The 55,157-nt window shown below is 62.7% G+C and carries 60 protein-coding genes, 1 tRNA gene and 2 pseudogenes (2 of these 63 only partly in view); 36 read left to right on the forward strand and 27 right to left on the reverse strand.

Annotated features, from left to right (window positions below):
- A protein-coding gene (locus MESS4_RS28930; RefSeq protein ID WP_006339015.1) for a zinc-binding dehydrogenase crosses the window boundary here: on the reverse strand, positions 1-389 show its 5' end (the start). The gene continues 649 nt to the left of window position 1, outside the view; the window shows 389 of its 1,038 coding nt (coding positions 1-389); the start codon lies at positions 387-389; the stop codon falls past the left edge of the window.
- A gap of 121 nt (positions 390-510) precedes the next feature.
- Between MESS4_RS28930 and MESS4_RS28935 the strand changes: the two genes are divergently transcribed.
- Together MESS4_RS28935 and MESS4_RS28940 are read left to right on the forward strand one after the other, a co-directional pair.
- Complete coding sequence (locus MESS4_RS28935; protein WP_006339017.1) at positions 511-1,326, forward strand: SDR family oxidoreductase; 816 nt, start codon at positions 511-513, stop codon at positions 1,324-1,326.
- Complete coding sequence (locus MESS4_RS28940) at positions 1,323-1,841, forward strand: MaoC family dehydratase (protein WP_006339019.1); 519 nt, start codon at positions 1,323-1,325, stop codon at positions 1,839-1,841. Before MESS4_RS28935 ends, MESS4_RS28940 begins: the two co-directional genes overlap by 4 nt.
- A gap of 37 nt (positions 1,842-1,878) precedes the next feature.
- Here MESS4_RS28940 and MESS4_RS28945 read toward each other — a convergent pair whose 3' ends face one another.
- Complete coding sequence (locus MESS4_RS28945) at positions 1,879-2,580, reverse strand: hypothetical protein (protein WP_006339026.1); 702 nt, start codon at positions 2,578-2,580, stop codon at positions 1,879-1,881.
- A gap of 233 nt (positions 2,581-2,813) precedes the next feature.
- On the opposite strand from MESS4_RS28945, the gene MESS4_RS28950 reads away from it, so the two are divergent.
- A complete protein-coding gene (locus MESS4_RS28950; protein ID WP_006339029.1) occupies positions 2,814-3,458 on the forward strand; it encodes a TetR/AcrR family transcriptional regulator in 645 nt (214 codons plus the stop codon).
- A gap of 174 nt (positions 3,459-3,632) precedes the next feature.
- Positions 3,633-3,884 carry a DUF680 domain-containing protein gene (locus MESS4_RS28955; RefSeq protein ID WP_006339030.1) on the forward strand — a complete coding sequence of 84 codons (252 nt, stop codon included), beginning with the start codon at positions 3,633-3,635 and terminating at the stop codon, positions 3,882-3,884.
- Between the two features lie 222 nt (positions 3,885-4,106).
- On the opposite strand, the gene MESS4_RS28960 is transcribed toward MESS4_RS28955, so the two are convergent.
- Genes MESS4_RS28960 through MESS4_RS28985 form a run of 6 tightly spaced genes read right to left on the reverse strand, consistent with a single transcriptional unit; the run spans position 4,107 to position 9,956 of the window.
- The gene (locus tag MESS4_RS28960) at positions 4,107-4,337 is read right to left on the reverse strand and encodes a hypothetical protein (RefSeq protein ID WP_006339031.1); all 231 of its coding nucleotides are present in this window, start codon (positions 4,335-4,337) and stop codon (positions 4,107-4,109) included.
- Positions 4,338-4,396: 59 nt separating this feature from the next.
- The gene (locus MESS4_RS28965) at positions 4,397-4,978 is read right to left on the reverse strand and encodes a sarcosine oxidase subunit gamma (RefSeq protein WP_006339034.1); all 582 of its coding nucleotides are present in this window, start codon (positions 4,976-4,978) and stop codon (positions 4,397-4,399) included.
- A complete protein-coding gene (locus MESS4_RS28970; protein WP_006339035.1) occupies positions 4,971-7,964 on the reverse strand; it encodes a sarcosine oxidase subunit alpha in 2,994 nt (997 codons plus the stop codon). The genes MESS4_RS28965 and MESS4_RS28970 overlap by 8 nt, the downstream gene beginning before the upstream one ends.
- Complete coding sequence (locus MESS4_RS28975) at positions 7,961-8,272, reverse strand: sarcosine oxidase subunit delta (RefSeq protein ID WP_006339037.1); 312 nt, start codon at positions 8,270-8,272, stop codon at positions 7,961-7,963. The genes MESS4_RS28970 and MESS4_RS28975 overlap by 4 nt, the downstream gene beginning before the upstream one ends.
- 8 nt (positions 8,273-8,280) lie before the next feature.
- Positions 8,281-8,703 (reverse strand): hypothetical protein, encoded by a 423-nt coding sequence (locus MESS4_RS28980; protein ID WP_006339038.1) that lies wholly within the window; start codon positions 8,701-8,703, stop codon positions 8,281-8,283.
- The gene (locus tag MESS4_RS28985; RefSeq protein WP_006339039.1) at positions 8,703-9,956 is read right to left on the reverse strand and encodes a sarcosine oxidase subunit beta; all 1,254 of its coding nucleotides are present in this window, start codon (positions 9,954-9,956) and stop codon (positions 8,703-8,705) included. Before MESS4_RS28985 ends, MESS4_RS28980 begins: the two co-directional genes overlap by 1 nt.
- Positions 9,957-10,222: 266 nt before the next feature.
- On the opposite strand from MESS4_RS28985, the gene MESS4_RS28990 reads away from it, so the two are divergent.
- The 7 genes from MESS4_RS28990 (at position 10,223) to MESS4_RS29020 (ending at position 15,814) form a co-directional block, all read left to right on the forward strand.
- Entirely contained in the window at positions 10,223-10,993 is a 771-nt protein-coding gene (locus MESS4_RS28990; protein WP_006339040.1) for an SDR family oxidoreductase, read from the forward strand.
- A gap of 118 nt (positions 10,994-11,111) precedes the next feature.
- Positions 11,112-11,498, forward strand: a complete 387-nt coding sequence (locus MESS4_RS28995; RefSeq protein ID WP_006339041.1) for an SET domain-containing protein-lysine N-methyltransferase — start codon at positions 11,112-11,114, stop codon at positions 11,496-11,498.
- A 257-nt stretch (positions 11,499-11,755) separates the two neighbouring features.
- Positions 11,756-12,025: a 30S ribosomal protein S21 gene (gene rpsU / locus MESS4_RS29000; RefSeq protein ID WP_006339042.1), complete on the forward strand. Its 270-nt coding sequence runs from the start codon at positions 11,756-11,758 to the stop codon at positions 12,023-12,025.
- A 152-nt stretch (positions 12,026-12,177) separates the two neighbouring features.
- A complete protein-coding gene (locus MESS4_RS29005) occupies positions 12,178-13,026 on the forward strand; it encodes a tetratricopeptide repeat protein (RefSeq protein WP_006339043.1) in 849 nt (282 codons plus the stop codon).
- A 183-nt stretch (positions 13,027-13,209) separates the two neighbouring features.
- Positions 13,210-13,683, forward strand: coding sequence for a DUF992 domain-containing protein (locus MESS4_RS29010; RefSeq protein WP_006339044.1), 474 nt, complete (start codon positions 13,210-13,212; stop codon positions 13,681-13,683).
- Positions 13,684-13,759: 76 nt separating this feature from the next.
- Complete coding sequence (locus MESS4_RS29015) at positions 13,760-14,239, forward strand: DUF992 domain-containing protein (RefSeq protein WP_006339045.1); 480 nt, start codon at positions 13,760-13,762, stop codon at positions 14,237-14,239.
- Between the two features lie 138 nt (positions 14,240-14,377).
- A complete protein-coding gene (locus tag MESS4_RS29020; protein WP_006339048.1) occupies positions 14,378-15,814 on the forward strand; it encodes an MFS transporter in 1,437 nt (478 codons plus the stop codon).
- On the opposite strand, the gene coaBC is transcribed toward MESS4_RS29020, so the two are convergent.
- The 6 genes from coaBC to ubiE form a co-directional block, all read right to left on the reverse strand.
- The gene (gene coaBC, locus MESS4_RS29025; protein ID WP_006339050.1) at positions 15,811-17,049 is read right to left on the reverse strand and encodes a bifunctional phosphopantothenoylcysteine decarboxylase/phosphopantothenate--cysteine ligase CoaBC; all 1,239 of its coding nucleotides are present in this window, start codon (positions 17,047-17,049) and stop codon (positions 15,811-15,813) included. The genes MESS4_RS29020 and coaBC overlap by 4 nt on opposite strands.
- A 16-nt stretch (positions 17,050-17,065) precedes the next feature.
- Positions 17,066-17,467, reverse strand: a complete 402-nt coding sequence (locus MESS4_RS29030; RefSeq protein ID WP_006339052.1) for a type II toxin-antitoxin system VapC family toxin — start codon at positions 17,465-17,467, stop codon at positions 17,066-17,068.
- 2 nt (positions 17,468-17,469) lie between these two features.
- A complete protein-coding gene (locus MESS4_RS29035; protein WP_006339053.1) occupies positions 17,470-17,724 on the reverse strand; it encodes a hypothetical protein in 255 nt (84 codons plus the stop codon).
- 2 nt (positions 17,725-17,726) lie between these two features.
- Positions 17,727-17,936, reverse strand: coding sequence for a hypothetical protein (locus tag MESS4_RS29040; RefSeq protein ID WP_006339055.1), 210 nt, complete (start codon positions 17,934-17,936; stop codon positions 17,727-17,729).
- A 74-nt stretch (positions 17,937-18,010) separates the two neighbouring features.
- Positions 18,011-19,585, reverse strand: coding sequence for a 2-polyprenylphenol 6-hydroxylase (gene ubiB / locus MESS4_RS29045; RefSeq protein ID WP_006339056.1), 1,575 nt, complete (start codon positions 19,583-19,585; stop codon positions 18,011-18,013).
- A 70-nt stretch (positions 19,586-19,655) separates the two neighbouring features.
- Positions 19,656-20,432, reverse strand: a complete 777-nt coding sequence (gene ubiE, locus MESS4_RS29050) for a bifunctional demethylmenaquinone methyltransferase/2-methoxy-6-polyprenyl-1,4-benzoquinol methylase UbiE (RefSeq protein WP_006339057.1) — start codon at positions 20,430-20,432, stop codon at positions 19,656-19,658.
- Positions 20,433-20,567: 135 nt separating this feature from the next.
- Here ubiE and MESS4_RS29055 point away from each other — a divergent pair, with 135 nt between their 5' ends.
- The 3 genes from MESS4_RS29055 to MESS4_RS29065 all read left to right on the forward strand — a co-directional run bounded on the left by MESS4_RS29055 (position 20,568) and on the right by MESS4_RS29065 (position 23,080).
- Positions 20,568-21,542, forward strand: a complete 975-nt coding sequence (locus MESS4_RS29055) for an adenosine deaminase (RefSeq protein WP_006339061.1) — start codon at positions 20,568-20,570, stop codon at positions 21,540-21,542.
- Positions 21,543-21,741: 199 nt separating this feature from the next.
- Positions 21,742-22,371 carry a uracil phosphoribosyltransferase gene (gene upp / locus MESS4_RS29060; protein WP_006339064.1) on the forward strand — a complete coding sequence of 210 codons (630 nt, stop codon included), beginning with the start codon at positions 21,742-21,744 and terminating at the stop codon, positions 22,369-22,371.
- Positions 22,372-22,522: 151 nt separating this feature from the next.
- Entirely contained in the window at positions 22,523-23,080 is a 558-nt protein-coding gene (locus MESS4_RS29065) for a TIGR02281 family clan AA aspartic protease (RefSeq protein WP_006339066.1), read from the forward strand.
- A 22-nt stretch (positions 23,081-23,102) separates the two neighbouring features.
- Here the strand turns inward: MESS4_RS29065 and deoA are convergent, their stop codons facing one another.
- From deoA to MESS4_RS29095, 6 genes are all read right to left on the reverse strand, one after another.
- Positions 23,103-24,422: a thymidine phosphorylase gene (deoA, locus tag MESS4_RS29070; RefSeq protein WP_006339067.1), complete on the reverse strand. Its 1,320-nt coding sequence runs from the start codon at positions 24,420-24,422 to the stop codon at positions 23,103-23,105.
- Positions 24,422-25,231, reverse strand: coding sequence for a purine-nucleoside phosphorylase (locus tag MESS4_RS29075; RefSeq protein WP_006339068.1), 810 nt, complete (start codon positions 25,229-25,231; stop codon positions 24,422-24,424). The genes deoA and MESS4_RS29075 overlap by 1 nt, the downstream gene beginning before the upstream one ends.
- A gap of 13 nt (positions 25,232-25,244) precedes the next feature.
- The gene (cdd, locus tag MESS4_RS29080) at positions 25,245-25,637 is read right to left on the reverse strand and encodes a cytidine deaminase (RefSeq protein WP_006339069.1); all 393 of its coding nucleotides are present in this window, start codon (positions 25,635-25,637) and stop codon (positions 25,245-25,247) included.
- Between the two features lie 80 nt (positions 25,638-25,717).
- Entirely contained in the window at positions 25,718-26,689 is a 972-nt protein-coding gene (locus tag MESS4_RS29085) for an ABC transporter permease (protein ID WP_006339070.1), read from the reverse strand.
- Between the two features lies 1 nt (position 26,690).
- On the reverse strand, positions 26,691-27,830 hold the full coding sequence (locus MESS4_RS29090; RefSeq protein WP_006339072.1) for an ABC transporter permease: 1,140 nt from the start codon (positions 27,828-27,830) through the stop codon (positions 26,691-26,693).
- Positions 27,827-29,359 (reverse strand): ABC transporter ATP-binding protein, encoded by a 1,533-nt coding sequence (locus MESS4_RS29095; protein WP_006339074.1) that lies wholly within the window; start codon positions 29,357-29,359, stop codon positions 27,827-27,829. Before MESS4_RS29095 ends, MESS4_RS29090 begins: the two co-directional genes overlap by 4 nt.
- 289 nt (positions 29,360-29,648) lie before the next feature.
- On the opposite strand from MESS4_RS29095, the gene MESS4_RS29100 reads away from it, so the two are divergent.
- Together MESS4_RS29100 and MESS4_RS29105 are read left to right on the forward strand one after the other, a co-directional pair.
- Positions 29,649-29,855, forward strand: coding sequence for a SlyX family protein (locus MESS4_RS29100; RefSeq protein WP_198292816.1), 207 nt, complete (start codon positions 29,649-29,651; stop codon positions 29,853-29,855).
- 16 nt (positions 29,856-29,871) lie between these two features.
- Complete coding sequence (locus MESS4_RS29105) at positions 29,872-30,075, forward strand: hypothetical protein (protein WP_006339079.1); 204 nt, start codon at positions 29,872-29,874, stop codon at positions 30,073-30,075.
- A gap of 113 nt (positions 30,076-30,188) precedes the next feature.
- On the opposite strand, the gene MESS4_RS29110 is transcribed toward MESS4_RS29105, so the two are convergent.
- The 3 genes from MESS4_RS29110 to MESS4_RS29120 all read right to left on the reverse strand — a co-directional run bounded on the left by MESS4_RS29110 (position 30,189) and on the right by MESS4_RS29120 (position 32,459).
- Positions 30,189-31,178, reverse strand: coding sequence for a BMP family ABC transporter substrate-binding protein (locus tag MESS4_RS29110; RefSeq protein ID WP_006339081.1), 990 nt, complete (start codon positions 31,176-31,178; stop codon positions 30,189-30,191).
- Between the two features lie 230 nt (positions 31,179-31,408).
- Positions 31,409-32,074, reverse strand: coding sequence for a peptide-methionine (S)-S-oxide reductase MsrA (msrA, locus tag MESS4_RS29115; RefSeq protein ID WP_006339083.1), 666 nt, complete (start codon positions 32,072-32,074; stop codon positions 31,409-31,411).
- Between the two features lie 61 nt (positions 32,075-32,135).
- A complete protein-coding gene (locus MESS4_RS29120) occupies positions 32,136-32,459 on the reverse strand; it encodes a hypothetical protein (RefSeq protein ID WP_006339085.1) in 324 nt (107 codons plus the stop codon).
- A gap of 393 nt (positions 32,460-32,852) precedes the next feature.
- On the opposite strand from MESS4_RS29120, the gene MESS4_RS29125 reads away from it, so the two are divergent.
- A tRNA-Ser gene (locus tag MESS4_RS29125) sits at positions 32,853-32,942 on the forward strand.
- Between the two features lie 96 nt (positions 32,943-33,038).
- Here MESS4_RS29125 and MESS4_RS33825 read toward each other — a convergent pair.
- Positions 33,039-33,821, reverse strand: coding sequence for a hypothetical protein (locus MESS4_RS33825; protein WP_157385698.1), 783 nt, complete (start codon positions 33,819-33,821; stop codon positions 33,039-33,041).
- 439 nt (positions 33,822-34,260) lie between these two features.
- Between MESS4_RS33825 and MESS4_RS29130 the strand changes: the two genes are divergently transcribed.
- Entirely contained in the window at positions 34,261-35,664 is a 1,404-nt protein-coding gene (locus MESS4_RS29130; protein WP_006339089.1) for a hypothetical protein, read from the forward strand.
- Here the strand turns inward: MESS4_RS29130 and MESS4_RS34860 are convergent.
- Positions 35,556-36,335: a cupin domain-containing protein gene (locus MESS4_RS34860; protein WP_006339092.1), complete on the reverse strand. Its 780-nt coding sequence runs from the start codon at positions 36,333-36,335 to the stop codon at positions 35,556-35,558. The genes MESS4_RS29130 and MESS4_RS34860 overlap by 109 nt on opposite strands.
- A gap of 158 nt (positions 36,336-36,493) precedes the next feature.
- Between MESS4_RS34860 and MESS4_RS29135 the strand changes: the two genes are divergently transcribed.
- Entirely contained in the window at positions 36,494-37,138 is a 645-nt protein-coding gene (locus tag MESS4_RS29135; protein ID WP_006339093.1) for an aspartate/glutamate racemase family protein, read from the forward strand.
- Between the two features lie 67 nt (positions 37,139-37,205).
- Here MESS4_RS29135 and MESS4_RS29140 read toward each other — a convergent pair whose 3' ends face one another.
- Entirely contained in the window at positions 37,206-38,552 is a 1,347-nt protein-coding gene (locus tag MESS4_RS29140; protein WP_006339094.1) for a PD40 domain-containing protein, read from the reverse strand.
- A gap of 135 nt (positions 38,553-38,687) precedes the next feature.
- Between MESS4_RS29140 and MESS4_RS29145 the strand changes: the two genes are divergently transcribed.
- From MESS4_RS29145 to dapA, 11 genes and pseudogenes are all read left to right on the forward strand, one after another.
- Complete coding sequence (locus tag MESS4_RS29145; RefSeq protein ID WP_006339095.1) at positions 38,688-39,626, forward strand: LysR family transcriptional regulator; 939 nt, start codon at positions 38,688-38,690, stop codon at positions 39,624-39,626.
- A 68-nt stretch (positions 39,627-39,694) separates the two neighbouring features.
- On the forward strand, positions 39,695-40,462 hold the full coding sequence (locus tag MESS4_RS29150) for an NYN domain-containing protein (RefSeq protein WP_006339100.1): 768 nt from the start codon (positions 39,695-39,697) through the stop codon (positions 40,460-40,462).
- Between the two features lie 221 nt (positions 40,463-40,683).
- The gene (locus MESS4_RS29155; RefSeq protein WP_006339101.1) at positions 40,684-40,914 is read left to right on the forward strand and encodes a hypothetical protein; all 231 of its coding nucleotides are present in this window, start codon (positions 40,684-40,686) and stop codon (positions 40,912-40,914) included.
- A 334-nt stretch (positions 40,915-41,248) separates the two neighbouring features.
- A pseudogene (locus MESS4_RS33120) lies at positions 41,249-41,437 on the forward strand (DUF3597 domain-containing protein); the annotation flags it as partial.
- Positions 41,438-41,570: 133 nt separating this feature from the next.
- A complete protein-coding gene (locus MESS4_RS29165) occupies positions 41,571-41,750 on the forward strand; it encodes a DUF3606 domain-containing protein (RefSeq protein ID WP_006339104.1) in 180 nt (59 codons plus the stop codon).
- Between the two features lie 88 nt (positions 41,751-41,838).
- Positions 41,839-42,888, forward strand: a complete 1,050-nt coding sequence (locus MESS4_RS29170; RefSeq protein ID WP_006339106.1) for a glycosyltransferase family 2 protein — start codon at positions 41,839-41,841, stop codon at positions 42,886-42,888.
- Positions 42,869-43,570, forward strand: coding sequence for a class I SAM-dependent methyltransferase (locus tag MESS4_RS29175; RefSeq protein ID WP_006339113.1), 702 nt, complete (start codon positions 42,869-42,871; stop codon positions 43,568-43,570). Before MESS4_RS29170 ends, MESS4_RS29175 begins: the two co-directional genes overlap by 20 nt.
- Before the next feature lie 77 nt (positions 43,571-43,647).
- The gene (locus MESS4_RS29180; RefSeq protein WP_006339123.1) at positions 43,648-45,138 is read left to right on the forward strand and encodes a hypothetical protein; all 1,491 of its coding nucleotides are present in this window, start codon (positions 43,648-43,650) and stop codon (positions 45,136-45,138) included.
- 227 nt (positions 45,139-45,365) lie between these two features.
- Complete coding sequence (locus MESS4_RS33830; RefSeq protein WP_006339126.1) at positions 45,366-45,548, forward strand: hypothetical protein; 183 nt, start codon at positions 45,366-45,368, stop codon at positions 45,546-45,548.
- A gap of 16 nt (positions 45,549-45,564) precedes the next feature.
- Entirely contained in the window at positions 45,565-45,786 is a 222-nt protein-coding gene (locus tag MESS4_RS29185; protein ID WP_244441237.1) for a hypothetical protein, read from the forward strand.
- A gap of 537 nt (positions 45,787-46,323) precedes the next feature.
- Positions 46,324-47,237 (forward strand): annotated as a pseudogene (dapA, locus tag MESS4_RS29190) (4-hydroxy-tetrahydrodipicolinate synthase).
- A gap of 62 nt (positions 47,238-47,299) precedes the next feature.
- Here dapA and MESS4_RS29195 read toward each other — a convergent pair.
- Positions 47,300-47,608 carry a hypothetical protein gene (locus tag MESS4_RS29195; protein ID WP_006339139.1) on the reverse strand — a complete coding sequence of 103 codons (309 nt, stop codon included), beginning with the start codon at positions 47,606-47,608 and terminating at the stop codon, positions 47,300-47,302.
- 328 nt (positions 47,609-47,936) lie between these two features.
- Here MESS4_RS29195 and MESS4_RS29200 point away from each other — a divergent pair, with 328 nt between their 5' ends.
- From MESS4_RS29200 to MESS4_RS29225, 6 genes are all read left to right on the forward strand, one after another.
- Positions 47,937-48,143: a hypothetical protein gene (locus MESS4_RS29200; protein WP_036242390.1), complete on the forward strand. Its 207-nt coding sequence runs from the start codon at positions 47,937-47,939 to the stop codon at positions 48,141-48,143.
- A 335-nt stretch (positions 48,144-48,478) separates the two neighbouring features.
- Positions 48,479-48,568, forward strand: coding sequence for a K(+)-transporting ATPase subunit F (gene kdpF, locus MESS4_RS32885; RefSeq protein WP_081609884.1), 90 nt, complete (start codon positions 48,479-48,481; stop codon positions 48,566-48,568).
- A gap of 34 nt (positions 48,569-48,602) precedes the next feature.
- Positions 48,603-50,306 (forward strand): potassium-transporting ATPase subunit KdpA, encoded by a 1,704-nt coding sequence (gene kdpA, locus MESS4_RS29205; RefSeq protein WP_006339149.1) that lies wholly within the window; start codon positions 48,603-48,605, stop codon positions 50,304-50,306.
- Positions 50,307-50,540: 234 nt separating this feature from the next.
- Positions 50,541-52,634, forward strand: coding sequence for a potassium-transporting ATPase subunit KdpB (kdpB, locus tag MESS4_RS29215; RefSeq protein WP_006339151.1), 2,094 nt, complete (start codon positions 50,541-50,543; stop codon positions 52,632-52,634).
- Positions 52,635-52,646: 12 nt separating this feature from the next.
- Positions 52,647-53,216, forward strand: coding sequence for a potassium-transporting ATPase subunit KdpC (kdpC, locus tag MESS4_RS29220; RefSeq protein WP_036242491.1), 570 nt, complete (start codon positions 52,647-52,649; stop codon positions 53,214-53,216).
- Between the two features lie 69 nt (positions 53,217-53,285).
- On the forward strand, positions 53,286-55,157 hold the 5' portion of the coding sequence (locus MESS4_RS29225) for a sensor histidine kinase KdpD (RefSeq protein WP_006339153.1). 897 nt of this gene lie beyond the right edge of the window; the window shows 1,872 of its 2,769 coding nt (coding positions 1-1,872); it begins with the start codon at positions 53,286-53,288; the stop codon falls past the right edge of the window.

The raw sequence follows: 55,157 nt of genomic DNA on the forward strand, positions 1-55,157 counted from the left end.
AGCGGGATGCAGACGACCGCCTCGGCGACGGCGTACTCGGCCCATGAGCCCCAGTTGCTGACGCCGGTGGCAAAGGCGACGCGCTTGCCGATCAGGCTCTTCGGGTAAGGCTCATCGCCGCTGGCGACGACTGTGCCGACGCCCTCGAAACCAGCCGGCTGGCCCTTGACCCGCGGCTGGCCATACTGGCCCTTGATGAAGGCGACGTCGGACGGGTTGATCGAGGCGAGACCGACCTTGATCAGCACCTGGCTTTGGCCCGGCACCGGCACCGCGATCACGCCCGGCTGCACATAAGGCTCCATCGCCTCCAGCGCGCTGGCGGAAGGCATCCTGGTGTAGCCGTCGCCGACGAGCAGGAGCGCTTTCATCTCAGATGGAACGTCCATCGCTCTTCACCCTCTCACAAATGCGTAGGCACTTTACCCGTGGCAAGGATGACCGTACTTCGGGTAGCCTTGTCAACGCGAGCCCCTCACCCGGATGGCGAGAAGGCGCGGAGGAGTTGCAATGAGCTATCTGGACGAGCTGTTTTCGGTCGCCGGCAAGACCGCGCTGGTGACGGGCGCCGCGACCGGCATCGGCCGCATGGCGGCGGCAGCACTCGTCCGGGCCGGCGCCAGCGTCATGATCGCCTCGCGCAAGGGCGAGGATTGCATCAGGGTCGCCGGCGAATTGAACGGCCTCGGCGCCGCCGGCCGGGCGGAAGGCTTCGCCGGCGATGTCTCCAGCGAAACCGGCATCGCCGCGCTCGTCGCCGAAGTGAAGGCGCGGACCGACCGCCTGCATGTATTGGTCAACAATGCCGGCGTTTCCTGGGGCGCGCCGCTGGAGGACTTTCCCTACCACGCCTGGGCCAAGGTGTTCGGCGTCAACGTCACCGCCGTTTTCCATCTGACCCGCGAGCTTCTGCCGCTGCTCGATGCCGCCGCCAGCGATGCCGATCCGGCAAGGGTGATCAATCTGGGCTCGGTGATGGGTACCCAGCCGCTCGCCGACGACGCCTATTCCTACACCGCCTCGAAGGCCGCGGTTCACCATCTGACGCGCACGCTGGCGATCGAATTCGCCGCGCGCCGCATCACCGTCAACGCCTTTGCCCCTGGACCTTTCCAGAGCCGGATGACCGCTTTCGCCACAGCGACCGAGGAACAGGCGAGACATGTTGGCCGCCATGTTCCGCTTCGTCGCATCGGCACACCGGATGACATTGCCGGCGCAACGCTCTATTTGTGCAGCCGTGCTGGCAGTTATGTCACCGGCGCCATCCTGCCGATCGACGGCGGGCAGTCGGTGCAGCATGGGCTGACACTGTTCAAGGAATGAAGCCGCCCGGGCGGCTGAAATGGAGGGACATCAGCGTGGAACCGATCAGTCTCGATGTGCTTCTGGCCAGCGTCGGCAAGGAAGTCGGCGTGTCGCCGTGGCGGGTGGTCTCGCAGCGCATGATCGACCAGTTCGCCGACGCCACCGACGATCACCAGTTCATCCATTGCGATCCGCAGCGCGCCAAGCGCGAAACACCGTTCGGTGGCACCATAGCGCATGGCTTCCTGTCGCTGTCGCTGTTGTCGGCGATGACTTTCGAGACCATGCCGCCGCTCGAAAACAGCAAGATGGGCGTCAATCACGGCTTCGATTCGCTGCGCTTCCTGGCCCCGGTGAAGACCGGCTCGCGCATCCGCACCCGCTTCGTGCTCGCCGACGTCAAGGTCAGGCCGTCGGGCTGGGTGCAGACGGCGCATGACGTGACCATCGAGATCGAGGGCTCGAAAAAGCCGGCGCTGACCGCCCGCTGGCTGACGCTGACACTGATCGAGCGCCAGCCAGAGGAGGCTTGAAAGTCATCGGAGTGCCGGAAGCTCGAATTCGCAAGTATCAGCGAGCGCCGGCTGAGATGAACTTCATGTTCCGGCTGACTTGCAGGGCGATGTAGACGACCAGCGAGCACCCGATCGGGAAGACGATCTCGTTGACGGCAGTTGTGATGGCCTGCGGCAGCGCGAGCGCAACGTCCTTCGCCAAGGCCGTCTCGATCGTCAGCACCGTGATTCCACCCCCGAACACCGCCCCAATCAAGGCGCCTGCCAGCATGAATTGCTGCGGGCGCGGTTTTTCCTTCGACGCAAGCGAGGCCAGTATCCAGCCGAGCAGGCCATATTCGATCGCCCGCAACACACCGAGCGTAGGGAGCGAGAGGATCACCGGTTTGGCGGACGCATCGAGTGCGCTCACCATGACCTTTTGCGTGCCCTTGGCGATGCCCATCGCCAGTGGCGCGGCGATCGCGCCGATCAGTCCGCCGATCGAGGCACGCACCTTGGCGATCGCCGTGCCGAGGCTGACGCCGGCACAGACGAAGAACGACCACGTCACACCTTGCGCCAACTCGATCAGAACCTGGGTGGTGGCGGGGTGGGAACCCGCCGCAAATCTCACGGTCAGAATAAGGGCTTCCATGGCGAAGCCGAGTGCTATTCCCAACCATGCGACCATGACGACCCGCCTGAGCGCCAGTCTGGCGCTGTGAGAAAGTGGATCCGCGTCCGGTGTAGCGGATGTAAGCTCGGTCACGGCCATATCGGCCTCCTAGAAACGAAATTTCTTGCAGAGCAGCCAACTAGCCCCTGTCTGTAACAGCCTGGTGTTGCCTGTTTTTTGCCCGAGTAACACTTTGCCATCGATGTTCGGGCAAAATGACCCTGAACCGGCATAGCCAACCGCATTGCCGCAAAGCCGGTTTGATGCCGCCTTGTCCGATTCCGTACAGCGTATATAATTTAGCCAGCCACCAACAACAAAGGCAGGAAAAATTGCCGCTGAGCGTCCAAACACGCCGCGAGAAGCAAAAGGCCGAACTGCGCTCCGAACTTGTCGAGGCGGCGCACAAGCTTGTCCAGGAAGAAGGCTATGAAGGCCTCACCATCCGCAAGCTGGCCAAGCGCGTCGGCTATGCGCCGATGTCGGTCTATTCCTATTTCGCCGACAAGCAGGACATATTGTTCGCACTGGCCGAGGACGCCTTCGCGACGCTTGCCCGGCGCATCGAGGAGCATCCGTCCGACGATCCGATCGAGGCATTGCAGGCGGTCATGACGGAATATGCCGCCTTCGGGCTCGGCAATCCCAACGAATACCGCACCGTGTTCATGACCGAAAAGACCAGGCCGCCGGAGGGCAAGACCTTCGCCGAGATGGAAGAAGGCAACCCGGCGATGAAGGTGCTGATCAGCAGAGTCGAGGCCTGCGTCGCCGCCGGCAAGCTCAAGGGCGATCCGCGCGCCATCGCCACCACGCTGTGGGCGGTCGGCCATGGCACGATCTCGCTGCTGATCACCTTCCCCTTCTATCCGTTCGGCGACCCGCAGGCTTTCGTGAAGCGGATGTGCGATTTCGCGCTTGCCGGTCTGATGACGCAAGATATGCCGCCGCTGACGGAAACGCCGCCCAACTGCTGACCAACTGGTATTCCCGCACAGTTTGATCGGCCGGCGCTTTAACCGTGCGACATTTTGGCTTTTTAAGAAAATTTGATCGTACGTGTACGATTTCTGACTTGAAGTCACGCGTCTTCGGGCGTATTTGTACGCTGCATCGTACATGTACGGAAAAGATTTGACCGGAGACAGATGATGAAAAAGACAGTCCTCACCCTCGCCGCCGTGCTTGCTTTCTCGGGCGCCGCCTTCGCCGGCACCAGCCAGCCGGCCAAGCAGACGCCAGCAGCGGCCTGCATCCACACCAACGCCAATGTGAAGCTCGATTGCGGCGCGACCGGCTCGGTCGAAAAGACCGGCGTCGCGACCAAGACCGGCTCGGTCGACGGCAAGGGTCCGAAGCTTGGTATCGACATCAATCCGTGGATCGTGCCCAGCACGTTCTGATGCATGTCGCGCAAAAGTGCGCAGCGGTTTTGCGATAACGACATGCATAAAAACAAGAATCTAAAGCGCGTCGCATGAGTCCGTTCAAACGCGACGCGCTTTAAGGTTCGGCAACGCGGCCCGAACGGTTATGACGACCCCGATATGACGACAAAGGGCGGCAGGAAATCCTGACCGCCCGTTTTCTTGACCACCAAGTACAGCTTCGCCGCGCCAGATGGATTATTTCTTGCGCTTCTTCATTCCCGCTACGGTCTTGGCTTTGCCCGGTCTTGCGGGGGCGCCGGAAATGGACGTTCCTGTGATCGACACCGGATCGCTAGCCGGAAACGTATCCTCGAGACCTTCCTCGAGCTCCTCTTCCGCACTCACGTCGTGACGTCTCTCATGTTCGAGCGAGCGCACAGCCGACGTCTTTTTAGCCTGTGATTTTGGCGCGGGTTTCGACGGCATCGGCATTCTCCCTCGGCTTGCTGTCGCAAAACGATCCGGCGCGACGAATGTTCCTGGGCTCACGCCGCCGCGTCGCCTGCCGCCTCCGACAGGAAAGTAAAGACATAGTCGGAGAAGGAACGCCAGCATTCGACCCGGAACGCGTCCTCGGCTGTGCGCAACAGCACGATCTCGACCTTGCCCAGTATGGTGCGCGACGCCGCCCCTACCGGAAAGACCTCGAGCGCCAGATCCTGCGGACAGCCTGAGTTGACCGCCGCGGCGGCAGCCGGGCCGGTGACTGAAATGGCGATGTTGCGATGCGAGATGCCGACCGCCGAATGCAAGGCCGTCACCTCAGCGCAATCGGCGAGCGGATCCTTTCCGGCCTCATCGATGACCAGCCATTCGTCCGGTCCAAGCCACAATGCCGTGCGACCGGCCTTGGACGCCGAGGTTTTCGGCTTTCGCGGCAGGGTCACGCCAAGCGCCTTCGAAAGCGCGGCCAGGGAAGCCTCCGGCGCGCGCAGCGAAATGCGCTCGGCAGGCGGCAGCACGGCAAGCTTGACGCCGGTGGCGGAAAGTTCCTGGCCGGCGAGCGCGGCGCGGCGTTCAGCAGACGGCGTCGCGGCGGCAGTTTTCCTGGTGGCGGCCTTAGCCATTGAGGCGCTCTCCCTTCTCGTCGAAGAACACCATGCCGGTAACCTCGACCTCGATCGTCCCGTTCGGCATCGGCACGTATAATGTCTCGCCCATGCGGTCGCGGCCGCCGGCAACCAGCGCCAGCGCGATCGAGCGGCCGCAATTCTCCGACCAATAGCTGGACGTCACATGGCCGATCATTGTCATCGGGATCGCCTGCTTCGGATCCGCGACGATCTGAGCGCCCTCTTCCAGCACCACTTTCGGATCCCTGGTCTTCAGGCCGACGAGCTGCTTGCGGCCCTTGGCGACTAGGTCGGGCCGCGCCATGCCGCGAATGCCGACGAAGTCGGTCTTCTTCTTGCCGACCGCCCAGTCGAGACCGGCATCGTTCGGCGTTACCGTGCCGTCGGTGTCCTGGCCGACGATGATGTAGCCCTTTTCGGCGCGCAGCACGTGCATAGCCTCGGTACCATAGGCGACCGCGCCATGCTTCTGGCCCTCGGCCCATAGCGCTTCCCAGACGGCCTGGCCATAATCGGCCGGCACATTGACCTCGAAACCGCGCTCGCCGCTGAACGACATGCGGAAGAGCCTAGTCGGCACGCCGCATATCTTGCCTTCGCGCACCGACATGTGCGGCAGCGCCTCGTCCGACATGTCGATGCCTTCGACCAGCGGAGCAATGATGTCCCGAGACTTCGGCCCTTGCACGGCAATGACGGCCCATTGTTCGGTGGTCGAGGTCAGCCAGACATCGAGATGCGGGAACTCGGTCTGGAGATAGTCCTCCATATGGTTCATGACGCGCGGCGCGCCGCCGGTCGTCGTCGTCACATGGAAGCGGTCCGGCGCCAGCCTGCCCACGACACCGTCGTCATAGATGAAACCGTCCTCGCGCAGCATGATGCCATAGCGGCAGCGCCCTGGCTCCAGCTTCTCCCACGGATTGGTGTAGAGCAGTTCCATGAACTTGGCAGCATCCGGGCCGACCACCTCGATCTTGCCCAGCGTCGAGGCATCGAACAGACCGGCCGTCTTGCGCACGGCAACACATTCGCGGTCGACGGCGGCGTGGATGTCTTCGCCACCCTTGGGGAAATACCAGGCGCGCTTCCATTGCCCGACATCCTCGAACACCGCCCCTTGGGCCTCGGCCCACGGATGGATCGCCGTCTTGCGGGTCGGATCGAAGAGCGGACCCCGCGCATGTCCAACGATCGAACCGAAGGTGACCGGCGTGTAGGGCGCCCGGAACGTCGTCAGGCCGACTTGCGGGATCGGCTTGCCGAGCGTCTCTGCGGCAATGGCCAGACCGTGCATGTTCGAAGTCTTGCCCTGGTCGGTCGCCATGCCGTTGGTGGTGAAGCGCTTGACATGCTCGATCGAGCGCATGCCCTCATGCACGGCCTGGCGGATGTCCTTGGCGGTGACGTCGTTCTGGAAATCGACAAAGGCCTTGACCGTCGTGTCCGGCCCGGCGCCGGGTGCCGCGCCCAGCATGCCGCGCGACCAGCTTTCGCTGGCGTCGACCTTCGGCTTCGTACCCTTGGCGGCCTTTGCGCCGGCATCCTTCGCCGCCTTGGCGCCCGCCGCATAGGCCTCGTCAATCGTCGCCGACAGCCCGTCGGTGCCGTTGCAGGCGCCGACCGAGACACAGTCCTGCGCATAAATTCCGGGCACGAAACGCTTGGTCTCGTCGTTGAAGGCCACCTTGCCGCGCGATTGCGAGAACAGATGCACCGACGGCGTCCAGCCGGCGGACATCAGGATCGCGTCGACGGGGATAGTGCGCTCGCCGCCGCCATTCTTCGGCTGCACGGTCATCGACGACACCCGCAATTTGCCGCCGGCGCGGATCACCGCGCGGCCGAAATTGATCTCGATGCCGAGCGCCCTCGCCTCGTCGATCACCGGACCGGTCGGATTGTCGCGCAAATCGACGATGGCGGCCACGTTGACGCCGGCCTTCTTCAGGTCGATCGCCGCGGCATAGGCGGAATCATTGGCCGTGTAGACGCCGACATTCCTGCCGACCGCGACGCCATAATGGTTGAGATAGGTGCGCGCCGCCGACGCCAGCATGATGCCCGGCCGGTCGTTGTCGGCAAACACCATGTGGCGCTCGATGGCGCCGGTAGCCAGCACCACGCGCTTGGCTCGGACCTGCCACAGCCGCTCGCGCGGCAGGTCGCGGCCAGGGTTTTGCAGATGATCGCTGACGCGCTCGACCAGCCCGACGAAGTTCTGCGCGTAATAGCCGAAGGCCGTGGTGCGCGAGAGCACGCGGACATTGTCCATGTCCTTGAGTCTGGCGGTCGCCGCCTGCGCCCAGCCAAAGCCGTCCTCGCCGTCGATACTGGCGCCACTCTCGAAACGCAGGCTGCCGCCGAACTCCGCCTGCTCGTCGGCAAGGATGACGCGCGCGCCGGTCTCGGCAGCGGCAAGTGCGGCTGCAATGCCGGCTGCACCCCCACCCAGCACCAGCACGTCGCAATGGGCGAAGCGCGCCGAATAGTGGTCGGGGTCCGGCTGGTCCGGCGCGACGCCAAGGCCTGCCGCTGCACGGATCTTCGGTTCGTAGAGGTTTTTCCAGGCCGCCTTCGGCCACATGAAGGTCTTGTAGTAGAAGCCCGCCGAAAACAGCGGCGAAGCGATGTCATTGACCGCGCCGACGTCGAAGGAAAGCGACGGCCAGCGGTTCTGCGACTGTGCGGCGAGCCCATCATAGAGCTCCTGCACTGTGGCCCGCACATTCGGCGTCCTGCGCGCCGCGTCGCGCCTGATCTCAACCAGCGCATTGGGCTCTTCCGCGCCGGCCGACAGGAAGCCGCGCGGCCGGTGGTACTTGAACGAACGGCCGACCAGATGGACGCCGTTGGCAAGCAGCGCCGAGGCCAGCGTGTCGCCCTCGATGCCGGGGTAAGACTGGCCGTCGAAGCTGAAGCGCGCCGTCTTTGGTTGGCTGAGGCGCCCGGCGCCGGGAATGCGGAACGCGCCGCTCATTTGGCAACCACTTCATTGGAGATTTTGGGCAGCTTCGCGGGCTTCGGCTCGCCGGCCTTGTAGGTTATGATGAACTTGTCGCTGACGGTGTCGCGCACGGCGTTGAAGAAGCGCGCGCAGCCATGCATGTGCCGCCAGCGCTCATGGATGATGCCCTTGGGGTTAGAGCGGATGAAGAAGAACTTTTCGAAATCGTCGTCGCTCTCGCCGGCAATGTTGGCCGAACGCGCAATATGCGCCTCGCCGGCGTTGCGGAATTCGAGTTCCGGACGCTCTTCCTCGCAATAGGGGCAGCGGATGAGAAGCATGATGTTTCCTACAATTCGCCGTGGCCGACATGGGCGCCGGCTGGTTGATCGCAAAGCTTCTGGCCCAGGGTCGCGAAGGGCGCGACCAGCCGGATGCGTTCCTCGACACTTGCCGCCGGGCGGAAAAGGTCGCGATCAGCCATGTTGCCGATCGTGAGTTGAAACGGGTCGGTGGTCACGATGACGTGGCGCGGCTGGAATGTCTGGTCGTCCTCAAGGTCGGCCGGCCTGTTTTCCAGGAAGGTGACCACCTTTTGACCGCCACTCCAGACGCAGGCGAGCACGCCCGCGTCGGCGGAAAACGGCCATCCGGTCTCGTTTTCGGCGCGGTTGATCGGCTGCAGGCGCACCTCTTCGACCGACGGAAAATGAAACAGGCCCTGCTCGCCGGCGAGCATCAACGGCATCGCAACAGCCATCTCGGCCATCATCAGTGCGCCACCGCCGCCGCCGCCGCTTCGTCGATCAGACGGCCGGTGCGGAAACGCTCGATGGTGAAAGGCGCGTTGATCGGGTGCGGATCGTCCCTGGCGATGGTGTGGGCAAAGACATGCCCCGACCCCGGCGTCGCCTTGAAGCCGCCCGTGCCCCAGCCGCAATTGACATAGAGGCCGGGCACCGGCGTCTTGGCCAGGATCGGCGAGCGGTCGGGTGTCACGTCGACGATGCCGCCCCATGAGCGCAGCATCTTCATGCGCGTGAAGATCGGGAACATCTCGCAGATGGCGTCGAGCGTGTGCTGCAATATGTGCAGGCCGCCGGTCTGCGAATAGGAGACGTATTGGTCGGTGCCGGCGCCGATCACCAGCTCGCCCTTGTCGGACTGCGAGATATAGGCGTGCACCGTGTTCGACATCACCACGCAAGGCACCACCGGCTTGACCGGCTCCGACACCAGCGCCTGCAGCGGATAGCTCTCCAGCGGCATGCGCACGCCGGCCATGTTCATGATGACGGACGAATGACCGGCCGCCACCACGCCGACCTTCTTGGCGCCGATGAAGCCGCGTGTCGTCTCGACGCCGGTGACCGCGCCGTTGGCCGCCCGCTTGACGCCGGTGACCTCGCAGTTCTGGATGATGTGGACGCCGCGCGCCGAGGCGCCGCGCGCATAGCCCCAGGCGACGGCATCGTGACGGGCGGTGCCACCGCGACGCTGCAAGGCAGCCCCCACCACCGGATAGCGCGCCTGCTTCGAGATGTTCAGCGGCGGGCAGAATTCCTTTGCCTGCTCGGGCGTCAGCCATTCATTGTCGATGCCGTTCAGCCGGTTGGCGTGGACGTGGCGCTTCAACACCTGGATGTCGTGCACATTGTGGGCGAGCATCATGACGCCGCGCGCCGAATACATGACATTGTAATTGAGCTCCTGGCTGAGCCCGTCCCACAGCTTTAGCGCATGGTCGTAGATGCCGGCGCTCTCGTCATAGAGATAGTTGGAGCGGATGATGGTGGTGTTGCGGCCGGTGTTGCCGCCGCCGAGCCAGCCCTTTTCCAGCACCGCGACATTGGTGATGCCGTGCACCGTGGCGAGATAATAGGCGGTGGCCAGGCCATGCCCGCCGGCGCCGACGATGATGACGTCGTAGTCCTTCTTCGGCTCGGGCGAGGACCATTGCTCTTCCCAGCCCCTATGGCCGCGCATGGCCTCGCGGGCGATGGCGAATACCGAATATTTTTTCAACGTTCTGGCCTCGCGGATAGCGGCCGGGCATCCAATCGAGCCCCGGCGCGCGAGGTGTATCACTAGCGAAACAGCGCTGCCACCCTTGCGCTGTTTGCGACGGCGCTTGCCGTTTTGCGCCGTGACGAAAAAGACGCATCGGAAGCAATGAACGATCAAACCCTGTCATGAGGCCTTCGCAGGTATCGGGTGGCTCGCGCCGCCTCGATCTGCGACCAAGCATCCAATTGCCGGCAACAGCCGACACAAAGACAAAGGATGCAACAATGTTCGCACTCGCCCACAAGGTCGCCATCGTTACCGGCGCCAGTTCCGGCATCGGCCGCGCCACCGCAAAGCTCTTTGCCGAGGAAGGCGCCAAGCTCGTCGTCGCTGCCCGTCGCCAGGTGGAGCTTGACACGCTCGTCGCCGAAATCGAGGACGCCGACGGCACCGCTATCGCCCTTGCCGGCGACGTCCGGGACGAAGCCTACGCGAAAGCCCTTGTCGACCTGGCGGTCGGCAGGTTCGGCGGGCTGGATATCGCCTTCAACAACGCAGGCTCCGTCGGCCAGATGGGACCTATCCCGGAGCTGTCGCTGGAGGGATGGCGGGAGACGCTCGACACCAATTTGACCAGCGCCTTTCTCGGCGCGAAATACCAGGTGCCGGCGATGGTCGACCGTGGCGGCGGATCGCTGATCTTCACCTCGACTTTCGTCGGCCACACGGTCGGCATGCCCGGCATGACGAGTTACGCCGCAAGCAAGGCCGGACTGATCGGATTGACGCAGGTACTTGCCGCCGAATATGGCCCGAAAGGCGTGCGGGTCAACGCACTCCTGCCGGGCGGCACCGACACGCCCGCCAGCATTACCAATGCCCCGGGCGCCGGCCCGGACGTGCTGGCCTTCGTCGAGGGCCTTCATGCCCTGAAGCGCATGGCGCAACCGGAAGAGATCGCCCGCTCGGCGCTTTATCTGGCTTCCGACGCGTCGAGCTTCACCACCGGGGCGGCGCTGTTTGCCGACGGCGGCGTCTCGATCAACCGGACGTGACGTCTTTCCCGATCACGCGCAGGCTCATGAGCCAAAATATCGCAAAACCAGCCTTGCTTTTCGGCTCGATTTGACGATTCCGTTCTCGGAGACTTCTGTTCGAAAACGGACCGGAAACATGCTGCTGATCAGAACCTATATCGCCCAGAGCGCAATCGAAGGCGTCGGCGTGTTCGCCGCCGAACCGATCAGGAAGGGGGCGTCGATCTGGCGCCTCGATCCGGACTTCGACCGGCTGATCCCTATGGAGAAGTACCAGGCAGCACCCCCGCACCTCAAGGAATTGCTCGACAGATATGCCTATCCAAGCCCCGATCGGCCGGGCTTCATGGTCTATGAAGTCGACAATGGGCGCTTCATGAACCACGCAGAGCGGCCGAACACGGACTTTTCACGGTATGGCGGGGCGACCGCCACCCGCGACATCGCGGCGGGCGAGGAAATAACCTGCGACTATGGCGAGTTCTTCGAGGATTTCGAGCGGCTTCACCTCGCCACCGCATAGCGGCAAGGCTCAGCGGTCGATTGCTCGGTGCCGGCAATCATGCCATTGATCCTGGCATGGTGCTGATTTGCGCCGACGACCCGCCGCCGAGGCGGGTTTTTCGTTTCGGGCTTCGGCGCGCCGTCCTTCATTTCGGCAGTGGACAAAGCGGCATGATTCTGCTATCAGCCGCCACAATTCGTGGTGTAATTCGCCGCGGAGGCTAGTGGCTATGGCCGCTTGCCTGTTGATATCAAACCCGAAAGACAGGATTGCCCGTGCAGGTACTCGTCCGCGACAACAATGTTGACCAGGCGCTTCGCGCGCTCAAGAAAAAGATGCAGCGCGAAGGCATCTTCCGCGAAATGAAGATGCGTGGACACTACGAGAAGCCTTCCGAGAAGCGCGCCCGCGAAAAGGCTGAAGCCGTTCGCCGCGCCCGCAAGCTGGCCCGCAAGCGCGCTCAGCGCGAAGGTCTGCTGCCGATGACGCCGCGTCCGGTGGCGGCTGGTGGTGCTGCCGGTGCTCCGCGCCCGCCGCGGTTCTGACGCCAATTTTTCGTCCTTTTCGAAGGATATCCAAGGTGGCGCGATGCGGAATCGCCGCCACCTTTTTGTTTTGAATTCGATCTGATTCGGAGAGGGCCGGTTCGGAGAGGAAACACACCTGACGGCGCGGCGGCAGTGAGGACAGAGCAGACATGAACGCAATTACCGTGGAGCGCAGAACCGCATTGCACGGCTTTGCACTGACGGCAGCCCTGCTTTCCGGCTTGGCGCTTGCCGGCTGCCAGACAGCCCCGACCGGCGAATTCAACAACATCGACAAGGCGCAAGGCTCGACCGAGAACATCTCCTCGCTCTCGGCCGTGATCCAGCGCAATCCCCAGGATCCGGAAGGCTACAATGTGCGCGGCTCGGCCTATGGCCGCGGCGGCCAGTATCGGGCGGCGCTGAAGGATTTCGACACCGCCATCCAGCTCAATCCGAATTTCTACCAGGCTTATTCGAACCGCGCCCTCATCCAGCGCTTCCTCGGCAACCAGGAAGCGGCCCTTACCGATTACAACCGCGCGATCCAGATCAATTCGAGCTACGACGCCGCCTATATCGGCCGCGGCAACCTCTATCGCAAGGCCGGCCGCACCCAGGAGGCCTTCAACGATTTCCAGAAGGCGATCCAGCTCGACACGACCGATGCCCGCGCCTATCACAATCGCGGTCTGATCTATCAGAGCCAGGGCCAGCATGCTTTCGCCATCGAGGATTTCTCGACCGCTATCTCGCTGTCGCCGGACGCCGCCGAGCCCTATAATGGCCGCGGCCTGTCCTATCTCGCCATGAACGACGAGGACAACGCCTTCGCCGATTTCAACATGGCCGTCAAGCTCGACGGCAAGAACGCCGAAGCCTGGTCCAATCAGGCGCTGATCTACGAGCGGCGCGGCGACAAGGTCAGGGCGTCGAAATCATACCGCGAAGCGGTCCGTCTCGATCCGACCTACCAGCCGGCCAAGGACGGCCTGGCGCGCACCACCAACGCCGGCTGATCGAAGGCGGCGTTCGGTTTGAGCCGGAGCCCGTCATGGGCTCGAGGCAGGCTGCGGTTTGGCATGTCTTCGAGAAATCGCCGATTACGCCGCATTAACTCTTGCCTTGATCGCGCCAAGTTTTCGGCGGAACGCTCGACGCACTCGACCGTTTAATCCAGGCACCTGCGAAAGGATCCTCCCATGATCAAGAAACTCGGCTGCGCCGCGGCGCTCGCCACGACCCTCCTTGCCGTTCCCGCCAGCGCCGGCAAGCTTCAGCTCGGCGTGCTCGACTGCACCATCGACGGCGGCACCGCCTATATCATCACCTCCAACAAGGGCGTAGACTGCACCTTCCGTCCGTATCGTCAGGGACCGGCCGAGAAATACACCGGGATGATCTCCAAGCTCGGCATCGATCTCGGCCAGACGCATCAGGGCCAGTTGGCATGGGCGGTTCTCGCCGCCACCCGCGACCGCGACGAAGGCGATCTCGCCGGCAGCTATTACGGCGTCAATGCCGAGGCCAGTGTGGTGACCGGTGGCGGCGCTAACCTCCTGGTTGGCGGACTGAACAGCGCCTTTATGCTGGAGCCGCTCAGCGTGCAGGCGCAGACCGGCGTGAACCTGGCGGTCGCCGTGACCTCTCTGGAGCTGATCCGCTCCTTCAAGTAAGCGAGCACATTTGCTCCCTCTACGCACGGCGCGGAACAGGGTATTGTTTCGCGCCGTATGCTTTTGGGGGACCGCCGTGCAGAAAATCGTCATCGCCGCTGCCATTGTCGCCATCTGGGCAGGACAGGCTCATGCGCGCGACCAGGGCGTCGAGCTTGGCGTTCTGAGTTGCGCCATCGGCGGCGGCACCGGTTTCATCTTCGGCTCGAGCAAGGATCTGAGCTGCACCTTCACTCCAGCCAACAACAGCTTTGCTCCGGAAGCCTATTTCGGTGTCGTCAACAAATACGGGCTGGACATCGGCACCACCAGACAGAGCGTGATGCAGTGGCTGGTGCTGACGCCGCTGAAGAACATCTACGCGCCGGGCGCGCTGGCCGGCGACTATGTCGGCGCCAGCGCCGAGCTGACGGCGGCGGTCGGCGCCGGCGCCAACCTGCTGGTCGGCGGCTCCTCGCAGGCCTTCACGCTACAGCCGCTCAGCCTGCAGACGCAGACCGGCGCCAACATCGCCATCGGGGTCAGCCAATTCCAGTTGCGCAGCACGGCGGATTGATCTCATTCGCAAAAACCTCTTGAGCTCAACCACGCTTGAGGTTTTACAAGCCCTCCCGACCGGAGCGCTTCGCACCGTCTTCGACGTTGAACGCGCGCTCCGGACTTTGATTTGGCATGGCAGCTTCGGGAGTGTGACGTGATTTCCAGCACCGGCAACAAAGTCGACTGGCACGCGCTGTGGGCGAGCGGCGATCTGGCGCGCTTCTGCTTCATCAGTCTCGGCATCCTGCTGCACGCCACCAACGAAACCATGGTGGCGACGGTCATGCCGGCCATGGTCGGCGACCTCGCCGGCGTGCAACTGGTCGGCTGGTCGCTGGCGATCTACGAGCTCGGCGCCATCGTCGCCGGCGCGGCCGCCGGACGGCTGGTGAGCTTTGTCGCGCTGCGCACCAACATGGTGGTTGCCGCCCTTCTCTACGCGGCCGGCGCCCTGGTCTGCGCCACCGCGCCCTCCATGCCGCTGTTTCTCACCGGTCGCCTGATCGAGGGGTGCGGCGGCGGCGCGCTGGTATCGCTGGCCTTCGTCTCGGTCGAACGGCTGTTTCCGCGCACCATCTGGCCGCAGCTCTTCGGCGTGATGTCGGCGATCTGGGGCGTCGCCGCCTTCAGCGGACCGATGCTGGGTGCCCTGATGGCCGAGTTGCTGTCCTGGCGCTGGGCCTTCGGCGTCTTCACGCTCGGCGGCACTGCCATGGCGCTGGCGAGCTTCATCGTGCTCGACACGCCCGGAGCGACCAGCCCGCAGGCGTTCGTTGGCAAAGTGCCGCCCTTCCCCTTTGCCGCGCTCGGCTGCCTTGCCGTCGCCGTGGTGCTGATCGCCACGGCCGGCGTCGACATTGCCCTGCTGCGCTCATCCCTGCTGCTGGCCCTCGGCCTGATCGGCCTTGCGCTGTTCGTTCGCATCGATGCGCTGAAACCACGCTCGCGGCTGTTCCCGTCGCGGCTGTTCTCATGGCGCTCGCCGGTCGGCAGCGGCATGACCATGGTCGCCGCCTTTTCGGTGGCGACCTGCTCCTTCGGCGTCTATGGGCCGCTGCTCTTGACCAGCCTGCACGACATCCCGCTCCTGACCACCGGCTACATCATCGCCGCCGAATCGATCGCCTGGTCGATCCTGTCGATCCTTGTTGCCAACGCGCCGCCGGAGCGCGAACGACTGATCATCACCGGCGGCGCGGTGATGATCGCGGCCGGTATCGCCGGTTTTGCCTATACGGTGCCATTGGGCTCGATTCCGCTGATCCTGCTTTGCGCCTTGTTGCAAGGTGGCGGCTTTGGCATTGCCTGGCCGTTCGTCACGCGGGTGATCGTGGCGTCGGCCAGGGCCGACGAGCAGACGATCGCCTCGGCCGCGGTGCCGACGATGCAGCGCATCGGCTATGCAGTGGGCGCGGCGCTGGCCGGTATCATCGCCAATGCCAGCGGCTTTTCCGATGGGTTGAACCGCGAGGCGGCGGCGAATGTCGCTGCCTGGCTGTTCCTCGCCTTCGTGCCGCTCGGGATTCTGGGCTGCCTTGCAGCTTTGCGGATTTCACGGACGGCCGATAGGCCACTGGAGGCCATCACCTAGACGACAATCGTCTTCAGCCGTTCAGCGATCAGTGCCGCAAGCCGTGCCGCCACCTCGTCCTTGCTCATCTCCGGCCACTCGTCGACGCCGGCCTTCGAGACGATCCGCACCTTGTTGCGGCCGCCGCCCATCACGCCCGAGGGACCGACGCCGCTTTCATGCGACACGTCGTTGGCAACGATGAAATCGGCGCCCTTCTTCCTGAGCTTGGCCTCGGCGTTGCTGACCAGATCCTGCGTTTCGGCGGCAAAACCAACGACCAGTCCCGGCCGCAGCCTGTGATGGCCGACCCCGGCCAGGATGTCCGGATTTTCGACCATCTGCAACGCCGGCGGTCCCTCGCCCGCCACCTTCTTGATCTTCTCGCCGGCCGTACCGGCGGTGCGCCAGTCGGCCACCGCCGCGACAAACACCGCCGCGTCCGCCGGCAGAAGCCGTTCGACCGCATCCTTCATCTCAGCAGCGGTTTCGACATGCAGCGTGGTGACGCCGGCCGGATCGGCAATCGACACCGGACCGGAGACGAGGCGCACATCGGCGCCCAGCCTGGCAAGTGCTGCCGCGACGGCATGGCCCTGCTTGCCGGACGAGCGGTTGGCGATGTAGCGCACCGGATCGATCGGCTCATGTGTCGGCCCTGAGGTGACGATGATCCTTCGGCCCGAAAGCGGCTTCGGCCTGGTATCGAGCAATGCTTCGATGGCGGCGACGATCTCCAGCGGCTCGGCCATACGGCCCTCGCCCGCCTCGTTGCTCTCGGCCATCTCGCCCTTTGCCGGGCCGATGAAGGCGATGCCATCCTTGGCAAGCGTTGCGCGATTGCGGCGGGTTGCCGGATGCGACCACATTTTCGGATTCATGGCCGGCGCCAGCAGGACCGGCTTGTCGGTGGCCAGCAGAACGGTCGAGGCCAGGTCGTTGGCGTGGCCATTGGCGAGTTTTGCCATCAGGTCGGCGGTGGCCGGCGCCACGACCAGCAGGTCGGCCTCGCGCGACAGCCGGATGTGGCCGACATCGTGCTCGTCATGGCGATCGAACAGCTCGGTGAAGACATGGTCGGCCGACAGCGCCCCGGCCGACAGCGTGGTGACGAACTCCTGTGCTGCCGCCGTCATCACCACGCGCACCGCAGCACCGCGCTCGCGCAGCCGGCGGATCAGGTCGAGCGCCTTGTAGGCGGCAATGCCGCCGCCGATGATCAGCAGGATGCGCTTGCCAGAGAGGTTCGTGCTCAAGACTTCTTGTCCAGTGTCATGCCGGCTTCAGCGCCGGTTCAATATCGGTATGGATGAAATCATTGCCCTTGAAAAGCAGCGGCAGGTTTCGCGTCTTGGCCAAGGCGTAGGCGAAGCAGTCGCCCATGTTGAGTTTGGCCGGATGGCCGCTGCCGCGGCCATAGAGTGCGTAAGCTTCAATGCTGGCCTGCGCGTGTTCGGCGGAGAAAGCGACTATCGTGACTCTTAGTCTGGCCAGAAGACCCGTCAACTCGGCCGTGCCGGCCGCGCCATAGCGTCCGACAACAACCGTACCGCATTCCATAAGAGTCGCGGCGCTCATCAATATCCGTTGATTTCCGGCGAGGCGATGAGCAATCTCCGGTGCATCAGATTCCTGCTTCAGGATAGCCACGATCGCTGAGGTGTCGACCACCATGGTCAGTCCTCCTCGATGAAGGACCAGAGTTCATCGGTAAGTTTCTTCTGATCGAAATCCACTCTTTGCAGTCGTCGGCCGAATTCAAGGATTTCCTCCGCCGTAACGACATCGTCATCACGTTCGCTGGCCGGCGCCACCTCTTTGAGCAACAGGCTTCTCGCCTCCTGCTCCATCGACACGCCATGTCTGGCGGCCCGCTCACGCAGCCTTTGCTTCAGATCGTCGTCGAGATTGCGAATGGTCAGGGTGCCCATAATTACCTTCGCATCCCTGCCGTCGGCTGAACCCTGGTCTCGTCCTTGAATGCCAAGCCTCGGCGGTCGAAGCCTTTCGTGGTCGGAAGACCAACGGATGCCGCGAGTACGTCTCGCGCCTCCTGCTCCATGGAGACGCCGCGCGCAGCGCCGCGCTCACGCAGCCGCTGCATGACATGGTCTTCCAGGTTGCGGACAGTAATCCTAGCCATTGTCGCACTCCTGCGTGCAATATAGCGATCCCGCTTTCCGACTGCAATGACAGCACTGCTGTCACTGCATGCACTTAAAGCAGCTGCCACGCGATATAGAGCAGCGTCAGCGCGATCACCCACAGCGCCAGCCGGCCCGAGCGGGTATAGCGTGCCTCGGCCTTGCCGATGGCGTGGGCAGTCGTTTCATCGAAACGCAGCCCATGTTCGGCCATCAGGTCGATCTCGCGCGACAGACGCTCGGTACGGGCGGCGAGATCCGGCGCCTGGCGGGCCAGCGTCAGCATCGCCTTGGCGCCGTCGCGCGCATCGACCAGCAACCCGCGCGGACCGAGATTGCCGGCGATCCAGTCGCCGACCACCGGTTCGGACGTCTTCCACATATTGAAGGCCGGATCGAGCGTTCGGGCGACGCCTTCGACCACCACCATGGTCTTCTGCAGCAGGATCAGTTCCGGCCGCGTCGCCATGTCGAACAGCTCCGTCACCTCAAACAACAGCGTCAGCAATTTTGCCATCGAGATGGTTTCGGCCGGCTGGCCATGGATCGGCTCGCCAATGGCGCGGATCGCCTGCGCGAAGGCCGCCACATTGTGCTGGCGCGGCACATAGCCGGCCTCGAAATGCACTTCGGCGACGCGCAGATAGTCGCGGGTGATGAAGCCGTAGAGGATTTCGGCGAGGAAGCGGCGCTCCTTCTTGCCGAGCCGGCCGGCAATGCCGAGATCGACGGCGACGATGGTGCCGTCGGCCTCGACGAACAGGTTTCCCGGATGCATGTCGGCATGGAAGAAACCGTCGCGCAGCGTATGGCGCAGGAACGATTGGATGAGGTTGGCTGCGATCGCCTTCAGATCGTGGCCGGCATCAGTGAGGCCGGCAATGTCGTTCATCTTGATGCCGTCGACCCACTCCATGGTCAGTACGTCGCGGCCGGTCCGCTCCCAGTCGACCGACGGCACGCGAAAGCCGGGATCGTCCTTGGTGTTCTCGCCGAGTTCGGAAAGGGCCGCCGCTTCGAGCCTCAAATCCATCTCTATCTTGGTGGTCTGGGCCAGTGTCTCGGTAACCTCGACCGGCCGCAGCCGGCGCGACGACGGGATGTATTTCTCCTGCAGGCGGGCGGCGAGGAAATAGCTTTCGAGATCATGGAAGAAGCGGCGGCGCACGCCTGGCCGGATGACTTTCACCGCCACCCTTGAAGCAACGCCGTCATGGACAGCTTCGGCGGCATGCACTTGCGCGATCGAGGCGGCGGCGACGGCATCGCCGAAGCTGGCGTAGAGATCGCCGATCTTGCGCCCGAGCGAAGCCTCTATCGCAGCGACGGCCTCGGCCTGCGGAAAGGTGTGCATCTTGTCCTGCAGCATGGCGAGATCGAGCGCCATGTCGTTGCCGACGACGTCAGGCCGTGTCGCCAGGAACTGGCCAAGCTTGACATAGGACGGGCCGAGCCGCGCGACCGCCTTGGCCAGCCGGTCGCCGCGCTCGTAGGTAAGCGCGCGGCGGCGCGTGAAGAGCCGCGCCAGGCGCCAGCCGAATTTCGGCAGGCCTGACAGTTCGTCGCCCGGCAAGGCCGCGACGACGCCTTCGCGGACCAGCACCCAGCCGGCCCGCGCGAGCCTGAAAGCGGCGCCGAGGCTGCTCATGGCCGCGCTTGCCCCGCCGATTTCCTAGACCGGCGAATGGCACGTCGAGTGTGAAAAATACGGGCCAGCCTCAAAGCTTCCAGCCCGAATGAAGCGCGGCGATGCCGCCGGAGTAGTTGCGGAACGAGGCGCGGTCGAAGCCGGCGCGCGAAATCATGTCAGCGAAATTCTGCTGATTGGGAAATTTGCGGATCGATTCGACCAGATAGGAATAGGGTTCGCCGTCGCCGGTGACGGCCTTGCCGATCCTGGGGATGGCATTGAACGACCAGGCTTCATAGGCCTTGTCGAGCAGCGGCATCTCGACTTCGGAAAATTCGAGGCAGAGAAAGCGGCCACCGGGCTTCAAGACGCGATAGGCTTCGGCAAGCGCGACATCGATGCGCGGCACGTTGCGGATGCCGAAGGCGATCGTGTAGGCGTCGAATGTGGTGTCGGGAAAAGGCAGTTCCTCGGCATTGGCCTCGACGAAATCGGTATTGTCGGACAGGCCCTTTTTCTCGGCCCGGTCGCGGCCGACGGCAAGCATCGAGCCGTTGATGTCGAGGACCGTGGCGTGGGCATGACCGTGGCTCGCCTCGACGATCCGGAAGGCGATGTCGCCGGTGCCACCGGCAACGTCGAGAACCTTCCAACCCGGTCGCTTCGGCGGATTGAGCCATGTCACCATGGCATCCTTCCACAGCCGGTGCAGCCCCGCCGACATCAGGTCGTTCATCAGGTCGTAGCGGTTGGCGACCTTGTGGAAAACGTCGTTGACAAGGGATTGCTTGTCGCCTGCCCCCACGCGCTTGAAACCATAGGAGGTTTCCATGCCGCCCGCGGCCGTGGTTCTCTCAACTGACATTATTTTGATCCGTCATAAAACCGGCGGGACCATAGCCGATCGATGGTGCGGGCGCTATTGTTTAAGGCGCGGTGTTCGGCCGCGCTTCCAGGTGGTGGGCTTATACGACCTGGACCGACCTGACGGGATGATTGAATGCCTTTGAAAGCGGAACTGCACTGCCACATCGAAGGGGCAGCGGCGCCCGAGCTCGTCATCCGCCAGGCACAGAAATATGGCAAGGACGCCTCACCCTACATCCAGGACGGCTCATTCGTCTGGCACGATTTTACCTCTTTCCTCGCCGCCTACGATTTCTCCTCCGACCTGTTCCGCACGGAAGAGGACTATGCGCGGCTGGCCGATCATTATCTGACCAGCCTGGCCCGCGACGGCGCCATCTATTCCGAAGTCTTCACTTCGCCCGATCACGCAACAAAGGCCGGACTGTCGCCCAAGGCCTATACGGACGCGCTTGGCGAAGGCATGGCCCGCGCCAAGGCCAAGACCGGCATAGAGGGCCGCATGATCGTCACCGGTGTGCGCCATATCGGCGTCGAGGCGATCGAGCAGGCGGCGCGTTTCGCCGCCCGCTGCGGCCATCCGCTGGTCACCGGCTTCGGCGTCGCCGGCGACGAGCGGATCGGCGACCTGGAGGACTATGTCAGGGCCTTCGAAATCGCCCGCGAGGCCGGCCTCGGCATCACCGTCCATGCCGGCGAACTGATGGGCTGGGAGAACGTCAAGGCGGCGCTCGACCACATCCGCCCCTCCCGCATCGGCCACGGCGTGCGCGCCATCGAAAACCCCGACCTTGTCCGGCGCATCGCAGACGAGGGCGTCGTGCTCGAATGCTGCCCCGGCTCCAACATCGCGCTGAAGGTCTTCGACAGTTTTGCCGACCATCCTTTTCCGGCGCTCAAGGCGGCGGGCTGCAAGGTGACCCTCAACTCCGACGACCCGCCCTATTTCTGGACGTCGCTGAAGCGCGAATACGACATCGCCGCCGAGCATTTTGCGATGAACGACAAGGCGCTCGCCGCCATCACCAGAACGGCAATAGAGGCCGCCTTCGTCGACAGGAAGACCAAGGCAATGCTGCTGAGCCGGCTCGACGTCAAGGGCAGGTGAATGGTGAATGGTGAATGGTGAATGGTGAATGGTGAATGGTGAATGGTGAATGGTGAATGGTGAATGGTGAATGGTGAATGGTGAACCCGGCGCTTCGGTCCGTCAACCGCGAATTTTTCCGCGCAACCAAGGACTCGCAAACCTATTCACTATTCACTATTCACCATTCACTATTCACCTGCGCAGCTAGGAGAACACCATGAAGGGCGTCACCGTCGTCGACCATCCGCTTGTCCAGCACAAGCTGACCATCATGCGCAAGAAGGAGACCTCGACGGCCGGCTTCCGGCGGTTGCTGCGCGAGATCTCGCTGCTTTTGGGTTACGAGGTCACTCGTAATCTCGAACTGACGACGACCACCATCGAAACGCCGATAGAGACGATGGAGGCGCCGACGCTGGAGGGCAAGAAGCTGGTCTTCGCCTCGGTGCTGCGCGCCGGCAACGGCCTGCTCGAAGGCCTGCTCGACCTGGTGCCGGCGGCGCGCGTCGCCCATATCGGCCTCTACCGCGACCACGAGACGCTGGAGGCGATAGAATATTTCTTCAAGGCGCCGGGCGATCTTGCCGACCGGCTGGTGATCGTCGTCGATCCGATGCTGGCCACCGCCAATTCGGCGATCGCGGCGATCGACAAGCTGAAAGGACGCGGCGCCACCAACATCCGCTTCCTCTGCCTGCTGGCGGCACCGGAGGGCATCGAGCGCTTCACCAAGGCGCATCCGGATGTTCCGGTCTTCACCGCCTCGATCGACCGTCAGCTCAACGAGAAAGGCTACATCATGCCTGGCCTCGGCGACGCCGGCGACCGCATGTACGGGACCAAGTAGCTGGCCGTTTACCGATCGTTTACGAAAAGGCACGGTTTCGGCACGCGTTAAAGCGGCAAATACCGTGTCCGCGCTAACATGGACGTTCCAGACAAACGGACAGAGCGGGATGCCTGGTCAATTTAAACCATCCCGCTCCAGGGGCTGATCCATGTTGCGCAGGCTTTTATTCCTTGGCGCGATTGTCGGGACATCGGTGTGGATCCCGATGCTCTATCAGTCCAATCCGAGGCTTATCGAAAGCCTGCTGAAGCCGGCGACTTCGACCGGGCCGGCTGCCGATGCACAGCCGAACCTGACCATGGCGGCAGTTCCAGAAAGGCCGGCGCAGCCGCTTGGCCGCAAGGTCGTCGTCGCGGCGGACGCGCGCGGGCATTTCACCTCGGCCTTCAAATTCAACGGCCGTCAGGTCGACGGCATGATCGATACCGGCGCGACATTCGTCGCCATCAACACCTCCACCGCGCGCCGGATCGGGATTTCGCTGAATGCCTCCGACTTCCGCCAAAAGGTCAACACCGCCAATGGCACGATCAACGCCGCCGTGGTGACGATCGATCGCCTGCAGATCGGCAAGATCGCGGTCGACGGCGTCCAGGCGTTGGTGCTGGACGACAAGGCGCTACGGATCAATCTGATCGGCATGAGCTTCTTGCAGCGGCTCGAAAAATACCAGGTCGAGAACGGCGCACTACTGCTCGTGCAATAGAGGCGGCTGTGTGGCAGAAGAACTATCCGCGCGGCAGGATCCGCCGGATGACAGATTTTTCCGCCGCCGGCTTCGAAGGCCCGGTCGTATAGGCCGAAAGCACGGCGGCCGCTGCCACCTCAGCATCTGCGGTATTGCGGGCATGGACCAGCGCCAGCGCTTCACCGGCCCGCACCTCCGCGCCGACCGGCAGCAGCCTGGTGATGCCGACCGCGTGGTCGATCCTGTCGTCCGGATGCTTGCGACCTCCGCCGAGGCCAACGACGGCAAGTCCGATGTCGCGGGTCGCGATCCCGGTGACAAAACCGTTTCCGGCCGCCTTGACCGCGAGTTCCACCGCCGCCCTCGGCAGGTATTTTTCCGGCTTTTCGACGAAGTCGGCCGGCCCGCCGAGCGCCGCCACCATGCGCCCGAAGACGGAAGCCGCGCGGCCGCCGGCAAGCGTCTCGGTGGCGCGGCGCATGCCGTCCTGGTTGGATGACACAAGGCCTGCCGACTGCAGCATATCCGAGGCCAGCGCCAGCGTCACGTCTTCCAGCCGACGGTCGCGAAAGCGGCCGGTGAGGAAGTCGACGGCATTGTGCACCTCGAGCGCGTTGCCCGCGGCTGACGCCAGCGGCTCGTTCATGCCGGTGACCAGCGCCGAGGCCTTCAACCCCGCACCGTTGGCGACTTCGACCAGGCTGTTCGCCAGTGCCGTCGCATCGCGCGACTTCTCCATGAAGGCGCCGTTGCCGACCTTCACGTCGAGCACCAGCGACTGCAGGCCGGCGGCCAGCTTCTTCGACAAGATCGAGGCGGTGATCAGCGGCACGGATTCGACCGTTCCCGTCACGTCGCGGATCGCATAGAGCCTGCGGTCGGCGGGCGCCAGATGCGCGGTCTGGCCGATGATGGCGCAGCCGGTTTCGAGCACTGCCTTGTGCAGGCGCGCCACATCGGGCTGGCTGACATAGCCGGGGATCGCATCCATCTTGTCCAGCGTGCCGCCGGTATGGCCGAGACCTCTGCCTGATATCATCGGCACATAGGCGCCGCAGGCGGCAACGATCGGCGCCAGCATCAGCGAGACATTGTCGCCGACGCCGCCCGTCGAATGCTTGTCGGTGACCGGACCGGGCAGATCCGACCAGTCGAGCACACCGCCGGAATCGCGCATGGCAAGCGTCAGCGCGACCGCCTCGTCGCGGCTCATGCCGTTGAAGAACACCGCCATGGCGAAGGCCGCGGCCTGGCCGTCCGAGACGGCACCCGATGTCAGGCCTTCGATGAAACCCGCGATCTCCTGCGCCGACAGCCTCTGGCCGTCACGCTTGCGGCGGATGATTTCCTGGGGAAGCATCAGCTCTCCGGCAACCCGTCCTGGAACACACGCTGGAGAATGGTCGCCAGCCGCGCGCCGCCGATCGGCGCCATGTCCTTGGTTTCCTGGTGTGACAGATCCGCCCCGGTCATCCCAGCGGCAAGGTTGGTGATGACCGAACAGGCGGCCACCCGCAGGCCGAGGAAGCGGGCGAGGATGACCTCCGGCACGGTCGACATGCCGACGGCGTTGGCGCCCATGATACGCGCCATGCGGATCTCGGCCGGCGTCTCGAAGCACGGCCCCGAGAACCACATATAGACGCCCTGGTGCAGCGCGGTAGCCGTCGCCGTCGCTGCCTTCTCGATCGCCTTGCGAATGCCGACATCATAGGCTTCGGTCAGGCCAACGAAACGGCGGTCGCTCGGTTCGCCGATCAGCGGATTGGAGCCCGAGAAATTGATGTGGTCGGTGATCAGCATCACCGAACCCGGCCCCATCGCCGGATCGACCGAGCCGGCGGCATTGGTGAGGATCAGCTTCGATATACCGATGCCGGCGAGCACCTCCAGCGCCGGCCGCATCGCGGCGGCATTGCCGTGCTCGTAATAGTGCGCGCGGCCGGACAGCATCAGCACCGGCGTACCGGCGAATAGCCCCGCCACCACCTCGCCGGCATGGCCACTGACGCCACTTCTGGGAAAGCCCTGCAAGTCGGCATAGGAAATGCGCACTGCATCCTCGACCTGGTCGACGAGGCCACCAAGACCCGAACCGAGCACCAGCGCGGTTGTCGGCGCCAGCCCGTCCAGCCTTTCGACGAGATGATCGAGTGCTTTTTCTGTCATTTCAGCCAGTTCTTCATTTTAAGACGTCGCCCTTGAAGCCGTAGGGCAGCATGTCGCCCATCGTCACGGTCTCGACGACGCCGGTATTGTCACAGAGATAAAGTTTGGTTTCGGGCTGGCAGAACTCGGCCAGCCGCTGGCGGCAGCCGCCGCAGGGCGAACATTTGGCCGTGCGCTCGGCAATGACGGCGATATCCGTGATCTTGCCGCCGCCGCCCATGATGTAATGGCCGAGCGCGGTGGTCTCGGCGCACCAGCCTTCCGGATAGGATGCGATCTCGACATTGGCGCCGGCAAAGACACGGCCGTCCTCGGTGCGAAGTGCCGCCCCCACCGGGAACTTCGAATAGGGCGCATAGGCCTTGGCCATGGCAGCCTTGGCCGCTTCGAACAGATCATGCGACATTCGGTTCTTCTCTCGGATGATCTTGTTCAAAACCCGGCGCTTCCTTTCCCGCGATGCCGATCCGCATTTTCAGGATCAGTTCAGCGTTCCTTGACATAGGGCACGCCGCCGGCGCGCGGCGGGATCGCCTTGCCGATGAAGCCGGCCAGCAGGATTACGGTCAGCACATAGGGCAGCGCCTGCATGAACTGCACCGGCACTTTGCCGATGACAGGCAGCGGCGTGCCTTGCAGGCGGATCGACAGCGCGTCGAGGAACCCGAACAGCAGGCAGGCGAACATGGCGTTGACCGGCTTCCATTTGGCGAAGATCAGCGCGGCCAGCGCGATATAGCCCTTGCCGGCGGTCATGTCCTTCACGAAGCCGCCATTTTGCACCATCGACAGATAGGCCCCGGCGATGCCGGTCAGCACGCCGGTGCAGATCAGCGCCCGGTAGCGCAGCCAGGCGACCGAGATACCGGCGGTGTCGACGGCCGCCGGATTCTCGCCGACGGCGCGCAACCTGAGGCCGAAGCGGGTGCGAAACAGCACCCACCAGGTGAACGGCACCATCAGGAAGGCGATATAGACCAGTATGGAGTGGCCGGAGATCAGCTCCGCATAGATCGGTCCGAGGATCGGCACGTCCCTCAGTGCATCGGCGCCAGGCCAGGTGATCGCCCCGAAGCGCTCGCCGGGTGCCAGCGCCGGCGTGCGCCCGCCTTGCTGGAACCAGTGCTGGCCGAGCATGATGGTCGATCCGGCGGCGATAAAATTGATCGCCACGCCGGAGACGATCTGGTTGCCGCGATGGGTGATCGAGGCAAAGCCATGGATCATGGCGAAGGCGACCGAGATCAGGATGGCCATGCCAAGGCCGAGAAGGGCCGAGTGGAAGACCGAGGCGGCGGCGGCACCTGCGAAGGCGCCGACCAGCATCTTGCCCTCGAGCCCGATGTCGAAGATGCCGGCGCGCTCCGAATAGAGGCCGGCGAGGCAGGCCAGCAGCAGCGGCACCGACAGGCGGATGGTCGAGTCCAGTATCTGGATGAAGGCGTTGAACAGGTCCATCTCAGGCCCCCTTCCCCTTGGCCGCTTCGATGCCGACCGATCTCGGGCTGATGGAGGCGAACAGCGCCTGGACATAAGGCCGGAACATGTGTTCGAGCGCGCCGGCGAACAGGATGACCAGGCCCTGGATGATGACGATCATGTCGCGCGAAATCGCCGGCATCTCGAAGGCGAGCTCGGCGCCGCCCTGGTAGAGCATGCCGAACAGGATCGCGGCGAGCACAATGCCGACCGGATGCAGGCGGCCCATCAGCGCCACCGCGATGCCGACGAAACCGGCGCCCGAGACGAAATCGAGCGCGACATTGTGCTGGTCGCCCATCGTCGGGTTGAGCGCCATCATGCCGGCCAGCGCGCCCGAGATCATCATGGCGATGATGATGATGCGGGTTTCCGAAATGCCGGCATAGCGTGCCGCCTTCGGGCTGTGGCCATAGGTGCGCATCTCGTAGCCGAGCCTGGTACGCCAGATCAGCAGCCAGACCAGGAAGGCCATGACCAGCGCCAGCAGGAAGGAGATGTTGAGCGGCGCCGAGCGGATCTTGGCGCCGAACAGCTCGATGACCCAGTTGAGCTTCGGTAATTGCGCGCCGTCGAGAAAGGTGCGCGTCTGCGGCGCCATCGAACTGGGCGGCTTCAAGAACCCGACCAGCGCATAGACCATGACGCTGGCGGCGATGAAATTGAACATGATTGTGGTGATGACGATATGCGAGCCGCGCTTGGCCTGCAGATAGGCCGGGATCAGCGCCCACAGCGCGCCCATCGCCGCCGCGGCGATGATTGCGATAGGGAAAGTCAGCCACCAGGGCAGCACGCTGTCGAACGCCAGGCAGACGATGCCGATGCCGAGGCCGGCGATATAGCCCTGGCCCTCGCCACCGATGTTGAACAGGCCGCAATGCGCCGCGACCGCCACCGAAAGCCCGCTGAAGATGAAGGTGGTGGCGTAGAAAAGCGTAAAGGCGATGCCTTGCCCCTTGCCGAAGGCGCCTTCGACCAGGATCACGGCCGCGCGGAACGGGTTCTCGCCGACCAGCATGACGACGAAACCGGCGACGACGAAGGCGACGGCGAGATTGATCACCGGGATCAGGCCGTAGTCGGCCCAGGCCGGCAGCTTGGCGTAGGGCGTGCTCATTCCGCGGCCTCCCGCTGCTCGACACCGGCCATCAGCAGGCCGAGCTCGCCTTCGGTCGCTTCCGGGCCGCGCTCGCCGACGATGCGGCCGGCGAACATCACCAGGATGCGGTCGGAAAGCGAACGGATCTCGTCCAGCTCGACCGACACCACCAGCACAGCCTTGCCCTGGTCGCGCATGGCGATCAGCCGCTTGTGGATGAATTCGATGGCACCGACATCGACGCCCCGCGTCGGCTGGCCGACGATCAGCACGCCCGGATCCTGCTCCATCTCCCGCGCCAGCACGATCTTCTGCTGGTTGCCGCCGGAGAAATTGGCGGTCTTCAGCCGGCAGTCGGCCGGGCGGATGTCGTATTTGGTGATCTTGTCCCTGGCGTCGTTGCGGATGGCATCGATGTCGAGGAACGGGCCCTTCAGGTAGCGTGGATCGTCGTGATAGCCGAGGATCGAATTCTCGTTCTCCTCGAAGGCCAGCACCAGCCCGACATGGTGGCGATCCTCCGGCACATGGGCGAGCCCACGGTCGCGCAACTCGCCGGGATCGGCTGCCCCGGTGAGGTCGATCGGCTTGCCGTCAAGCATGACGGAACCGGAGACGGCGCGCCTGATGCCGGAAATCGCCTCAAGCAGTTCGGATTGCCCGTTGCCGGCGACACCGGCGATGCCGACGATCTCGCCGGCGCGGATGTCGAAGGAGATGTCGTCGACCATGGTGACGCCGCGCGAATCCTTCACTGTCAGGTTCTTGACCGCAAGCTTGACGCCGCCGGCTTCCGCCTCGCCCTTCTCGACCCTCAGCAGCACCCGCCGTCCGACCATCAGCTCGGCCAGTTCCTCGACCGTGGTCTTCCTGGTTTCGCGCGTCGCCACCATCGTGCCTTGGCGCATGACCGAGACCGTGTCGGTGATCGCCATGATCTCGCGCAGCTTGTGGGTGATCAGAACCACCGTCTTGCCCTGCTCCTTCAACTGCTTGAGGATGCGGAACAGATGGTCGGCCTCGGCCGGCGTCAGCACGCCCGTCGGCTCGTCGAGGATCAGGATCTCGGCGCCGCGATAGAGCGCCTTCAGGATCTCGACACGCTGCTGCAGGCCGACCGGCAACTCCTCGATGATCGCATCGGGATCGACTTCCAGCCCGTATTCGCGTTCGAGCCGTTCGAGTTCGGAGCGCGCCTTGGCGATGCTCTTCGTCAACAGCGCATCGCTTTCGGCGCCGAGAATGACGTTTTCCAGCACCGTGAAATTGTCGACCAGCATGAAATGCTGATGCACCATGCCGATGCCTAGCGCGATCGCGTCGTTGGGCGTCTTGATCGAGGCAGGCTTGCCGCCGACGCGGATTTCGCCGCTGTCGGCCTGGTAGAAACCATAGAGGATCGACATCAACGTCGACTTGCCGGCGCCGTTCTCGCCGACAATGCCGTGTATGGTGCCGCGCACGATCTCCAGGTTGATGTCGCGGTTGGCGCGAACGGCGCCGAAACTCTTGTTGATGCCGATCAGCTCGATCGCGGCTTGCGCCATGCAGCCAGTCCCACTCTTATTTTTTTATCGCTTGGTCAAAATGCCTAGCATGACGCCCCGCCTGTGCCAATTGGCCGGTACGGCATCCACTCTCGACAAATCCCGGCGCGCTTGTCAATTTCGAACGTGGCCGCAGCCTTCACATTCGCTCTCGCATCGGCCCGAAAATCGGATTCGATTTCCGGAAAGCACGATGCGAAGATTAAGAGTCTTAGAGCGTACTTTGTGCGTCCAGGTGGACGCACGTCGCTCTAATGTGGCACTTTGCAAGTCCAAGGATTTTCAAATGATCATGCCCGCCGACCGGCTGACGACGCTGGAAATCCGCGCCGCCGAGCACGAGAAGACCATCGAGGAATTGTCCGGCCAGATCGCCGAGCAATGGAAGGTGATCGAGCGTATGCAGCGCAAGCTCGACGCGCTGACTGATCGCTTCCTGGCGCTGGAGGAACAGGCTGCTCCCGACGTCCCGGTGACCAAGCCGCCGCATTGGTAGAGGAGGAGCAACGGCCATGGCCGATGAGAATGGCCGCAGCGGCCATGACAAGGCAAAACCGCCGGTGATCGACAGCTTGCGGCAGCCGCCCCATGGCATCGGCCTGCACACACCAGGCGGTCGGCGTGGATTTGCCATCGCCATTGGACTGATTGCAGCCTTCGCGCTGGGCTATGTGGCGGCGTTGTGGTCCGGTGCCGTAGTTGTCGCGCTGCCATGAGCGCGGCTCAGGGGCAGGCAGCGACATTAGAGTGGGTCCACCTGGCCGGGGAATGGATAAAGTAAAACCGCCGGGTTCACCCGGCGGCTTCGATCGTATCCGCGGTGCCGCGATCAATAAGGGCAGGCGTTGTCCGACATGTAGTCGTGCACCTTGATGGTGCCGGCGATGATGTCGGCCTTGGCCTTTTCGACCGCCGCCTTCATCGCATCGTCGACAAGCGCCTTGTTGTTGTCGTCCATGGCGTAGTCGACGCCGCCTTCCTTGAGGCCGAGATCGTTGATGCCGGCGGTGAACTTGCCGTCCTTGGCGTCCATGAAGGTGCTGTAGACGGCAACGTCGACGCGCTTGACCATCGAGGTCAGCACCTTGCCGGGCTGCAGGCCGTTCTGGTTGGAATCGACGCCGATGCCGAGCTTGCCGGCGTCGGCCGCTGCCTGCAGCACGCCGACACCGGTGCCGCCGGCCGCCGCGTAGACCACGTCGGCGCCCTGGTCGATCTGCGTCTTGGCGATTTCGCCGCCCTTGGCCGGATCGTTCCAGGCCGCCGGCGTGTCACCGGTCATGTTCTGGAAGACGTCGGTCGCACCGGCCGCCTTGGCGCCGCCGACATAGCCGCAGCCGAACCTGCGGATCAGCGGAATGTCCATGCCGCCGATGAAGCCAACCTTCTTCGACTTGGAGGCCATCGCCGCCATCACGCCGACGAGATAGGAGCCTTCCTGCTCCTTGTAGACGAGGGAGCGGACATTGGGCTTGTCGACGACCATGTCGATGATGGCGAATTTGGTATCAGGGAACTCGGTGGCGATCTTGTCCAGCGCATCCGACCAGGAAAAGCCCGCCATGACGATAGGATTGCGGCCATCCTCGGCGAAACGGCGCAGCGCCTGCTCGCGCTGGGTGGCGTTGGAGACCTCGAATTCCACATAGGGGATGCCGGTCTCGGTCTTGAACTTTTCGGCGCCGTTGTAGGACGCCTCGTTGAACGACTTGTCGAACTTGCCGCCGAGATCATAGAGAATCGCGGGCTGGATGTCCGCGGCGAAAGCCGGAAGAACCATTGCAGCTGCGGCCAGGAGGCCGAGAACGATACGTTTCATGTGATCCACACCCTGTCGGTTATTTTTTCCGTTACGCACCGCCTGCCTGCCCGGTTCTCCGGCAGGCATGCGGCATCAGGCAGGAGTGTCATCCTCCCGCTTGGGGCCAATCTGGCACGGCCCGAAACAAAATTCACGTGGAATTTTGACCCTTTGGAAAAGCGTGGCGCCGCACATCGACGCCACGACACATTCCATTCGCCAGAGGCCTCAGGCTTTCGCCAAAGCCATCAGGCGGAGACGGCAGCCGGGATGGCGCAAGTGACGCCGGTGCCCTGCAGGTTGCAATAGCCATAGGGATTCTTCGCCAGATATTGCTGGTGATCCTCCTCGGCGAAGTAGAACTCGGGTGCCGGCGCGATCTCGGTGGTGATCTTGCCGCGGCCGGCGCCGCGCAAGGAGGCCTCGTAGGCATCGCGCGAAGCTATCGCCGCCTGGTACTGCGCGTCGCCAAAGGTGTAGATCGCCGAACGGTAGGTGGTGCCGACATCATTGCCCTGGCGCATGCCTTGCGTCGGGTCGTGGCTCTCCCAGAACAGCTTCAGCAGCTCCGCATAGGAAACGATCTTCGGGTCATGGACGACCAGCACGACTTCGGCATGGCCGGTAAGGCCGGTGCAGGTTTCCTGGTAGGTCGGGTTCGGGGTGACGCCGCCGGCATAGCCGACCGCCGTGACCCATACGCCCTCGACCTGCCAGAACATCCGCTCTGCGCCCCAGAAGCAGCCCAGCCCGAACATCGCCGTCTCCAGCCCCTCGGGATAAGGCCCCTTGAGCGGCTTTTTCGAGACAAAATGCCTGGATGCCGTCGGGATCGCCTTGGCGCGGCCCGGCAGAGCCTCGGCAGCCTTCGGCAGATTGAGCTTCTTGTTCAGCACGTCGCTGAGAAAAAACATTAAGCAGTCTCCCTTCTCTTTATTTGGGATTTCTCTTCGTTTGGGGGCGCCGGAAAGGTCATTACGCTGGCGCAAACCGCCCGGTCGTCCGCTCTCGCCTGTAGCCGATCATATAGAGAATGAAGGCGAACACCGCGAACACGGCAAAGCCTGGCTGGTTGAGCACAAAGGCGATGACGCCGTCCCACAGCAGCGACCCGGCCTTGTCGCGGACGAAGCTTTCGAAGGCGCTTCGCGTATCGGGCGAGGCGGCGAGCCAGCTGGTGTTAAGCGGGGTCAGCACAAGCGCGGAGGCCGCCACCGATCGGGTTGTATCGAGCACTGCCATGATGACGGAAACCGAAAGCGCCACCATCGCCGCAAGACGGAAAAGAAAGCGGAGCATCCAGACCTTCCCTCCCCAGGGACCTTTGCCAGATTTGTCTGTTTCGCACTCAGAGATAGTGCGCGCGCGCATTATTCGCAATCGCGACACGCGAAATTGAAGCTTCTGATCAATCAGCGTTCATGGAGCCTGCCGCGCATCGCGGGCGCGCAGCCTCGACGGCGTGGCAAAACCACCTTTGCCCGGCAAAGCGAATAGCGCGCCGTTATGGCTTGGCATTCGACGCCGGATCGACTAGATGAGCCCCGCGCCTGTTGCTTTGATGGCTTGAGCGCGAAGGGCATGTCGTTGGTTGACGGCGCCCACGGTACGGATATTCCGGACCGGATTTCCAGGGGAGTTGCATGTTCCCCAACCCGCGCGGCGAAACCGGCCGATGCGACATGCCAAGACGGAGAGGTGGCCGAGTGGTTGAAGGCGCACGCCTGGAAAGTGTGTTTACGGGAGACCGTAACGCGGGTTCGAATCCCGCTCTCTCCGCCATAATTCCAAAGACCAAATAAATATTGCAAAATCAGTCGGATAGCGCCGGCACAACGAAGCGTTGTGTCCCAGCGTTGTGTCCCAACTGCTGGGAAATTATGCCGAGTCGTCATATGGAAAGTATTTAAGATAGTCGGGGCCGCTGTTAGTGCTGCCAGTCCGAACGTAAGTCACCTCTTCGCCGCTCCCGCCAGCCCACATTAGGTCGATCGTTTTGCATTGAGGCTCATTAAGGAAATTGATGCGGCGCGGCTGTCTAATTCCCCATCTCATTTGCCCGGAATAATCCCCGCCAGGAATACCAAAGCAAAGATTAACGTGCAGACCGAAGAAATAGAACTTGACGGCCTTTATTTCTCGGGTTTCTGGATGCACTTTCGTTTCGAAAGATAGCCCATCTGATACAGTCACTGGCCCAAATCCTAACGGAAAGTATGCACCCCAAAAGGCGGGCCACGCTCCTCCAACTAGTATCTCTTTCCACTCGCGGGGTATGAAACCGTTATTAAAGTGTCCGCAAGCCGCCAGGCCACAAAACACTTTGAGCATCCACCTTTCAAAGGTAGGGCCATGCACATAGGTTATTGCTGACACCTTAGCCGGCACTTTGTCTATGCTATTCAGAACCCGCATTAATCGACCGGCCTGCGTATCCATTGGTTTCAGAGACTTATTGTGGTGCTGGCAAAGGATGGGTGCGGCAAGAGACGAAAGTCCTATGGCCTGCATTGTTGAAGGGGGCTGCCACGGCAGCCCACCAATCTTAACTGCTTTGCCTGTACTGCCAAATTCAAGAATGTTACGTGATATATAGTGCTCCCGACTGATGCCGCCGGCACACGAGCCATATCCCTCAAGGTAGCACTTTCCACTGGCCATAGAGTAGTTCCTCTCATGTTCCAGACCACCGGGCATCAAGGGTTCAAGGCGAATAGGGCTCCGCTCACTCCGATGCCAACTTCACAGGCTGGAAGGGCCAATACGCTCCAGCACCCTCATTACCTGAGTCGCGGACCACTTACCTCCCCGTGAGGTCTTGGCTCCCATGTCGTTCATGGTTGTGCCTGTAAAAAGACATTGATTGTGTCTCCGCCGCTGGATTTGGCGAGGAGGACATCGGGGCTAGGTCCCGGTAAGCCCGCGCCATTGGACCACCTGAGGTGGGCACGGGGGGAAGTCCGCCCGCTGTCGCGTAAATTGGAGCGCTCGGGTGATCGACCCCTTGCGGCGGGTCCGGTGTTGAACCGTCTTGCGGCACAGGAGGATCAAACAACCATGTGGTGGAATGATACAATTCCCGCAACAAGGATGAGTCGCCATGGTGACGGACGACATTGCCAGCCTCAAGAGGACCGTGAAGGGTGCTCTAATCCTTCCGGCCCCAGGTGTTGTATCTAGTGTTGATCTGGTCGCCATGCCAGAGGATCAGTGGCGGGCACTGAGGAACCGAATATCGGACGGGCACAACGGTGACCCAAATGGCCTAGAGGCCCAGTGCATGTTTCCGGGATGTGGCGGGCACGTCTATGTCTCCGAGAGGGCGAAAGGGAAAGGGCGTAGGCGATATCCCTACTTCGCTCATCGGCAAGGCGAGGGTCTCGGGTGTCCCTGGCATCCCCGCTCCAAGCTGACGGCAGATGAGGCCCGCGCGGCACAGTATCAAGGCAACCAGGTGTCGGCGGCCCATGAGTTCATCTGCGCTGAGCTAGACCGTTTGGTAAGGCGAGATGTGCGGTTCCAGGCGGTGGAGATCGACAGGACCTATGTGGCCGGAGACCAGGGGCAGCGGGGTCGCTATCCTGATGTCCGTTTCAGGTGGGAAGGCTTCCCGGAGTGTGTCTGCGAGGTCCAGCTCTCCAACACGTTCCAGCCTGAAATCTCCGAACGAGGTATCTTCTATGAGGGCAAGGGGATGCCGCTCATCTGGGTACTGCACGGCGTGGAGCCCCGTCTGGACAACCTCCCGTCCTCGTTCCGGGATGTCATCCTGAGACACAAGAACAATGCCTTTGCACTGGACCGGGAGGCTATCGCTGCATCTGAAAGCGAAAACACATTGATACTGAAGTGCTTCCTTCTCGACAAAGGCAGGTCGGTGGTGGAGACCCATTTGGTCCGGTTCGATGCGCTGAGGTTTCCGAATAGGGGTCTTCCGTATTTCCGCAACATGCTCCTGCCGGACATTGGGTCCTTTCGCGCCCGGAGGCTGCCCTGGATCGATGCCTTGAAGGCGCTGAAGGAGGCGACGGACGGCAACTGGTATACGAGCAATATGGCATTGCCTCAGGTCGTTCGGGCGTTCGACACGTTGCCTAGGCCTATGGCAGATGCTGAGGATCGCTATGATTTCGCCCGGCTGGTCGCAATGACCATGACGCTCCTTAGTGAAGCAGGCGGGCGCTACCAGGACCTCGTTTATCGCCAGATGCCGAACGCCACTGCGGCCCTCAACACCTTCCTCTCACGCGGAGGTCCCCAGCAGGCATGTGCTGAGGCAATCCGAACGCTTGTCGATAGGTCAGCTCTTGCGAACAAGCTCAAGCCGACAGTGCGGGAACACATCATGCGGGCGATATCCCTAGAGCCGGAACAGGTGCGCCCCCGGCATCCGTTCTATGATGCGCTGTCCTGGTTGGTTCCTGAGGTATTCGATGATGTCGTGCGCGAGGAGTTGGAGCTGGGCGAGGCTCTTCCGGGGTGGGCCTCAGTGCGCTCTCTGTAGTGGACCGAAGCGTCATCCCTCCGCCCAATTACTACCTCATGCCATCCCCCACGGGGCTCTGGGACCTTCTGCGGTGAGACCCCAAAAGCCTCTGGCGCGGGAGGAGACTGCATCATGGGCGGCCTGCGGTGGCATGGAGCGGGAGAGTTCCGTTTGAGGAGTGACTGGGTGGAGTACCTCATTGGGGGATTGGCTTCCCCTTCCTCTCCACCGGGCGGAGCTACCGCCAGTCTGCCGGTACTCAAGGCAGTCACTTTGAGCACTACAGCAAGGGCGATGCACCCTAGAGCCATCATGACGTTGTCGAACCTCTGCGTGAACATCGCCGCTGCAAAGAAGGCGACCGCCCGCAGGGTTTCAGTGCCGGTGTTGACGAGGTCATGCCGGACCGGCGTCGGAAGGACCAGGACGCTGCCAGGCCCGACCGGATGGGTGGTGCCATCCTCCATGTGCAGCTCGCCGGTGCCGGCAATGATATATTGCGTCTCCTCGGTGGCATCGCTGTGCCAGCCGAGCCGCTTGCCGGGCTCGATCTCGTAGACGATTATCGAGGACTGGGTCGTGCCGTGTCCGCCGTAAACCGCGAAAGCGCCAGCCCAGTTGACCGATGGGTCGTCTTCCGCCCAGACTGTAGTCCGTTCGAGCTTGTCGGATGCGACGACTGGGGTCATGGTTTCGTTCCCTTTCAGCGACTGGGGAACACCGAGCTTAGGCGATTTTTTTGGTCCGCGTCATCAAAAGCGGCTCCGCTCCAGGCGCCTGAAGGGCCTGCCGCAAGCCCGGACAACCCTCGGCACGCCGGAAACACGCCTGGCATAGGAGATAAAACTTGAACCGGCGCATCCTTGTCATCAATCCCAACAGCAACGAAGCCTTTACCGCCGCCATGGACCGCAGCGTTGAACGGCTGAGATTTGCCGGAGGACCCGAGATCGACTGCCGTACGCTCGCCGAGGGTCCATTCGGCATCGAAACGGCGCGGCAATCCCAGGAGTTGATTCCTTCTCTTTACCGGCTCATCGAGCGTGAGAAGGACAATTGTGACGCATTCATCATTGCCTGCTTCAGTGATCCTGGCGTTGTCGGAGCGCGTGAATTTTCGGCCAGGGCTGTCATCGGGCTGTGCGAGGCCGGAGTGGCCTCGGCCCTGAGCTTTGGCGAGCGCTATGGCATCCTCACCAACCTCGACGACGATATCAATGGTGAGCTTCGCCTGTTGAGAACTCTGGGATTGGAAGCAAGGCTGGCCGGCATCGAGGCGGTCGGCATAAAGGTTCCGGATCTTGTGGACACCCCTGAGGTCCTTGAAGCGTTGCTCGCTGGCGCGCGTCGCCTGGAACAGCGCGGCGCGCGCGTGATCGTGCTGGGCTGCGCCGGGATGACGCCCTTCGCCCAGCGTCTGCGACAAGAGACAGGTCTTTGGATCATCGATCCCCTGATGTCCGCTGTCGGATTGGCGACGGCAACCGTATAGCCGCGTCGCGCCGGATAGGTTTCCGCCACTGCCCTGTATGGGTCCTGGAGATCGGAGCCGGCCTTCCTTACCCCGCCAGGTCGACATGATGCGCTCCGTGCGGCAGCGTCACGCGGCCGATCCGTTCGAGCGATGGCCGATCGCCCTTCACCACGCGGAAGATCTCGAGCCCGGCGCCGGCCTCCGGTCCCGCCCCCTCATGTCCCTGGAACACGGTGGCGAGGAAGTGGTCGCCGGTCCGATCGAAGACGCCGCCCTCAGGCAGCGAACCCTCGAAGGGATAGTCGGCGATCCTGGCGAGATCGCCGGTGACCGGATCGAAGCTCAAAAGTGTGACACTGGCGTCGCGCTGGAAGCGGGTGGATTCAGGCAGGAACGCCGTGCCGCGCATATTGACTGTCGCCACAAGCCGGCCATCCGGGCTGACTGCGATGCCTTCGGCTGAGAGGCCGGTCTCGGCCCCGGCGACAACGTCATGGCGCGCGGCATCGGCCGATGCCTCCGGATCGGCCAGCCGCACGACGCTGATCGTCGAGGGCGTGCGCGGAATGCGGCCCTCGATGTCGGTAGCGGCGAAATCCCGGCCCCAATTGGAGGTCAGGTAGTGGCGCCCGTCCGGCGTGAAGCGCCCGACGAAGGGGTCGGCGCCGACATCGACGATATTGCCCCACAGCCGCAAGCCTGGCGCGCCATTGTCGTCGGTCACTTCGAAGAAGGCGACGCGGTTCTGGGTGTTGACGTTGACCGCCAGCAGCCGGCCACCCGGATGCCAATGAACATTGGTCGCGGTCACGCCGCCGCGTGGCGTCGACGCCGATCCGGTGACGCCGAGTTCGGCAAGGTTGAACCGGGCGACGGGGCCGAAGCGACCGTCGCGATAGCCGACGATCTGGACGAAACTTGCCTCTGATGTGTTGGACACCACGGCAATTCGGCGTCCATCCGGACTGACAGACAGGCTCTCGGGGAAAGCGGCGATCTCCGCCGTGTCCGCCAGGCGAGGTGCGGCAGCGTCGGAAAGATCGACCGCGAACAGGCGTCGCCCTGGCGGCAGGTCCTTGATGGTGTCGCCCGCCGCAGGGCGCTCGCCCAGCCTTTCCGTGACGAAGGCGGTTTGTCCATCTTCGGTCAATTGCAGGATTTCCGGCGCCGCGGTCACGGAATTGGATATTGGGATGGTTCCTGTCACGACCTTGCCGTCGACGATGGACAGGACCGTAAGCGTATCGCGATAGCCCGCCTGGCGCGGCGCAAGCCTGCCCGTGGCGTAGGTCTGGGCGACGAAATCGCCATCGGAGATAACTGCTATCCGGTTCGCTGAGATTCGGCCGACAAGATCCGGCTGTGCGGCCACGACCGACGGCACGCCGATGCTCAGCGCGATGGCGAGCACGGAAGGGATGGCTCTGATCATGATCTTGTTCCTTTTGCTTTGCTGATGCTGGTTCCGCCGAACCCCCTTGCATTGCTCGAAAATACCTCCGACGCTGATTGCAATCCAATCGGGATATTGCTCTCTGTGATAGGGATTTTGCATAAGGAGACGATCTTGGACATCCGCACGCTCGCCTGTTTCGTGGCCGTTGCCGAGGATCTCCATTTCCGCCGCGCGGCGGAGCGGATGAACCTGACCCAGCCGTCGCTGAGCCAGCGCATCCGGGCCCTGGAAGTGGAAGTCGGTGCCGATCTGTTCGAACGCGACCGCCGTCGCGTGGCGCTCACGCCGGCCGGAGCCGCCTTCCTCGATCCGGCCCGAAAGGCGGTGCAGCATGCCAATGCCGCGAAGACGCAGGCGCTCAGGGCCGTTCGCGGCGAGGTTGGGCGCCTGCGACTCGGCTTCACCGTCATTGCCTTCTACGGGGTCCTGCCGGAGGCGGTGCGGATGTTTCGCGGCCGATATCCAGACATCGAGGTGGACCTTATCGAGATGAACTCGCCATTGCTGGAGGCAGCACTTGCGGCGGGCGAGATCGACCTCGGCGTGCTGCATCCGCCGCTCACAACGCCGGAGCTTCTCATTCATCTGTTGCCTGATGAACCATTGGTCCTGGCGCTTCCGGCGACGCACCGGCTTGCCGGGCAAGCGACGGTCCGTGTCAGTGACCTTGACGGCGAACCCTTCCTGCTCGCACCGCGCGCCATCGGCCCAAGCATATATGACCGGGTGATTGCCCTGTTTCGGGCAGACGGCATCAGCCCGCGGATCGTCCAGGAGGTAACGCCGATGACGACGCTGGCCGGGCTGGTTGCGGCGGGCGTCGGTCTGGGCTTCGTCACCGCGGGCATCGCCAGAGTGGCGCGGCCTGGCGTCGCGTACCGTCCAGTTGCCCCTCAGCCGCCGTCCTTGCCGATGGCGGCCGCATGGCGCGAGCCGGCCTTGTCCGCCAGCGGCAAGCGTTTCCTGGAGGTGGTTGCGACACTGGCCACAACCAGGGACCGGGGCCTCGAACCGCCATCGACGGAAGGCTTGCCCCGGGAATCTCGATAAAAAGGTTTCGAATGTTGTCGCTGCACCATATGTCATTTGGTGCGACGCCAAAAAAATAGGGGCCTACCTTGCCAACCGAACCACGTTCTCCACGGCTTGCGGTGCTGATCGACGCAGACAACGCTTCGGCCAAGATTGTCGACGGGTTATTCGAGGAAATCGCCAAGATCGGTGAGGCAAGCGTTCGTCGTATCTACGGCGACTTCTCCAGCACCCGTTCAAAGGCGTGGGCCGATGTGCTGTCGAAGCACGCGATCATCCCGCAGCAGCAATTCGCCTATACCACCGGCAAGAACGCGTCCGACATCACGCTCGTCATCGACGCGATGGACCTTCTCCACAGTGGGCGGTTCGAAGGCTTCTGCCTGGTGTCGTCCGACAGCGATTTCACCCGCCTTGCCGCTCGCATCAGGGAACACGGGATCGACGTGTATGGATTTGGTGAGCAGAAAACACCGGAGAGTTTTCGGCAGGCATGCCGCCGGTTCGTATACACCGAGAACCTGCTTCCGACCGCGCCAGCCAACACTCAGGACGCGGTGCCGGCGAAATCGTTACAGCCGCCCAGCGCCGCGACGCCGATCATCACCAAGGTCATTTCACAGATGGAAACCGAGGACGGCTGGGTGCCGCTCGGCACTGTAGGCAATCAGCTCGCCAACCTGGCGTCGGACTTCGATCCCAGAACCTTCGGCTTTCGCAAGCTGAGCGATCTCATACGCAAGACCAACGCCTTTGAGATTGACCTTCCCGAAGGTGGAGCCATGCGCATCCGCATCAAGTCGGCCCAAGAAACGCAAACGAAAGAGAAGCCTGACCGCCGCCGCCGCATTTAGCAGGTCAGATGATCAGTTTCGTGAACGAGACCCACGCGTTGCTATGTCTTCGGCTGCCCGGCCCCACAGCTAACTCCATGGGTGATGAGCTATCGGATTTGCCCTGAAACCGAAGATCTCCCCACCCGCATCGGGCCTCTGGTCGGACCACTATTTCGCTGGCGCAAACCGGTGTTCGGCGTATCATTCCGGTGGGAGAGGGTTCATGGCGGGAGGAGCCAATGAACGCAATGTTGAGTGTGCCTGTCATAGACCTGACCGCCCAAGAACTTGTTTCATCTGCGCTTTCAAAATTCCGTGCCGGCGACACCATCTCGACCAGGGCCGCATTGGACGCCATCCGTCGGACGAGCCCAGCTTGTCAGGACAGCGACGACGATCTCGTCGAGCTTATCGTGATGACGGCAATTGGTAAGACCATGGGTGTCATGTTCAACCATCGGGCGCGCTAATGCATGCCGCGCAAAAAGTGCGCAGCGGTTTTGCGATAACGACATGCATAAAAACAAGACCTTAAAGCGCGTCGCGTGAATCCGTTCAAACGCGATACACGTTAAGCCCGGAACGAATACGCCGTTTCGCTTTCCATCGGCACAGCGCGATGAGCGCTCGTCCACCATTTGCCTCGCCAGCCATCCCTTGCCAGGACTGATCTGGCCGCGCACCGGGATCGAACCTCGCGCATTACGCGTGGCTGTCTGTCGGATTGCGGTGCAGCACTTGCCTGTCCGCTTCCTTTCCATCCGGCCGATTTCACAACGCAACCAAGCCTTTACCTTCTAGAGCTCGATCGTCGACTTGATGAAGGCTCTCGACATCGACAGCAGCCTTGCCGCGCGCAAGGAGCTTGCTCGCGATCTGAACTACACCGGCGACATGAACGATTCCGCGACCATGAATTTGTGGCTGCATGGCGCCCTGATGAAGAAGCTGGCCGAGAATGGCGGCAAGATCCCGAGCGACCTGGCTGCCTGACCTGATTCCGAACCCTCGGTTCGGAAGCAGAGGCAAATCGCGATCCATCCCGAGTCCATCGGGATGGATCTGGCTGAGGGAACTCCGGGAAATCTTCACCGTTATGCTCTCGGTCGAAACGAGGAGAGCCGCCATGGCAGAGGACAGGACCAGGACCGACACAAGCGACCGCTCGGAGATAGCCGACGAAGACGTGCGGCATTTCGCCGAGGAAGCCGGCATTACGCTCGACCAGGCCCGGACCCTGATCAAGCGCCACGGCAGCGACCGCAAGGTGCTGGAAGAAATAGCCGAAAGCATAAAAGGATCGTAACGGCGTGACAGCGGGGATTCCTGAGCAGCTTTTATCGGTTTTCTAACAAATTCGGCCTATTCCCATTCCGACCATGGGAGTTGGGCTTTTGGTGCAAACAGACAAGATCGCCACGCGACATGCTATTGCGCTGTCCGTCGTCGTGCCGTGCTACAATGAGATCGGCGGCGTTGCAGAGCTTTACCGGCGCGTGACAGCCGTTTGCCGTAAACAGGCCGGTCAATCCTACGAGATCGTCCTGGTGATCGACGGAGCAACCGACGGCACCCGCGAGGCCATTTTCGAGCTCGCCAGACAGGACAGCCACGTCGTCGGCATCGACCTTGCCCGCAATTACGGCCACCAGATCGCGCTCAGCGCCGGCCTGGAGTTCTGCCGCGGCCAGCGCATTCTCATCCTCGATGCCGATCTCCAGGACCCGCCGGAACTGCTCGAAGCCATGATGGCGAAGATGGATGAGGGCTTCGACGTCGTTTACGGCCAGCGGCTGAAGCGCCAGGGCGAAAGCTGGTTCAAGCGCGGCACCGCCGCATTGTTCTACCGCCTGCTGCGCAAGATGGTCGATGTCGACATGGCGCTCGATTCAGGAGACTTCCGCCTGATGAGCCGCCGCGCGCTCGATCATCTCAATGCGATGCCGGAGCGCTACCGCTTCATTCGCGGCATGGTGAGCTGGATCGGCCTGAAGCAGGTGGCCTTTCCCTATGAGCGGCACGAGCGCTTCGCCGGCACCACGCACTATCCATTGAAGAAGATGGTGCTTCTGGCAATGGATGCGATGACCAGCTTCTCCATCGTGCCACTGCGGTTTGCCTCGCATCTCGGCATGATCTTCGGCCTGCTCGGGCTTGCCGCGCTCGGCTACACGCTCTTCTCATGGTTTGCCGGCAGCGTCTTGCCCGGCTGGACGAGCCTGGCAGCGATCGTCCTGATCCTGGGCAGCGTCCAGCTTCTGGTCCTCGGGATTTTCGGCGAATATCTCGGGCGCATGTACATGGAGACCAAGCGGCGGCCTCTCTATCTCGTCAACGAGATCGCTGCCCACGATCCCGCCGCCGCGGAGTTGCCCGTCCATCGCCTGCAGGAACTGGCCCGGGAAATGACGAAAGGAGCCCCGCGTGCTTCAGGCCGAGTTTGACCAGTTCGCGCTCGAATATCAGCAGCAGCACGCCGCAAGCATCCGGCTGAGCGGCGAAACGCCGGATTTCTTTGCGCGGTACAAGATCGACGACGTCGCGGCACGGCTCGCTCGCTCCGGTGTGAAACCACGGCGGATACTCGACTTCGGCGCCGGCGTCGGCAATTCGCTGGGGCCCATGCGCGCCGCGTTTCCCGACAGCGAGATCACCTTGCTCGACCCATCCTCGCAGTCGCTCGATATCGCCAGCAAGCGCTTTCCCGGCCAGGCCGATTTCAGGCCCTTCGATGGCGAAACCATCCCTTATGCAGACGGCAGTTTCGATCTAGCCTTCGCCGCCTGCGTGTTTCATCACATCCCGGAAGACCTCCATGTCGGCCTGATCAAGGAGATCGAGCGCGTGCTGACCGTCGGCGGCAGCTTCTTTCTGTTCGAGCACAATCCCTGGAATCCGCTGACGACGCACGCGGTGCGAAACTGTGCCTTCGACGAGAATGCGGTGCTGATCAATGGCCGCGACATGCGCCGGCGAATGAAAGCGGCGGGCTTCTCCAGTCCCGACATCGTCTACCGGATTTTCTTCCCGCGCCTGCTCGCAAGATTGCGGCCCCTGGAACGTTACCTGACCAGGATTCCCATGGGGGCGCAATATTTCGTGCATGCGGTCAAGCCCGCCGTCTGACCGAACGCCTTGCCCTCGGATGAGCGACACGCCGAAACCTCTGATCAACCTGCCGCCAAGCGGCTTGGAGACATGAAATGAACGTGGTTCAGGCGACCATGGCGGCCGTGTCGCCGGTCAAAGATGCACTGCGGTCCAGGTTGCTGTTCTGCCTGCTCGTCGCGCCTCTCGTGGCGTTCGCGCTTTCCGCCCACGCTGTCGCCATCCTGCAGGACCCCGACTGTTGGTGGCAGGTCAAGGTAGGGCTCGACCTGCTGGCAAATCGTACGTTCCCGCTTGTCGACAGCTATTCTCATACTTTCGCCGGCCAGCCATGGATCGCCAAGGAATGGCTCGGGCAGGTTCTCCTCGCGCTCTCCTACACGGCAGGCGGCTGGAACGGTGTGGCGATGCTGATCATCGCCACCATTGCGCTTACGATCTCGCTGCTGTCATGGCATCTCAGCACCTGGCTGAGGCCGACGGCGGCAGTCGGGCTGGCCCTGCTCGCGGCGGCCATGATCTCGCCCATCTACACCGCGCGTCCTCACATCTTCACCTTGCCCATCATCGTGATCTGGACGGCAACGCTTTTCCGTGCCGCGCGCTATGAGCAAGCCCCACCTTTGTGGCTGCTTGCCTTGCTTGTGCTGTGGGCCAATCTCCACGCGACCTTTACGCTTGGCTTCGTCATTGCGGCTTTCGCCGGCCTCGATCTTCTGGCGCGAACCCGCCTGTCCAACCCCATGCTCCTTGCCAAGTGGGTTGCTTTCGGTCTGCTTTGCCCGCTGGTCAGCCTGATCAATCCCTATGGCATCAAGGCCATCCTCGCCACTTTCACGGTAGCCTACGGCAATGAAGCGGTTCCCCTGATCGTCGAGTGGCGACCGTTCGACGCTTCGGATCAACCACTCCAGGAAGTGGGCATCCTGCTGTTCGTTTTCGCGCTGCTTGTGTCGAGACTGCGCATTGGCTGGGCCAAGGCGCTGTTCATCATCTTTGCGCTGCATGTCTATCTCACCCATCTGCGCTTCATGTATCTGTTCTTCCTGCTGGTGCCGATCGTGATTGCGGTCGAGGTGGCTGAGCAGTACCCCTCGCTTTCCCTGGCCAAATGGATGGCGGACAAGCGCGACGGGCTGGAACGATTTTTCGCCAGATGGTTTTACCAGATCTGCGGCGTGGCCGGCATGGTGGTGGTGGCTGCGGTCGCCGTGCTCACCAGCGCCTATCAGGCCGAGCCTAGCCAGAAGACTTCCGCCAGGGATGCGCTTGCATTCGCCGAAAGCCATCATCTGTCGGGCAATGTCCTGAATTCGTACAATTTCGGCGGCAGCTTGATTTTCCATGGCATCAAGACATTCATCGACGGCCGGACGGATCAGCTCTTTCTCAACGGCTTTACGAAGACAGATTCCGAAATGGGCCGCAGCGGCGGAAAGCCGATCCTCGAGGCGCAGCTGAAGAAATATGCGATCGCCTGGGCGCTGCTGACCGCGGACGACAGCCGCATTCCCTTCTTCGACGAGTTGGGCTGGAGGCGGGCATATTCAGACAAATACGCCGTGATCTTCGTGCCTGGCGCTTGATTTCGGCGCCGGTCGGACATGCCTGGCCGTCAAAGCCGGATTGCGACGCTTGTCGTCCAAAGAGCGCGGCGACAAGTTCACCGCTAAACCTATGACTTTTTAATATTTTTCCCTATTCACCTCTCTCGAATCCCAATGCCGGGCCTTCTATTTTTCTCGACGCAGCAGATCGCTGCAGGCAGTCGCCACCTCGTGACGACGACCGAGAAGGAAGAAGGAAAAATCCGATGTATCGCAGCCACGGGCTACCCACCCACCGTCCCCTGCCTGTCTCGTCGGTGAAGGCCGACATCCAGGCGGTGGCCCATGGTGAGCGAAAGCGGTCGATCGCACCTTTCAGATTGACCAAGATGCTTCTGACAATCGGCTTCCTGCTGACCGCCGCGGCCATCGCCGCCTCGGTTTCCTGATACCAAGAGAAATATGATGCCCAACTCAGTACCTCCGCGAACTTCCAACGCTCTCCACCGCTTTGTCGTCGGGCTCGATGGCGAAGGCCATTGGATCGCCCGCGATGAACAGGGCCAGACCGGCGGCGTTTTCACCGACAGGAATTCCGTCATCCGTTTCGCTACCATGGAGAGCGACCATCAGGCGGGAGCGGTAAAGTTCGCGCCTGCATCCGCACGGCTGTCATTGTTCAATTGAGCCGTGATCCGTAAGGCCCGGGCAACGACAAGCGAGCGATTTCACGACAGTTGACATCGTCGCTGCTCCGGCAGGTCGCGAAAGCCGATCATGGAAACTCCGCATCTTGCCGATCTGAGCAGCCTGCTCGAACGCTTGACGCATACGCGCAAGCTTCTCGATCACCAACTGTGGGAAGCTGCGCGCAGCCTGTCCATCGACAGGTCGTCTCCCGAAGGCCGGCGATTTGCCTGCCTGGTTGATGCCGGCGCCACGCTCGACGCCGCAATGTTGCTGGTCGCGGTATCAAACCGCTCCGTGGCCAGCCTCGGCAATACAGGCGGACACTGGACATGCACGCTTCAACCGACGGCGCCTCTCGCCGGAGCCGCGACAAAGAGGTTCCGGATGGAGCATGCGGATCTGTCAGCCGCGGTTCTGGCATCGCTGATTGCCTCGCTTCTGCATAGCGGAAGCCTCACTGGGCCTTCCAAACCAACAAAAGGAAATCCGTCCATGATGACGCCTGAACAAGCACGCCTGCGCCTGAACGGTGCCATGACCGCATTGGTCACGCCGTTTTCAGACGGAGAGGTCGACCTGGCGGGCCTGACGACACTGCTTGAGTGGCAGATCGAACAGGGTATCAACGGCCTGGTCCCGTGCGGCACGACCGGAGAGGCGCCGACCTTGTCGTGGGAAGAGCGTCTCGACGTCATCGCGCGATGCGTCAAGGTCGCCAGCGGCAGGGTGCCGATCATCGTCGGCAGCGGCACCAACAACACCGAGGCGACGATCGCTTTTACCGCCGCCGCCGAGGCCTTTGGCGCCGATGCGGCGCTGATCGTGACGCCTTACTACAACAAGCCGACCCAGGAGGGCATCTATCGCCATTTTGAAGCTGTCGCCCGCAAGGTCAGCATCCCGATCATTGTCTACAATGTCCCGGCCGCACCGGCGTCGACCTGCTTCCCGAAACGATCAAGCGCCTGGCAAAAATACCGACCATCGTCGGCATCAAGGACGCAACTGGCGATCTGAGCCGGCCGTCATCGCTTTCATCCACGCTCGGCCATCGCTTCATCCAGTTCTCGGGTCACGATTCGACATCCTTCGGCTTCAACACCATGGGTGGCCGGGGCACGATTTCCGTGGTCTCCAACGTAGCACCCCGCCTGTGCGTCGAAATGCACGACGCGTGCCGGGCGGGAGATCACCACACTGCTCGGGCCATACACCATCGGCTGAGGCCGCTCATCGCGGCGCTGGAACTGGAAAGCAATCCAATCCCGGTGAAATACGCGCTGCATCTTGCGCTGGGGCTGAGCGCCGATGTTCGCTTGCCGCTGACGCCGGTGCAACCGGAAACCGCCGATGCCATCCGCGAGGCGATGCTGGCGCTGGCCGAGAACGACAGCAATGTCTTCAGCTCGACACGGGCTGTTGTGAACGCTGGACATTGGTGGGGCTGACAAACCGAAAAGCGCGTCGCATCAATTCTTCAGACGTGACGCGCATATTGGAAAGGCATTCTCTAGGTTGGCCGCCTGGACTCTTCCAGAAGGTAGACCAGTCCAGGCCGAACGATCCACTCGCCTTTGCGCAGGCTGTCGAAGTCGAAGCGACCGTCGGTGCTGCGCGGCGCAACGCCGACATAGCGGTATCGATGGCCGCTTCCATCGACGACCGTCTCGGAAATCGGCTTGTCCGCGAGATGGCCGATGGTCGCGCCTTCGGACCGCGGGTTCGCCAGAATGAAGGACTCGGCTGGCAGGCTTCGCCTGACCCTGGCATTCAGCCCGACCTTGGCATTCAATTTGAACGGATTTGGGATCTTATTCATTGAACCATCGCTCTCGGCGTGGCCGGGCGTAGGTCACTTTTTCGCCGGCCCACGAACGGACCAGCGTTAGATAGTCGGCAGTTGCATATGAATTCGAGAGGAGTTCGCGACCTGATTCATCAACGCCGCATAATGATAGAGAGCTCGAAAGCGAAGAGAATCGAAGAACTTGCTATAGTATGTCGACTATAAATTCTGCTATTTTATATATGCCTTCTTTATATCTTCACACCCTTCCCTCAATCGAGAAAATATCCACGGCACGCTACGTAGATGCCTTGAGTGCGGATGCCGTCGCGACGGCGGCTTGATCCGAGACGACAGAAGGATGAAGACGATGCTGCCCCGGCATGCCCCATGCTACACATACTACCGGACCCGCGATCTGCGGGAAAATCGGCGCTACCCGCCCGAGGTCGAGGCAAAGACGCGGATGGCCGCCTATCCGGGAGAACTCGGAATGCTGCTGCGGCTGGGCGGCGTCATGCTCGCGGGTGCCGCGCTGGTAACCTGTATCATGATGGCGGCCGGTTAACGCTCGAGAAATCTTTATAGGAATTTTATTTCTTTCCTCTCCGCCACGTCTCGAACCTTTATGGTGTTTCGATCCATATTCCAGCAGGCAAACCTGGTGGCGACTACGTCGTTACGAGGTGTTTTTGTATGAATTCGACTGGCAGGCCGCAGAATTTCAACACAATGCGCAAAACCAAGCAAGACTAGTGGCCGCAGGTTTGAAATACAAAGCGCAAAAATAAACAAGGAATGCGTACCATGGACATCGTCGTTATCGGGATAGGGGTTTTGTTTTTCGCTCTGTCCTTCGCCTACATCAAAGCTTGCGACAGTCTTTAACGGAAGGAACACAACATGCTTGTCGACTATATCCTCGGTGGCGGTGTGACCTTGTTCCTTCTCGCCTACCTGACTTACGCCCTCGTTCGCCCAGAACGCTTCTGACAGCAACTGGCGCCAGGCACGGAAAGCTACACCAATGACTCTCTTCGGATGGATACAGATCCTCGTCTATTGCGGGATCGTCGTTTTGCTTGTGAAGCCGCTTGGCGGCTATATGTATCGCGTTTTCAACGGCGATCGCACGTTTCTCTCGCCTGTTCTTGTCCCGATCGAGCGAGGTCTTTATCGCATCTCGGGAACCAGCGAGCGCGAAGAGCAGCACTGGACCAGCTACGCGGCAGGCATCATGTTCTTCAGCCTGGCCAGTTTCCTGGTGCTCTATGTCCTGCAGCGACTGCAGGGTGCCCTGCCCTATAATCCCGCCGGCATGACAGCGGTTGAGCAGAACCTCGCCTTCAACACCGCCGTCAGCTTCGTGACCAACACCAACTGGCAGAACTACGGCGGCGAAAGCACGATGTCCTACCTCGTGCAGATGGCCGGCCTCACCGTGCAGAATTTCATGTCCGCTGCGGTCGGCATTGCCATTGCGGTGGCGCTGATCCGCGGCTTCGCTCGGCATTCGGTCAAGTCGATCGGCAATTTCTGGGTCGATATGACCCGCTGCACCCTCTACATCCTCTTGCCGCTCTGCATCGTGCTGACCCTGGTCTATGTCTGGCTCGGCATGCCGCAGACGCTCGGCCCGTACGTCAACGCCACGACATTGGAAGGCGCGCAGCAGACGATCGCGGTCGGCCCCGTCGCCTCGCAGATCGCCATCAAGATGCTCGGCACCAATGGCGGCGGCTTCTTCAATGCCAACGCCGCCCATCCTTTCGAAAATCCCGACGCGATCTCCAACCTGATCCAGATGGTGACGATCTTCGCGCTTGGCGCCGCACTCACCAATGTCTTCGGCCGCATGGTCGGCAACCAGCGCCAGGGCTGGGCGATCCTGGCCGCGATGGGCGTGCTGTTCATCGCCGGCGTCGCGGTCTGCTACTGGGCGGAAGCATCAGGCAATCCGCTGGTTCATGCGCTCGGCATCGACGGCGGCAATATGGAGGGCAAGGAGACCCGCTTCGGCATCGCCCTGTCGGCGCTGTTCGCGGTCATCACCACCGCCGCGTCCTGCGGCGCGGTCAATGCCATGCACGACTCCTTTACCGCGCTCGGCGGCTTGATCCCGATGATCAACATGCAGCTCGGCGAAGTCATCGTCGGTGGCGTCGGCGCCGGCTTCTACGGCATCATGATGTTCATCGTAGTCGCCGTCTTCGTTGCCGGCCTGATGGTCGGCCGCACACCCGAATATCTCGGCAAGAAGATCGAGGCCAAGGAGGTCAAGATGGCAATGCTCGCCATCCTCGCTCTGCCCCTGGTCATGCTGGTCTTCACGGCCATCGCGGTCGTGCTGCCAAGCGCCGTGGCCTCAATGGCCAATGGCGGTCCGCACGGCTTCTCCGAAGTTCTCTATGCCTACACTTCGGCGGCCGCGAACAACGGCTCGGCCTTTGGCGGCCTCTCCGGCAACACGCCCTGGTACAACATCACGCTCGGCATCACCATGTGGGTGGGTCGCTTCTTCGTCATCATTCCAGCGCTTGCCATCGCCGGCTCGCTGGCGGCGAAGAAGACGGTGCCGGCTTCCGCCGGAACGTTCCCGACAGACGGTACTCTGTTCGTCGGCCTGCTGGTCGGCGTCATCCTGATCGTCGTCGGCCTGACCTTCTTCCCGGCGCTGGCGATCGGACCGATCGTCGAGCATCTGGCGATGATCCACGGGCAGACATTCTGAGCCGCCCCATCTTGGATAACGACATGTCCTGGCTCAACATCATGCGTCGCAAGGCTCACCCCCGGGCCGACAATGAGGGGAGGCAACTCCCCCTCCCTTCCCGACCATGTCCACCTTCCTCGGCCTTGCGACAGTCATGATCGTGATCTGGCTGCTGGCCTACGGGCCGCCGCATCTTTTTTCGGCATCCGATCGATCGGCGCCGTCCAACAACATTGATACTGGAGCCACCAAATGAGCCAGTCCAAATCCGCTGTTATCATGGATGCCCGCATATTGTGGCCCGCCATCGGCGGAGCCTTCAGGAAACTGAACCCGCGCACGCTGATCCGAAATCCGGTGATGTTCGTCGTCGCCATCGTCTCGTTGCTCACGTCGGTCCTGTTCCTCAGGGACCTCGTCACTGGCGGCGGCGATTTCGGCTTCACGCTGCAGATCATCATCTGGCTGTGGTTCACCGTGCTGTTCGCCAACTTCGCCGAAGCGGTGGCCGAAGGCCGCGGCAAGGCGCAGGCCGACTCGCTGCGCAAGGCGCGCACCGAGACGCAAGCCAAGCTTCTGACCGGCGAGGACCGCACCAAGTTCAAGCTGGTGCCCGGCACCAGCCTGAAGGTCGGTGACGCCGTGCTCGTCGAGGCCGGCGACATCATCCCGTCCGACGGCGAGGTGATCGAAGGCGTCGCTTCCGTCAACGAGGCGGCGATCACCGGCGAATCCGCGCCGGTCATCCGCGAATCCGGCGGCGACCGTTCGGCGGTAACCGGCGGCACGCAGGTCCTGTCCGACTGGATCCGCGTGCGCATCACCGCTGCCTCCGGCCATACTTTCCTCGACCGCATGATCTCGCTGGTCGAAGGTGCTTCGCGCCAGAAGACGCCGAACGAGATCGCGCTCAACATCCTGCTCGTCGGCATGACGCTGATCTTCGTGCTGGCCACCGCAACGATCCCGAGCTTTGCCGCCTATTCCGGCGGCTACATCTCGGTCACCGTGCTGGTCGCGCTGTTCGTCACCTTGATCCCGACCACGATCGGCGCCCTGCTTTCGGCCATCGGCATCGCCGGCATGGACCGCCTGGTGCGTTTCAACGTTCTGGCCATGTCGGGCCGCGCCGTGGAAGCGGCGGGTGACGTTGACACGCTGCTGCTCGACAAGACCGGAACGATCACGCTCGGCAATCGTCAGGCGACGGAGTTCCGCCCTGTCAAGGGCGTCCCCGAGCAGGAACTGGCCGACGCGGCGCAGCTCGCGTCGCTCGCCGACGAAACACCCGAGGGTCGCTCGATCGTCGTTTTGGCCAAGGAGAAATACGGCATTCGCGCCCGCGACATGGCAGCACTGCATGCCGCCTTCGTGCCCTTCACCGCGCAGACCCGCATGAGCGGCGTCGATATCGACGGCTCGTCGATCCGCAAGGGCGCGGTCGATTCGGTTCTCGCCCACGTCAACCAGTCGACGTTGGCCGGCAGCGGTGCGCGCCCGGCCAGCGATGCCGTCCGCGACCTGCAGGCGATCGCCGACGAGATCGCCAAGTCCGGCGGCACGCCGCTGGCGGTCGAGCGCGACGGACGCCTGCTTGGCGTCGTCCATCTCAAGGACATCGTCAAGGGCGGCATCAGGGAACGCTTCGCCGAACTGCGCAAGATGGGCATTCGCACGGTGATGATCACCGGCGACAATCCGATGACGGCGGCGGCGATCGCGGCGGAGGCCGGCGTCGACGACTTCCTCGCCCAGGCGACGCCAGAGGACAAGCTGAAGCTTATCCGCGATGAACAGGCCAAGGGCAAACTGGTCGCCATGTGCGGTGACGGCACCAACGACGCCCCGGCGCTTGCCCAGGCCGATGTCGGCGTCGCCATGAACACCGGTACAGTCGCCGCGCGCGAGGCCGGCAACATGGTCGACCTGGATAGCGACCCGACCAAGCTGATCGAGATCGTCGAGATCGGCAAGGCGCTGTTGATGACGCGCGGCTCGCTGACGACCTTCTCCATCGCCAACGACGTGGCCAAGTACTTCGCCATCATCCCGGCCATGTTCGCCGTCTTCTACGTCGCGCCGGGGCAGACGTCTGGCCCGCTGCAGGCGCTCAACATCATGCATCTGGCGACGCCGCAGAGCGCCATCCTGTCGGCGATCATCTTCAACGCGCTGATCATCATCGCGCTGATCCCGCTGTCGCTTAGGGGCGTCAAATACCGCGCCATCGGCGCCGGCGCGCTGCTCAGCCGCAACCTTCTCGTCTACGGCCTTGGCGGCATCATCGTGCCCTTCGTCGGCATCAAGCTGATCGACATGATCATCACCGCCATCGGCCTCGCATAAGGAACTATGTCCATGCTCAATCAAATCAGACCCGCGATCATCATGATCGTCTTCTTCACGGTCCTGACCGGCCTGATCTATCCGATCGGCATGACCGGCATTGCCCAGGCTCTGTTTCCCAACCAGGCCAATGGCAGCCTGATCGAGAAGGACGGCAAGGTTGTCGGTTCCGAGCTGATCGGCCAGGCTTTCGCCAGCGACAACTACTTCCACGGCCGTCCCTCGGCCGCCGGCGACGGCTACAACGCCGCCTCCTCAAGCGGCTCGAACCTCGGCCCGACCAACCCCAAGCTGATCGACCGCATCAAGGCCGACGCCGAGAAGTTGAAGGCTGAAAATCCGGGCGCGCCGGTGCCGATGGATCTCGTCACCACGTCCGGCAGCGGCCTCGACCCGCACATCAGTCCCGAAGCCGCCTACTTCCAGGTCGCCAGGGTGGCCAAGGCCAGGGGCGTCGATGAAGCGAAGATCAAGTCGCTCGTCGACAGCCATGTCGAAAGCCGCGAGCTCGGCTTCATGGGCGAGCAGGTCGTCAACGTGCTTGCTCTCAACCTTGCACTGGACGATGCAACCAAGCAATGAATGATACGCCGGGGATCGACACCACCCCGGCGCCCTTCATGTTTGTGATAGTGCTATTTCCAGGGTCAAATGCCGGAAGACAGAAGCAACGTCGAAAACAGACCCTCTCCAGATGCGCTGCTTGATCATGCGGAGCGCGAGGAGCGCGGTCGTCTGAGGATTTTCCTGGGCGCGGCACCCGGCGTCGGCAAAACCTATGAGATGCTGATGTCGGGCCGCGCCAGACGGGCCGACGGGATGGACGTGGTGATCGGCATCGTCGAGACGCACGGCCGCAAGGAAACCCAGGCGCTGGTCGAAGGCTTTGAAGTCATCCCGCGCAGTCAGGTCGACTACAAGGGCCGCATGCTGGACGAGATGGATATCGATGCCATCCTCGCCCGGCGCCCGGCGCTGGTTCTCGTCGACGAGCTCGCCCACACCAATGCCCCCGGCAGCCGCCATCCCAAGCGCTATCTCGACGTTCAGGAAATCCTGACACATGGCATCGACGTCTACACGACCCTCAACGTCCAGCATGTCGAGAGCCTGAACGATGTCGTGGCCCAGATCACCCATGTCAGGGTGCGCGAGACGGTTCCCGACTCCATCATCGACCAGGCCGATGACATCGAGATCATCGACCTCACCCCCGACGACCTGATCAAGCGGCTGAAGGAAGGCAAGGTCTATTTCCCCAACACCGCCCAGCGCGCCATCGAGAACTATTTCTCGCCAGGCAATCTGACGGCGCTCAGGGAACTGGCGCTGCGGCGCACCGCCCAGCGCGTCGACGAGCAGTTGCTGAACCATATGCAGGCGCACGCCATTCCGGGGCCGTGGGCGGCGGGGGAGAGGGTTCTCGTCTGCGTCGACGCCCGTCCGGGCGGGGCGGCCCGCGTCCGCTATGCGCGCCGGCTGGCCGACCGGCTCCGCGCCCCCTGGACGGCGCTTCATGTCGATACCCCTCGTTTGGCCGCCATCTCCGAGGAGGACAAGGATCGACTGGCGACGCTGCTGCGCCTTGCCGAGCAGCTCGGCGCCGAGGTGACGACCATTCCGGGCCAGAACGTCGCGCAGGACATCGTTCGCCATGCGACCGCGAACAACTTCACCCATATCGTGATCGGCAGGCCGACCCGATCGCGCTGGCGGGAACTGATCGAAGGCTCGCTTACTTATGATCTCATCCGCAATGCCGGCGACATCAGCGTCCATGTCATTTCGGGGACCGATCGGGGTACCGACGCGGCGTCGAGGAGCGTCAAGGCGGCAACCGAGCAGACGCAATTCCAAGTCTGGCCCTATCTGCTTGCCACGGCCTATGTCGCCGGCTCGCTCGGCGTCAGCGCGGTTCTCGACCAGTTTCTCGACGTTCGCAATCTCGCAATCGTCTTTCTCCTGGCGGTGCTGACATCGGCGGTGACCTGCGGACTCTGGCCGGCATTGTATGCCTGTCTCATCAGCGCCCTTGCCTTCAACTACTTTTTCCTGGAGCCGCGTTACACCCTGACGATCAGGGACCCGGAGAGCTTCGTTGCGCTTGCCGTCTTCCTCGTTGTCGCCGTCATTGCCAGCAATCTGACGGCGCGCGTGCAGCGTCAGGCGGTCGCTGCCCGCTCACGGGCACGGGCGACGGAAGATATCTATCTCTTCTCAAAGAAGCTCGCTGGCGCCGGCACGCTCGACGACGTGCTCTGGGCGACTGCCTTCCAGATCGCCTCGATGCTGAAGCTGCGCGTGGTGCTGCTTTTGCCGGAGAACGGCTCGATCACCGTCAAGGCCGGCTATCCCCCCGACGACACGCTGGCCGAGGCCGACATCGCGGCCGCCCGCTGGGCCTGGGAGCACGATCGCCCCGCCGGCCGTGGCGCCGATACGCTGCCCGGCGCAAAGCGCCTCTATCTCCCCTTGCGGACCGGCCGTACGGCGGTCGGCGTCGTCGGCCTCGACAACGACAAG

It is taken from the genome of Mesorhizobium sp. STM 4661, from assembly GCF_000359125.1.
Lineage (GTDB): Bacteria > Pseudomonadota > Alphaproteobacteria > Rhizobiales > Rhizobiaceae > Mesorhizobium.

Bases quoted from the DNA above. Each gene is read 5' to 3' on its own strand.
- MESS4_RS28935 (WP_006339017.1), top strand. From the start codon at position 511: ATGAGCTATCTGGACGAGCTGTTTTCGGTCGCCGGCAAGACCGCGCTG.
- MESS4_RS28940 (WP_006339019.1), top strand. From the start codon at position 1,323: ATGAAGCCGCCCGGGCGGCTGAAATGGAGGGACATCAGCGTGGAACCG.
- MESS4_RS28945 (WP_006339026.1), bottom strand. From the start codon at position 2,580: ATGGCCGTGACCGAGCTTACATCCGCTACACCGGACGCGGATCCACTT.
- MESS4_RS28955 (WP_006339030.1), top strand. From the start codon at position 3,633: ATGAAAAAGACAGTCCTCACCCTCGCCGCCGTGCTTGCTTTCTCGGGC.
- MESS4_RS28960 (WP_006339031.1), bottom strand. From the start codon at position 4,337: ATGCCGTCGAAACCCGCGCCAAAATCACAGGCTAAAAAGACGTCGGCT.
- MESS4_RS28965 (WP_006339034.1), bottom strand. From the start codon at position 4,978: ATGGCTAAGGCCGCCACCAGGAAAACTGCCGCCGCGACGCCGTCTGCT.
- MESS4_RS28970 (WP_006339035.1), bottom strand. From the start codon at position 7,964: ATGAGCGGCGCGTTCCGCATTCCCGGCGCCGGGCGCCTCAGCCAACCA.
- MESS4_RS28975 (WP_006339037.1), bottom strand. From the start codon at position 8,272: ATGCTTCTCATCCGCTGCCCCTATTGCGAGGAAGAGCGTCCGGAACTC.
- MESS4_RS28980 (WP_006339038.1), bottom strand. From the start codon at position 8,703: ATGATGGCCGAGATGGCTGTTGCGATGCCGTTGATGCTCGCCGGCGAG.
- MESS4_RS28990 (WP_006339040.1), top strand. From the start codon at position 10,223: ATGTTCGCACTCGCCCACAAGGTCGCCATCGTTACCGGCGCCAGTTCC.
- MESS4_RS28995 (WP_006339041.1), top strand. From the start codon at position 11,112: ATGCTGCTGATCAGAACCTATATCGCCCAGAGCGCAATCGAAGGCGTC.
- MESS4_RS29005 (WP_006339043.1), top strand. From the start codon at position 12,178: ATGAACGCAATTACCGTGGAGCGCAGAACCGCATTGCACGGCTTTGCA.
- MESS4_RS29010 (WP_006339044.1), top strand. From the start codon at position 13,210: ATGATCAAGAAACTCGGCTGCGCCGCGGCGCTCGCCACGACCCTCCTT.
- MESS4_RS29030 (WP_006339052.1), bottom strand. From the start codon at position 17,467: ATGGTGGTCGACACCTCAGCGATCGTGGCTATCCTGAAGCAGGAATCT.
- MESS4_RS29035 (WP_006339053.1), bottom strand. From the start codon at position 17,724: ATGGGCACCCTGACCATTCGCAATCTCGACGACGATCTGAAGCAAAGG.
- MESS4_RS29040 (WP_006339055.1), bottom strand. From the start codon at position 17,936: ATGGCTAGGATTACTGTCCGCAACCTGGAAGACCATGTCATGCAGCGG.
- ubiB (WP_006339056.1), bottom strand. From the start codon at position 19,585: ATGAGCAGCCTCGGCGCCGCTTTCAGGCTCGCGCGGGCCGGCTGGGTG.
- ubiE (WP_006339057.1), bottom strand. From the start codon at position 20,432: ATGTCAGTTGAGAGAACCACGGCCGCGGGCGGCATGGAAACCTCCTAT.
- MESS4_RS29055 (WP_006339061.1), top strand. From the start codon at position 20,568: ATGCCTTTGAAAGCGGAACTGCACTGCCACATCGAAGGGGCAGCGGCG.
- upp (WP_006339064.1), top strand. From the start codon at position 21,742: ATGAAGGGCGTCACCGTCGTCGACCATCCGCTTGTCCAGCACAAGCTG.
- MESS4_RS29065 (WP_006339066.1), top strand. From the start codon at position 22,523: ATGTTGCGCAGGCTTTTATTCCTTGGCGCGATTGTCGGGACATCGGTG.
- deoA (WP_006339067.1), bottom strand. From the start codon at position 24,422: ATGCTTCCCCAGGAAATCATCCGCCGCAAGCGTGACGGCCAGAGGCTG.
- MESS4_RS29075 (WP_006339068.1), bottom strand. From the start codon at position 25,231: ATGACAGAAAAAGCACTCGATCATCTCGTCGAAAGGCTGGACGGGCTG.
- cdd (WP_006339069.1), bottom strand. From the start codon at position 25,637: ATGTCGCATGATCTGTTCGAAGCGGCCAAGGCTGCCATGGCCAAGGCC.
- MESS4_RS29085 (WP_006339070.1), bottom strand. From the start codon at position 26,689: ATGGACCTGTTCAACGCCTTCATCCAGATACTGGACTCGACCATCCGC.
- MESS4_RS29090 (WP_006339072.1), bottom strand. From the start codon at position 27,830: ATGAGCACGCCCTACGCCAAGCTGCCGGCCTGGGCCGACTACGGCCTG.
- MESS4_RS29095 (WP_006339074.1), bottom strand. From the start codon at position 29,359: ATGGCGCAAGCCGCGATCGAGCTGATCGGCATCAACAAGAGTTTCGGC.
- MESS4_RS29105 (WP_006339079.1), top strand. From the start codon at position 29,872: ATGGCCGATGAGAATGGCCGCAGCGGCCATGACAAGGCAAAACCGCCG.
- MESS4_RS29110 (WP_006339081.1), bottom strand. From the start codon at position 31,178: ATGAAACGTATCGTTCTCGGCCTCCTGGCCGCAGCTGCAATGGTTCTT.
- msrA (WP_006339083.1), bottom strand. From the start codon at position 32,074: ATGTTTTTTCTCAGCGACGTGCTGAACAAGAAGCTCAATCTGCCGAAG.
- MESS4_RS29120 (WP_006339085.1), bottom strand. From the start codon at position 32,459: ATGCTCCGCTTTCTTTTCCGTCTTGCGGCGATGGTGGCGCTTTCGGTT.
- MESS4_RS33825 (WP_157385698.1), bottom strand. From the start codon at position 33,821: ATGGCCAGTGGAAAGTGCTACCTTGAGGGATATGGCTCGTGTGCCGGC.
- MESS4_RS29130 (WP_006339089.1), top strand. From the start codon at position 34,261: ATGGTGACGGACGACATTGCCAGCCTCAAGAGGACCGTGAAGGGTGCT.
- MESS4_RS34860 (WP_006339092.1), bottom strand. From the start codon at position 36,335: ATGACCCCAGTCGTCGCATCCGACAAGCTCGAACGGACTACAGTCTGG.
- MESS4_RS29140 (WP_006339094.1), bottom strand. From the start codon at position 38,552: ATGATCAGAGCCATCCCTTCCGTGCTCGCCATCGCGCTGAGCATCGGC.
- MESS4_RS29155 (WP_006339101.1), top strand. From the start codon at position 40,684: ATGAACGCAATGTTGAGTGTGCCTGTCATAGACCTGACCGCCCAAGAA.
- MESS4_RS29165 (WP_006339104.1), top strand. From the start codon at position 41,571: ATGGCAGAGGACAGGACCAGGACCGACACAAGCGACCGCTCGGAGATA.
- MESS4_RS29180 (WP_006339123.1), top strand. From the start codon at position 43,648: ATGAACGTGGTTCAGGCGACCATGGCGGCCGTGTCGCCGGTCAAAGAT.
- MESS4_RS33830 (WP_006339126.1), top strand. From the start codon at position 45,366: ATGTATCGCAGCCACGGGCTACCCACCCACCGTCCCCTGCCTGTCTCG.
- MESS4_RS29185 (WP_244441237.1), top strand. From the start codon at position 45,565: ATGCCCAACTCAGTACCTCCGCGAACTTCCAACGCTCTCCACCGCTTT.
- MESS4_RS29195 (WP_006339139.1), bottom strand. From the start codon at position 47,608: ATGAATAAGATCCCAAATCCGTTCAAATTGAATGCCAAGGTCGGGCTG.
- MESS4_RS29200 (WP_036242390.1), top strand. From the start codon at position 47,937: ATGAAGACGATGCTGCCCCGGCATGCCCCATGCTACACATACTACCGG.
- kdpF (WP_081609884.1), top strand. From the start codon at position 48,479: ATGCTTGTCGACTATATCCTCGGTGGCGGTGTGACCTTGTTCCTTCTC.
- kdpA (WP_006339149.1), top strand. From the start codon at position 48,603: ATGACTCTCTTCGGATGGATACAGATCCTCGTCTATTGCGGGATCGTC.
- kdpB (WP_006339151.1), top strand. From the start codon at position 50,541: ATGAGCCAGTCCAAATCCGCTGTTATCATGGATGCCCGCATATTGTGG.
- kdpC (WP_036242491.1), top strand. From the start codon at position 52,647: ATGCTCAATCAAATCAGACCCGCGATCATCATGATCGTCTTCTTCACG.